The sequence below is a fragment of the Anaerosolibacter carboniphilus genome (assembly GCF_014205875.1).
GTDB lineage: Bacteria > Bacillota > Clostridia > Peptostreptococcales > Thermotaleaceae > Anaerosolibacter > Anaerosolibacter carboniphilus.
In genome coordinates, this window is record NZ_JACHEN010000039.1 from 1 (window position 1) to 52887 (window position 52887).

Below are 52887 nucleotides of genomic sequence, written 5' to 3' on the forward strand. Positions count from 1 at the left end.
ATTCAAACAGTGATTATACAACCTAGCGTGTTACTCAGGTATACGGAAAACCGGTCCCAACCAGCCAACTCATAGATCTTCACTGAATGGAGTAATTGTCTACGTTACAGGTATAGAAGCCTTAATAGGCTTCGCCTTAGGGGCGCCACATTTATCCTCTTATTCAGTTATAGAATACAAAATAACCTGGCTACGGTCTAGACTGGAATTTAGTATTAAGTTTTAAATGACGAACGCTAACCGGATATAGGCATCGAATGTTCAAACTACAAACTCAATAATAAAAAAAAAGCTGTAGCTTTATGCTACAACTATATAGTACTAGGGGCGCCCACTGGGCGTCAAAGATAAGCAATTGAAAAAGAAAATCAATGTACGGAAAACATTTAATAAGCCATCTCCTATTTATGGAGATGGCTTGTATTTCTTTTAGGCGGGAAATAGGATCTGTTTTTCAAGACATAGTTTGAGGGATAGGTCTCTGCTCCCTACTGAATCAAAGCAGACGGTCAGGATATCGCTGCGAAGCTCTTGGACTTCCCCGATACCAAACTTAGGATGGATTACTTTTGAACCGATGGAAAAAGGATGATTGGGTGTATCCATCGTTTTGAGAGACGGTGCTAAGTTCTGATCTAGAAAAATTCGATGAAGATGCAGCTTTTCAGCACAGCTGCTCACCTCTTCTACAAAGCGGGAGACCTTCATCAGTTCACCATTTTTCAGTTTTACGATCAATAACCCTAGGCTTTTTTTTGCTCTCGTCATACCCACATAGAATAATCTGCGCTCTTCCTCTAATATTGAAAGGTCTCCTTTACGAGCCAGCTCAATGCTAGACTTTGTGGGAAAATGCTGTTCGAAGAGGTCAATCATAAGGACGCGGTCAAATTCTAATCCCTTGGCAGAATGGATGGTAGATAGTATTACGGCATTTTCGTAGCGATTGTGCTGGGAAGCCTCCATGATTTTTTGCAGATCCTCAAAGCGATACAAAAACTCTTGGATGGAATCAGTCCCTCTAGCCATGATCTTTAATTGGGATAGAATCAGATCGATGCCATCCAAGGAGCCATTCTTATAGTGAGATTCCAGATAAGCTCTATAGTTCAAGGAATACTCGATGAAACCCAGTGCATCCTTAGGCGGTAGGGCAGCCAACTCTGTAAAGCTAAGGCAGATGCGATGGATATTATCGCGCTGATAACTCCGAAACTCTGGGAAGTTTAATAAACGATCGAAAACAGAGATATAATGGGACATCTTACTATATTGGATAGCCGTTTTGGGGATATAACCATTCATCTTATAATAAATTCGCTCAAGGCTTTCAAAATCACTGAAATCTAGAGATAGCCTCAGAAATGAAAGTATGTCCTGAACAACCCAATGACGAAAAAATAAATTCTTGCTGTCCCGAATATAAAAGGGGATTCCATGGCGATCCAGTTTATCCGCTAAAGTAATGGCGGACAAATTATTACGATAAAGGATGGCTACATTGGATAGATCATCATGGCCGGACAATTGATCGATTAAATAATTTAATTGATCCTGTTCATCCCTTAAAGCAATAATTTGCATACCTCTCTGATTTTCATGATGAGAAAATAGTTTCTTTGGATATCTCGTTTGGTTGGTCTGGATAAAAGCATCACTGATTTCTACGATATCTTTAGGACAACGATAGTTTTGCTCCATGAAAAAGGATATCGCCCCTGGATAGGTGTCCTGAAAGCGAAGAAGCATTTCAGGATAGGCACCACGAAATCCATAGATGGATTGATCATCATCGGCTACCATAAACAAATTACACGTGGATCCAGCCAGAAGCCGAATGATTTCATGCTGAACTTTAGAAGTGTCTTGGGCTTCATCTACCTGGATATAGGGATATCGCTGGCGACAATATTGGAGTAGTGCGTCATCCTTCCTTAAAATCTCCAAGGCTATGCTTAACATATCATCAAAATCAAGAAAATAATGCCTTCTCTTATAGCTTTCATACTGTGTATAAATTTCAGGGAGATGATCAATGTCTCGATGTTCTTTACAGTAGGTTTCTAACGGAATCATGGCATTCTTGATATAGCTGATGGCGCTGATCAAATCTTCTAGCTGATCATCGGAAATATAACTGCCGCTGATTTGATAGTAGAGTTGCTTCAATAAGGTGGTTTTGTTTCGATGAACCTGTTCACCTTCGATTAAGGTATACTGAATCTGATGTTTTCTGCCATATTCACGGATGAGTTTATAGGCAAAGCCGTGAATGGTGGAGAAAGGAACTTTTCCGTGTACAGCAGGCCCGAATATACTGGCAAATCTTTTGGACATATCCTTTGCAGAGGCCTTGCTAAAGGTGATAGATAAAATCTGCTCAGGTCGTATTTTATGATAAAGAATCAAATAGGCTGTTCTACAAATGAGCATGGTAGTTTTACCCGCCCCTGGTACTGCTAAAACAATGGCAGGGCCATCTTTATGTAAAACGGCGGATTTTTGTTGTTCATTTAAGTTGATGTGAAATCTGTTTTGCAGAAAATGAAAAAAAGAATTTTGCAACGATGAAGCCTCCTTCTGAAAAGTACATAAAAAAGCATAGAATAAATCCAAGACTAGTATACCATATTTGCATATAATCTTGAAAACTCCTGCTTATGAAAAATGAATTATTTGTCTAAGCTATCATCATACGAGATTTTACTGAAGAAGGAGTTAAGACATGGAATTGAAGCACTATCGAGGGAAACTACGAAGATTTTATTTGTCTCATTTTGGGAAAGATTATGTGGAGAATCAATTAGAAAAAAGAGAGGGTAAGTGCAAAATGTGCGGCGGCTGCTGTCAACTGGGGTATCGATGTCCATTTTTAACAGGTGAAAATACATGTGGTGTTTATGTGGAGCATCATTGGGTGAGACCTGCCCAATGCGCCCTTTTTCCCATCGATCAGAGGGATATGAAGGAGATGGGAAACCCAGCATGTGGATACTATTTTGCTCAAAATTAAAAGCCTGAAGATTATTCTTCAGACTCTTCTATTGGAGCAGTTTCTAGATTTTCAAGCTCTGGAGATACAGGCTCCGCCACCTCTTCTGCCACCTCAGCGTCTTCAACAACTTCAGAGATGATAGGCGGGGGTGTAAGTTTATTACCGCATTGGGAGCAAAACTTGGCCTCCTCATCAAAGATGGCACCGCACTGGCTACACTTAACAATACCTTTTAATTGCTCAATCTTACTCTCATATTCTTTTATATTTTTCAAAGTGGCCTGAGCTTCGTAAAGAATAAGCAGCGCTGCTTCTGGCAAGATTTCTGGGTGATCATCGACCACATTGGGATGTATGATGGCCTTGCCAAGATGATAATACAATTCTTCTAGTTTCCCTTTTTCTTTCGAGAGTCCTACTTTCATCCTTGACATTTCAGACATTTCACTGGAGATTTCCTTAATTACCTTTGTGCTCTCCAGCATTCCTTGCTTTACCTTATCCAATAGATTCATGGCATGAACCTCCCTTTATAAGCTTTACTACATAGATATTGCAGGAAACCATAAAAAATACCTCTACGAGTGAAAAGTAGAGGTGTTTTATCGATATCTAGGAAATGATGGTCTTCGATTTCCTAGATATGGGGTGTGCAGAGGGGATTTTCCCCTTTGCCGTTTTCAGGAAGGTGCTCAGCCTGCTTTGCAGGCGTCGAAGGAAACCTAGGGTTTCCTAGCGAAAAAAAAGTTGCCTAACGGCAACTTTTTTGATTATGCAGTTTTTTGGCTTTGGTTTTGAGGAAGTTTCTCCATGGTGATACCAGTGAAACCATAGAAGATAGATACCAATGGGTTGATTAGGTTCAAGAATGCATATGGAAGATATGCGAATGGATGAACACCCAAAGTACTATACATGAAAGCACCACATGTATTCCAAGGAATCAATGGAGATGTAAGAGTACCAGCATCCTCTAGACAACGGGATAGGTTCTTAGGATGATATCCTCTCTTGTCCCAGATCGGCTTATACATTCTACCAGGCAATACGATGGATAGATATTGATCTCCTGCCACCAGGTTTGTAAAGATAGAAGTAGCGATTGTACAAACTACCAAAGAACCTGTGTTTTTTGCAAGAATAAGAATTTTTTCTGCGATAACTTCCAACATACCAGTTCTTTCCATTGTGCCACCAAAGGACATGGCAATAAGAATCAAAGAAATCGTCCACATCATACTGTCAAGACCACCACGAGTCAACAGTTCATCTACTGCAACGACACCAGTTGCTGATTCATAACCGTAGTGAGCAGCATTGATGATATCGGCCATATTGGAACCTTGGAAGATAGCTGCAAAGATACCACCTAATACAGTACCACCAATTAAGCCTGGAATTGCAGGAACCTTGAAAATAACCATAGCAATTACCAAAATAGGTGGAAGCAGTAACAATGGATTAATTGCGAATTGAGAGCTAAGTGTATCTAATAATGTATTAATTTCAGCGACATTTAGCTCTTGGCCAGCATACTTCATACCAAGAATGCCATAAAGGACTAAGGCAATCAATAAACTTGGTCCTGTTGTGAAAACCATGTGTTTGATATGATCGAACAGATTGGCGCCAGCCATGGCAGGCGCAAGGTTTGTTGTATCAGATAGTGGAGACATTTTGTCACCGAAATAGGCACCAGAAATGATGGCACCAGCCACGATTGGAAGTGGAATGTCAAGACCGCCACCAACGCCAAGAAGGGCAATACCCACTGTACCAGCCGTTGTCCAGGAACTTCCTGTGGCAAGGGATACAATGGCACAAATTAAACATGTAGCGACTAAGAATATTCCTGGCGATAAGATCTTTAAACCATAGAAAATCATTGTAGGCACAACACCTGATAATATCCAAGTACCGATGATTGCACCAATGATTGCAAGGATGAGTATGGCTTGCATAGACATTTTAATGGTATTGATGATTCCATCTTCAATATCGCTCCATTTATACCCCGCACGAATCGCAATGCAGGCTGCCACAACTGTAGCTGCTAAGATTGGCATATGTGGGTCGCCTTCCCACAGCATTAAGGTGCTCATTAATGCTGCAATCAAAAACAGAATAACGAGCATAGCTTCACCAAAACTAATTTTTCTTGGTGTTTTTTCCATAAATGAATCCGCCCCCCTATAAATAAGTTTTAAAAATTGAGAAAAATGAAATAGTACTTTAATAAGTATAGCATGAAAACGATACCACGTGCAACCTTGGATGAAATCTTTTAAATTATCCATGGTGAAAAATGGCGGAATATAGCGAAAGACGGTAAATGTAGCAAAAGGAATTGACAGAACCAATAATAATAATTTTCTAGAGCGTATAAATATGTATGATGACTAATAAATACTGACAATTGGATGACAGTGATTAAGACACGATGGAATCAATTTGGAAAAGGGTGTTGACACAGTCTGCACCCTATGTTAAGATACATAGAAATAAATAAATATACCTAAGAATTGTGTCTTAGAGGTTGCGATGAATAAAGAGTACCGCGAGGGAGATGAAGGGAATCCTAGAGCTCGTGGGAAAGGTATCATCGCCGAAGCCCATAGGTTTACCTAGACCTATGGTGCTGGGGCTATATTGAATAAATATAGCACTGTCGCTGATAGATAACCCAGTTTATCAGTGATGCGCTACTTCACAAGGGGTGAAAGTGTTATATTCTGCTGGATCAAGACAGTCAGGAGTATCTCTTTTACTCTTTGACTGTTTTTTTATTGTCTAAGAAAGTATAGATTTTGATTAGTATCAATCTTAAGTAAGAACAAGCAGTATCAGAATTTTAAAATACTTTACGATAAAAAATCAGGGGTGCAGGGGAAGTATTCCCATGCCGTAGTCAGAGGGGTGCTCAGGCTGCTTTGCAGCCGTCGAAGGGGAACTAGGTTCCCCTAGCGAGGGCATCGTTAGATGCACTTTTTGTTATATAAAAATAGGTGAGGAAACCCGGATATGGAAGGAAAGATTGGCTAAAGAGGAGGCAGAAATATGAGACTATTTGGAACCATGAAGATAAATGAGGTCGGCACATTGGAAGTAGGCGGCTGTAGCACAGTGGCATTGGCGGAGGAGTATGGCACCCCTTTGTATGTGATGGATGAAGCATTGATTAGAGAAAATTGCAGGAAATATAAGAATGCATTTGTAATGGAAGGTGTAGATACTCAGGTTATTTACGCATCTAAGGCGTTTTTGAATATGGCCATGTGTGCCTTAATCCGAGAAGAAGGTTTGGGATTAGATGTGGTTTCTGGAGGAGAACTATTCACTGCCATGAAAGCAGGCTTCCCCATGAACAGCGTTTATTTTCACGGGAACAATAAAACAGAGGATGAATTGGTGATGGCATTAGAATATGGAGTAGGTACGGTGATTGTAGATAATCCCCATGAGCTTCAGCTCCTGGATGATCTAGCAAAAGAAAAAAAACGTAAAATCAATATTTTATTTCGAGTAAATCCTGGAATAGAAGCCCATACCCATGCATTTATTCAAACGGCCCATCACGATTCGAAGTTTGGGGAATCTATATATGATCGTAAAATTTATGATATGCTTGCTTTTGCCTTGGCATCAGAATATTTGCAAATGCAAGGATTCCATTGTCATATCGGGTCTCAAATATTTGATGAAAAGTCTTTTTATGGAGCTGCTAAGGTCATGATTGCTTTCTTACAGCAAGTGAAAGAGGTGACGGGATATGAGACAGCGGTGCTCAATATTGGAGGAGGATTTGGAGTTTATTACGCCGATGGAGACGAACCAGTAGACGTAGAAGTATGTTTGCCAAACATGTTGGAAATGATCACAATGGATTGTATTGAAGCAGGGATACGAGTACCCAAGGTGATGATTGAACCTGGAAGAGCAATCGTAGGAAATGCGGGGTGTACCCTTTATAAAACTGGCGCTGTGAAAGACACCTATGGGGGAAAAAAGTATGTGTTTGTCAATGGCGGGATGACGGATAATCCTAGGACTGCTCTGTATGATGCAGTTTATGAAGCTGTCATAGCCAATAAAATGAAGGATACTGATAAAGAAAAGGTGACGGTTGCAGGGAAATGCTGTGAATCTGGTGATATTTTGATCCATCATATAGAATTGCCCAAGGTTCAGCGAGGAGATCTGCTATGCGTGGCAAGCACAGGTGCATATAACTACACCATGGCCAGTAATTACAACAGGATTCCAAAGCCAGCTGTGGTGTTGGTAAAGGATGGAAGGGCAAGATTAATCGTCAAAAGGGAAACCTATGACGATATCATAAGAAATGATTTAGCTTATTAGGAGGATGAGGAAATGGCGATTGTTGTACAAAAATATGGGGGAACATCAGTAGGTACCATTGAAAAAATTAGAAATGTAGCAAAACGTCTTGCTGCCAGAAGGGATCAAGGGGATGAAGTAGTGGTGGTAGTTTCTGCCATGGGGAAAACCACCGATATGTTGATCAACATGGCCAAGGAGTTGTCAGAGGCACCCAGTAGAAGGGAATTGGATATGCTGATGTCAACGGGAGAGCAGGTGTCTATTTCCTTATTATCGATCGCATTAAACGAAATGGGATATGAATCCATATCTCTCACAGGATTTCAAGCTGGTATCATGACAGAGGGTTTCCACACCAAAGCAAGGATTCAAGATATTGAAATCGATAGGGTAAAACAATATTTATCTGAAGGGAAAATTGTGGTTGTAGCAGGATTTCAAGGAATCAATGAGAATGGAGATATCACAACTTTAGGCAGGGGTGGCTCCGATACCACGGCAGTAGCCCTGGCTGCAAAGCTAGAATGTACTTGTGAAATTTATACAGATGTGGATGGTATTTATACCGTAGATCCAAGATTGTTTCCAACAGCAAGAAAGTTAGATGCCATTAGCTATGAAGAAATGTTAGAAATGGCAAGCTTAGGTGCAGGGGTCATGGAAACCAGATCTGTGGAAATAGGTCAAAAATATAATGTACCCATATATGTGGCCTTAAGCAGCGAGGATTGGCCAGGAACTTATATAAAGGAGTATGATGTGACGATGGAAAGCAAAGCGATTACAGGTTTATCAGTTAGTGATAAAGATTTAATGGTGACAATCAATCATGTGCCTTATGAGGTAAAAAATATATCCAATATTTTTCAATCTTTAGCCAAGATGGATGTAAATATTGATATGATCAGTCAGACAGCACCATCCCATGGATTGGTAAATGTATCCTTTACAGCACCGAAAAGTGATGAAGATATCATTCAGGGTATTATGGATCAGATTTTAAAAGAGTTCGCCGGTGCAGAGGTAGAGATCGAAAAGGATATTACGAAACTTTCTGTTGTGGGAATTGGAATGAGAAGTCAGTCTGGAGTGGCTGCGAAGATGTTTAAAATTTTTGCAGACAATGATATTGCCTTTAAGCAAGTTACTACTTCGGAAATCAGAATTTCCTATGTAATTGATACAACAGATAAGCAAAGAGCTATTGAAATTGTAGCCAGAGAGTTTAATTTATAATAAAGTAGAAATCCCAGCCCTAGGGCTGGGATTTCTACTTTATAGATTCGTGAATAGATTTTCTAAAGCCATTTTAAACTAATATTAGGATAAAGACAACCAAGACATAGGGCTAAGACAAATAGGACAGGTTCGCTCCAAAAATGAATTTTATTGGCCAAAATAACCACCTCCGCCATATTCTTATTCCAAGAATGGACAAATATGATACATTATATACAGAGGATATGAAATCTCAGCATAGATAAATCATAAAAGTGTAATATGTCAGAGATGATGGAACGTAAAGAAAGGTGGTTTCAAATGAAAGAACGCTATGAAAACCTTGAAAGTTTTGAAGTAAATAGGGCCTATAGACACTGGAAGGGAAAGCTGTATTACGTCCATGGGTTAGCTGTGCATACGGAAACGGACGAGATGATGGTCTATTATCAGACACTATATGGAGACCGTAGTTTTTATGTAAGACCTATTTCCCAGTTTACAGAAAAGGTACCACTAGATCGGGAGGCGGAGAATGTTACTGGTCAGTTGTATCGTTTTGAACCCTATGATTTTGAATAGTAAAAACATTTAAGGAGGTAGAAAGAAGCATGACATTGCTTAAGGATATAGGGATTTCTCTATTGAAAGGTGTAATTTTTGCTATTATATTTGCCATCATCGGCGCGGTTTTTTCCTTTGCGAAGTCTTGGCCTATGCTGAAGGGAGCATACATTTTCGTCCTTGTAGGAGGATGTATTACCATGATTATATCAGTAGCACTGCTTATCGGCACACCGCAGATGAGAAAGGATATGATCCGTGAAGGCGATCAACACAGAAACCCACGACGTGGTGCCGAGGGGATTGGGCCTGCGTTGATGGGAATGACGATGATCATTATTGGATTTTGGCTGGAGGCTATGATGCACAACTAAAAAACATAGCAGAGAAGATCTTCTCTGCTATGTTAATGTGGCCATGCCTTCTTCCCAGTTGGCTGGACAAGCCTTTCCCGTTTGAAGGGCTTTTAATACGCGGACGAACTCTTTTACATTTCTGCCCACGGAAAGGTTCTGTATAAGCTGATACTGAAGGTTTCCTTCAGGATCAATGATAAATACCCCTCTTAGCGCAATCCCACCTGCTTCATCGGCTAGTACATCATAGGTTTTAGATAAGGCTTTATCATAATCAGCAAGTAAAGGGAATTCTACTCCTCCAAGATGCTGCGCCCAAGCGTGATGGGTTGGTACACTATCTGTATTGGCACCCAATACTACGGTGTTTAACTGCTCAAAGTATTTGAGCGTTTTGTTAAACTCCGGTACTTCAGTGCCTCACACAGGTGTAAAGTCCAATGGATAAAAGAACAGGAGCACCCATTTCCCTTTATAATCGGATAATGAGATTTCTCCTTTTGTACTGGGTACAGAGAACGTCGGCGCAGGATGTCCGATTTTTATCATATTAACACCTCCTCTATTTCATTCATTTAGAGTGTTACCGATAGATAAAAGATATATGCACATGGATACAATAAAAAAGTCTTCTTTAAAAGCTTTACAAAAATTTAATCAAGTAGCATTTTGAAATTTTCAAAAAACTAGAAGGAATTTTTGTGCAAAAGTGGAAAGCTAAAAAGGTAGTATCTATATTTTTGATTTTTTAAATCGAGGTGGGATATGAAATGGAAAGAAAAACACTTAAAGTATTAAAGGAAGAAAGGGTGGCAGTCGTTCGCTTGAATCGGCCCGAAGCCTTAAATGCTTTAAACTCGGAAACTCTTATTGAACTGGACGATGTGATAGAAGAATTGGCAACAGATCCAGATGTAGATGTCATCGTTCTCACGGGAGAGGGAAAGGCCTTTGTAGCTGGAGCTGATATCGGAGAAATGAGAGGGCTTACAGCGGAAGAAGGAAGGAAATTTGGCATTTTGGGCCAGAAAATCTTTAGAAAGTTGGAATTGTTAGAAAAACCTACAATTGCAGCAATTAATGGTTTTGCCCTTGGCGGAGGGTGTGAGCTTGCCATGAGCTGCGACATCCGATTGGCCAGCGAGAAAGCAAAGTTCGGGCAGCCAGAGGTTGGATTAGGAATAACACCAGGTTTCTCTGGGACCCAGAGACTTGCTAGACTCATTGGGGTTAGTAAAGCAAAAGAATGGATCTTCACAGGAGATGTATACGATGCAAATGAAGCTGCAAGGGTAGGTCTTGTAAATAAGGTGGTACACCATGAAGCGTTGATGGAAGAGGCCTTGGAGATGTCTCGCAAAATTGCATCGAAAGCCCAGTTGGCCGTACGGTATGCAAAGATTGCCATCAATAGGGGGATAGAGGCTGATATAGATACTGGAGTGCAGATCGAAGCTGACTTATTCGGGCTATGCTTTGCAACCCAAGATCAAAAAGAGGGGATGACAGCATTCCTTGAAAAAAGAAAGCCTAGTTTCCAAGCCAAATAAGCAAGATATACAATAAATATAGATTGCATAGAAAAAAGGAGAGAACAAATATGAAAAAAGTTGGTGTAATTGGCGCAGGGACCATGGGGGCAGGAATTGCCCAAGTGTTAGCCCAAAGCGGATACGAAGTAGTTTTAAGGGATGTAAAAAGTGAGTTCATTGATAAAGGTCTTGGGGGTATTGCAAAAAACTTTGATCGAAACATTCAAAAGGGGAAAATGACGGAGGATGAGAAAGCTGCAATCCTTCAAAGAATTGAAGGAACAGTAGACATACAAACCTTGGCATCTTGTGATATTATTATAGAGGCAGCTACTGAGAATATGGAGTTAAAGAAGAAAATCTTTACAGAGCTTGATCAGGTATGCAAAGGAGATGCAATACTAGCAACCAACACTTCATCTCTTTCTATCACAGAAATTGCCTCAGCAACAAATCGCCCAGATCGGGTTATTGGTATGCATTTTTTTAATCCTGTACCTGTTATGAAGCTTATCGAAGTGATCAAAGGTTTAACAACCTCAGAGGATACAAAAAATCAAATCCTTGAATTATGTCAAAAAGTAGGAAAAACCCCTGTAGAGGTAGAAGAAGCACCGGGATTTGTGGTGAATAGAATTCTTGTGCCTATGATCAATGAGGCTATAGGGATATTGGCTGATGGTGTTGCAAAGGCAGAGGACATTGATGAAGCCATGAAGTTAGGTGCGAATCATCCGATTGGACCTTTGGCATTGGCAGATTTGATTGGCAATGATGTATGCCTGGCCATCATGGAGGTATTATACCATGAATTCAGTGATAGCAAGTATAGACCTCACCCATTGCTTAGAAAAATGGTAAGGGGAAATTTACTAGGTAGAAAAACAGGTAGAGGTTTCTATGTATATTCATAAGTAGATATTTACATTTTATATTGTTGTAAATGAGCATTTCTGGAATAGTGTATCGCAAAGCTACGTAGGTTAAGATTGTAGGGGCGATTCACCAATCGCCTGTAGACTATAGATTTCGGGCGATTCGTGAATCGCCCCTATAACTTTTGTTTAATCTGAACTGCGTTTTTTAAATATTGTCTTTTTCTCAAGCTGTTTAAAATCAATATGATTCTAAAACAAGGGCTAATTGTCTAAAACTTTTTTAGATAATTCTGGATTTAATGTAACATAAATTTAAAACCGATCATATGATGAATATGATAAAATAAAATGGTAACGGGTTTTACGTGAATGAATTGAAAGGTATGATGAAAAAGTGTCATAAAATCATCTTGAAAGGGGTCAACTATGAAAGCTTTTCTAAAAATATTTGCCATTACTTTTGTCAGCTTTGTACTAGCCATGGGAGCAGGACTATGGGGCTTTTCAAAATTTCATGAATCGTCTTCCGTGCAAACTGAGCTAGGGGAGGAAAATAATTCCAATGTTGACATCATTGACACTGTAGAAGCGCAAGAACCAGTGGTCGAGAAAAGCGAATTGGAAAAGCTAATAGAAGAAAGCAAACGCGTGAATGTACTCCTATTAGGGATGGAAGGACCAAGAACGGATACAATTGTTTTGGCAAGCTTTGATCCGGTAGCGAAAAAGGTGGATTTGATATCTATTCCAAGAGATACATATTACGCCCGTAAAGGGTATAATACAGCGGATAAGAAAAAACTGAATGCAGTGTATGGTGATACGGGTGCAGAAGGGACAATGGCAGCTGTCAGTGAATTGTTGGCAGGGATCCCAGTGCATCATTATGTGAAAGTAACCTATACGGGTGTGGAGAGAATCGTAGATTCTTTAGGCGGTGTAAAAATCAATGTTCCCTTTGATATGAAATATGATGATCCATATGATACACCTCCTCTTCATATCAATATTCCAAAAGGAACCCAAGTATTAAAAGGAAAAGATGCTGTACATTTTTTAAGATTTAGAAAAGATTATCCAGACGGAGATCTTGGAAGGATACGAGCACAACAAAAGTTTATGAAGGCGGCTATGGGAAAAGTATTTAGTTTTCGATTGCCTGTTGTAGCCAATACGGTTTTTAAGTATGTGAAGACGGACATGGCTTTATCTGAAATTTTAGTTTTGGCAGGAGATGCTGTGGGGATGAACCTAGAGAGTATTCAAACCCATGGACTTCCAGGGAAGGCAACTGAAAAAGGGGTATCTTATTTTCTTCATGATGGAGATGCAGCGAAGCAACTTGTAAGTGAAATATATAAAAACGAGATGAAAGAATAGAAGCGATGGTATCTCCATTGCTTCTTTTCCTGGACATGAAAATGTAAAATATTCCATTGCATTATTTTATCGTTGAGAAAAAGGGATAATTGAAACCGTGTTGAATATATAAGGTAAATGGAAATGCCATAATGAGAGCAAGTATTCTTTACAATTTTTTTTGTTTATATTTCTCATGTAAAATACACATAAATAATAAAAAGTGAGTTTTAACATGAGGATATTTGAATAATTGAGGTGAGTAGGAATGCGTAATCAAAGAAAACAGTTTTCTATTCTATGGATTTTTGTTGTTTTTTTAATGGTGCTTAGTGGAGGTATTACATATAAGTTGATTCTGAATAAACAAGTGTCCAATAAGGAAATAACTAATCTGCCACTAGAGACCAACGTTGCTGGAGGGAAGACTTCTAAGAATGTAAAGGAAATGGAAATCAACGAAATGCTTGAGGGTGCAAAGGATATTTTTGTAGAAAGCTATTATGGATCTGACGATATGATTGAACTAGGCATGGAAGAAGGGAAAGAAATCCTTGAGATGCTAAAGTCTTTAAAATTAGAAAGGACCAATCTTACCCAAGAAGATGAACAGTATGACTATATATTACATATAAAAAGCAATAATATGAAAATAAAAATAGGGAGCCCGTTTATTTTCATAGAAGATATGAACGGAAATTGGCTTGCACTCCAAGGACAAGAAAAGTATGTGGAAGAACTAAAAACATCCATTGAAGAAATATATATGGAAAAATATCATCAAAGTGATCTTTTTGCAAATCCAGAGGCAATTACAGTAACTGCTGAGGATGAGGGATATCGATGGGATGTAGAGCAAAAGGACTTAGAAGAATTCATGGATAGAATTTTTTTGAAGACTCCTATGAATGAGGGCGAGGCTACCTTTGTTTTGGCAGAATATCCTGATTATACGATTCAAATTAAAACCAGTCAGCAGATATATAATGTTCATTTAATCAATCGAGAAATATTGACTGTAGATTCTCAAAACCAATTTGCATATTATCAATATGATTCTAAATTATGGGATTTTATTGTTAAAAAGTATCCAGTACAATTGAAAGTAAAGGAATCAGACTTGAAAAGCCTACTGAAAGCAAAGAAGATTACAGTAGATGATAAAAAGAACGACTATGATTTAGAGGATGGGAGCTATTATCATAAAGCGATAGCCCGTACAATTCTACGAGCGAGACCCAAAGAAATAACAGATATGGATCAACAGCTACCCTGGGCCTTTATACTAACTTTTGAGATAGGTGGCAAAAACAAGGTGGTATATATATATAATGATTACATTGTCTTTGAAGGAAAGTATTACTATTCTCAGCGGATTGATGAGGCCATTCGAAGTACAGTAGGTGTCCATTAGATAATTCATCAGGATTTAATATGTGAAAAAACAGGTTAGAAATTAGCTTCTAACCTGTTTTTAATGTCATTGCATCCAGCAGCATTTCGCCTACTTTATAAATGTCTCCTGCCCCCATGGTTAATATCAAATCCCCAGGATGGGTGTGGAGCGAAAGATAATCCACAATATCGGAGAACCCACCGATATAAGACACATCATGATGATGCTCACCAATAGATTTGACGAGGTCCTGAGCATGAATTTCACCTGTATCTTTTTCCCGGGCTGCATAAATGTCGGCTACAATCACTTTGTCCGCACCAGTGAAGGAAACCGCAAAATCTTTTAATAGGGATTTCGTCCTTGTATAGGTATGGGATTGAAAGACACACCAGATTTTGTTATGGGGATAATTTGCAGCTGCCTGGAGTGTTGCTTGAATCTCAGTGGGATGATGGGCATAGTCGTCTACAATTGTCCTCTCGCCCACGACACCTAAGATATCGAATCTTCTATGAGTACCTCTAAAAAGACTAAGCCTTTCTTGTATTTTTTCAATGGAGGCTCCTAAGGTGTGGGTCGCAGCGATGGCTGCTAAAGCGTTACAAATATTATGATAGCCAGGTACATTTAATTGAAAATGTCCTAAAGGCTTGTTGTGAAAATACACGTCGAAAAAAGGAAAGCCTAAGTGGTTATAACCAATATTACGAGCCGTATAATCACCCTCTTCCTTTATACCGCAGGTAATGACGTTGCAGTCAAAATCAGATAATAGCGAGCGTATGTTGGGATCATCCTTGAAAACAACTAGATGTCCTTCCTTTGGAATCAAGCGGGCAAACTTCGTAAAGGCTTCTATAATATGGCTTAGATCTCTAAAATAGTCCAGATGGTCTGCTTCAATGTTCAAAATAACGCCTAAGGTAGGAAAAAACTTAAGAAAACTCTCTACGTATTCACAAGCCTCCGTAACAAGATAGTTACTCTCGCCGATTTTAATATTCCCACCGATTTCGTCCAACTCCCCGCCTACTAGAATGGTGGGTTGGAAGCCACTATGCTCCAGTATGAGAGAGACCATGGAAGTGGTTGTCGTTTTGCCATGAGTACCAGAAATGGCGATACTGTTTGAAAACTTCTTCATCAGCAACCCCAACATTTCAGCTCGGTCGATAACAGGAATACCCAGCTCTCTAGCCCTTTTAAGCTCAGGATTATCATTTTTTATCGCCGCAGTATAAACCACTAGATCGCAGGCTGGAATGTTGTCACTACTATGTCCAATATGTATGGTGACACCCTTGCTACAAAGCTTATCTGTAATTTTAGAAGCACGCATATCTGAACCTGAAATAGTATAGCCAAAATTCAGCAATAGCTCTGCAATAGCACTCATGCTAATTCCGCCAATGCCGATAAAGTGGATGTGCGTTATTCCTTGATCTGTTAAATCCAATTGAATCATAATCTCTCCTCCATTATGAAGTGAATAAAACATGATGATAAATTAAAGAAGAACAAAAGCATCTCTTTGGATTCTAAAACATAAACTACTTTTGTTTTTGGTATTATTGACAAAGTTTTAGGGAATCTATAGGTAAAAATGAAAAACTTTGAAAAGAATGCTAGTGAAATTATATCACACTATTATATTTTCATGCCAAGAAAAATATGCTTCCAGCATTTCCTTAAAATGGAAGTTAATTTTTGTCGTAAAGAAAAAGATATTGAATAATTTGCTTAAAGCGAATAAAATTATATACAATAACGTAAATATTCGGAATGGAGCGGAAAAATAGATGAAACTAAAAAGAAACGAAAGAATTGGTGCCTTGATAAAAATTTTATCTGATCACCCCAATGAAATTTTTACACTAAGTTTCTTTACCAACCAATTTCATGCAGCGAAATCAACAATTAGTGAAGATATTGTTGTGGCAAAAAAGCTTATGGAAGACCTACAGTTGGGGAAAATCGAAACCATTGCTGGTGCAGCGGGAGGCGTAAAATATGTACCCCTGGTCAGCAGACAAAATGGAAAGAGTTTTTTAGAAGAGTTAAGCAAAAAGCTTTCGGATCCAAGTAGGATTATTCCTGGGGCCTTTTTATACATGGCAGATATCATCTATAATCCGTCCCTTGTGAAAAAGATGGGTGAAATATTTGCCACTCAGTTTGCAGGAGAAGGGATTGACTATGTTGTAACGGTGGAGACCAAAGGAATTCCCATTGCTATGATGACGGCCCATGCCTTAAATGTGCCATTAATTATTTTGAGAAGGGACAGCAAGGTAACGGAAGGATCTACTGTAAGCATTAACTATGTGTCGGGCTCAACGGGCAAGATTCAGACGATGTCGGTTTCTAAGCGAGCCATAAAAAATGGTGCCAATGTAATCATTATTGATGATTTTATGAAAGCAGGCGGAACGGCCAAAGGCATGGTGGATATCATCAATGAATTTGAAGGTAATGTAAAGGGAATTGGCGTGATGATTGCCACGAAGGAGCCGAAAGAAAAACTGGTTCAGGATTATGTTCCTTTATTGGTGTTAGATAGGGTTGACCCGATTCAACAAGAAATATGTATTTTTCCAAATGAAAGACTCATTTAATGAAGAACGATTATATGCAAATAAATATCGTGTAAAATTGTAAATTTTCACATATTTTAGAAGGAAATTGGAGATTAGTGGAGAAATAGTAATGCATCTTGTGAGTTGGGACCGGGAAGGTGGTGAAAAAATGAAGGTTACTGATGTACGGATTCGAAAGATAAATGATGAAGGCAAGATGAAGGCAATAGTATCAGTAACTTTTGACAATGAATTCGTAGTACATGACATAAAAATTATCGAAGGACAGAACGGACTATTTATTGCCATGCCAAGTCGAAAGATGGGAGAAGGAGACTTTAGAGATATCGCCCACCCCATCAACTCTGAGATGAGAACGAGGCTTCAAGAAGCCATACTCTCTCAGTACGAACAGGTCAAAGATGTACAGGATGAAGAATAAGCAACCTTGTTTTGCATGGGCTTCATCCTGCCATGAATCGTATGTTATTCAAAACCTCCTTAGAGAAATTGTGCAAGTTTTTAGCAATTTCTCTAAGGAGGTTTTGACTTATAGAAAAATAACCAATTCCCTTTTTGTTTTTTTAAAAAAATGGTATACTAAAAAACGGGAAAAAGTTTACCAAGATATATGTATGGATCTATGTAATACTATAAATGAAAGAAAATCATGATAATAAGGAGTGGCGCAGATGGGTAAAATGACTGCTGTGATCTTAGCAGCAGGTGCAGGAACCAGAATGAAATCAAAGCTTCCCAAGGTAATTCACGAAGTATCAAGCAAACCTATGGTGGAGCATGTCATTGATGTTGCAGAAGAAAATGGTGTAGATCGTACCATTGTCGTTATTGGTCATGGAGGAGAACTGGTGGAGAAAGCCATTGACCATAGAAATGTACAATTTGTTTGGCAGAGAGAGCAATTAGGAACAGGACATGCGGTGATGCAGGCGGCCGATTATTTAGAGGATGAAGGTGATGTGCTGCTATTGTATGGAGATACACCATTAATACGAACGGAAACGATTCAAGAACTAATTCAATATCATAGACAAGGCAATTACGCTGCAACTGTATTGACAGCTCAATTTGAGGATCCGACAGGTTATGGAAGGATTGTAAGAGGTCAGAATGGTTTTGTAGAAAGGATTGTGGAGCAGAAGGACGCCTCCGAGGATGAGAAAAGGATTCAAGAGATCAATTCAGGGATGTATTGTTACAATGGAAAGCTATTAAAGGAAGCCTTAAAAAAGCTTACTAATGATAATGTACAGAAAGAGTATTATATAACCGATGTTGTAGAAATATTGAATCAGGAAGGTCATAGGGTAGGGGCCTATACAGTATCGGATAAGACTGAAATTGCAGGGGTTAACTCTAGAGTGCAGCTGGCAGAAGCTGAAGCAGTTATGCGAGAAAGAGTACTTAAAGAATTAATGGAGAATGGCGTAACGATGATTGATCCCCAACATGTTTATGTGGATAAAGGGGTTAAGGTTGGCAGGGATACAATCCTATATCCAGGTGTGATTTTAAAAGGAAAAACAGAGATTGGAGAAGGTTGTATCATTGGACACAATAGCCGAATTATAGACTCTGTGATAAGAAATGATGTGGAAATTCAGAGCTCTACCATTGTGGAGAGCTTTGTAGATGATGCTTGTCAAATCGGCCCGTATGCTTATTTAAGACCTAACAGCAGACTTGGACAGCATGTGAAAATTGGGGACTTCGTAGAAGTAAAGAATTCTACCATTGGTGATTACTCTAAGGCCTCTCATTTGGCTTATGTGGGAGACGGAGAAGTTGGTAAGCATGTAAATATCGGCTGTGGCGTTGTTTTTGTAAATTATGACGGAAAACAAAAACACAAGTCCATTGTGGAAGATCATGCCTTTGTGGGAAGTAACGTGAATTTGGTAGCACCTGTAACGGTACGAAAATACGGATATATTGCCACGGGTTCCACCATCACAAAAGAGGTTCCTGAAGGAGCTCTTTCGGTGGCAAGGGCGAAGCAAGAGAATAAATTAGGCTGGGTAGCGCGCAAAGGACTTATGAAATAAACGAAACTTGAGGAGGATACACATGAATATCAATGGACAAACGATAAAGGTTTTTGCTGGAAATGCTAGTAAAGATTTAGCGCTGAAAATATGTGAGGAATTGGGTGTAAAGCTGGGAGAAGCAGAGGTTGGTGCCTTTAGTGATGGAGAAATTGCAGTAAATATCAAGGAAACCGTTCGAGGTGCTGATGTATTTGTTGTACAGTCAACTTGTGCACCAGTGAATCGACATTTAATGGAATTGTTGATTATGATAGATGCCTTGAAAAGAGCTTCCGCAGGAAGAATTACAGCTGTAATACCATATTATGGATATGCGAGACAGGATAGAAAGGCAAAAGCAAGGGATCCAATCACTGCTAAGCTTGTAGCAGATATTATTACAGCGGCAGGTGCGGATCGGGTATTAACGATGGATTTACATGCTGCACAAATTCAAGGTTACTTCAATATTCCTGTAGATCATTTACTAGGGGTGCCGATTTTAGCAGAATATTTTAAGAAAATGGGTTTAGAGGATCTTGTTGTAGTATCTCCTGATCTAGGTAGTGTGACAAGAGCTAGAAATTTTGCTAATTTACTAGATGCGCCTATTGCCATCATCGATAAGAGAAGACCTCAAGCAAATGTGTCTGAGGTGATGAATATTATTGGAGAAATAGAAGGGAAAAATGTAATCCTTGTGGATGATATGGTAGATACAGCAGGTACCCTCACGCAAGGAGCTAAGGCTTTAAAGGATTTTGGTGCAAAAGAGGTATATGCATGTTGTACCCATCCTGTACTTTCTGGTCCAGCTCTGGAGCGCATCGAAGGTTCAGTGATTAAGGAGTTGGTAATATTAGATACCATTCCATTGTCAGAAGAGAAGAAATTGCAAAATATTGTAAGCTTGTCAGTAGCACCTGTTTTCGCTGAGGCGATTCGAAGAATTTATGAAAACTTGTCCGTAAGCAAGCTATTTGACTAGAAAAGATGGGGAAACCCATCTTTTTTTATAGTATAAGAAAAGATACTTTCTTATACTATAAAAAAAGCAGGGGTGCAGGGGAAGTATTCCCATGCCGGAGTCAGAGGGGTGCTCAGGCTGCTTTGCAGCCGTCGAAGGGGAACTAGGTTCCCCTAGCGAAGCACATGTAGTGTGCCTTTTTTATAGTATAAGAAAAGATACTTTTTGTTTTATTATTTTGCAATGGGAGCGAAAGCGTCTTGCATTATTTACATAATTTACATATAATTAAAAAGATAAAAAAAGTCGAAATATGTTATAGGTATTTTAATTTTGTCAGATTAAAGGAGGCTTGTTATGAAAAGAGGCATTCGATTTAAACTGATGATCAGTTTTATACTGCTCATTGCATTGCCTATGGGGTCACTAGGAATTACAGCGTTTTTCCAGTCTGTAGACTTAATGAGAGACAATCTCAAAAACAGCACGGAATCCTTAGTCAATGAAGTAGGCCATTCAACGGACTTATACCTTAGAGGACTTGAAGAGAACGTAAATTTACTAGCAGGAGATGCCAATGTAGAGCAGGTGTTATTCAATCCGGAATTGACGCAAGGAATGATGGCAGGCTTCGAGAATTTTGCGGAATCCCACCCTGATGTGCTCCATGTTTATATCGGTACAAAGGATAAGCAGATGCTCCTATATCCTAAGGCAGATTTGCCAGCAGATTTTGATCCGACGTCCAGGCCTTGGTATCAGGATGCTGTAAAGAAAAATGGATTGGTTTGGACAGATCCATATGTGGATACTGATACGAAGAAATTGGTTGTTACGGTAGCCAAACCAGTATATGATAGTACACATAACAATGAATTTGTTGGGGTTATGGCCTTAGATATCTCCCTCGAACAATTGTCTAACTTGATTAATGGTATTAAAATTGGCCAAAAGGGTTACGTTGTGCTTATCGATAAAAATGGTAATACGTTGACCCATCCAAATCCCGAAATGATCGGCAAGCCAATACCAGTTCCGGCAATTACTGATGCCATGGCGAAAGACAAGGCAGGCATCGTGGATTATGTGTTTGAAGAAAAGGGCGTCAAAGAAGAGAAATTTGGTGTCTTTACCACGATGGAGAAGGTTGGATGGAAGGTATTATCAACCATGTACATAAAAGAAATTGCCGTCCAGTATAACTCTCTATTAACAATTAGCTTAGTCATAGGTATCCTAGCTTTAGTAATAGCAACGGTAATCTCTTTGTTAATTGCCAATAGCATTGCAAAGCCTTTGGGCACATTGGCCAAGGATATGGAGAGGATGAAGGATGGAGATTTCACTGTTCGCTGTCAAGTGAAGGCTAAGGATGAAGTAGGTATGCTGGCCAATAGCTTTAATGTAATGGTGGAAGGACTGAAAAGCCTTGTAACCCAAGTAAGACAGGTATCCCTTGAAGTAACAGGTGCTGCGGAAACCTTGGCGGCAACTTCTGAAGAAACCAGTGCCTCTGCAGAGGAAGTATCTAGAACCGTGGAGGAAATCGCAAAAGGAGCCACCGAGCAGGCAGCAGAAGCAGAAAAAGGATCGATTTTGGTGTCTAATCTGGCAGAGAAGTTCGGAAAGCTAGCGGCAGGTACAGACGAGATGATGAAGGTATCCAGCCAAGTGATGGATGCCAATGTGAATGGTGTACAAGCTGTAGATGTGTTAAAGGAAAAAACCAAATTAAATAACCAGGCAACCCAGCGTATTGTAGAAGCGGTTACGGAGCTGGACAATGAGTCTCAATACATTGGAAATATACTTGATACCATCAGCAGCATTGCAGAACAGACGAACCTACTGGCGTTAAACGCAGCTATTGAGGCCGCACGGGCAGGGGATGCAGGTAGAGGGTTCGCTGTAGTAGCTGATGAGATCCGTAAGCTGGCAGAGCAATCTGGCAAATCGGCCGACGAAATCAAAGGAATTGTACTAAGCATACAAAATCATACCAAATCAACAGTAGGTATTATGGGAGAAGTAAAGGAAAGAAATAAAGAGCAAGGACAGGCCGTGGGCAATGTGAACAAGTCCTTTGAGGAAATATCCAAATCTATTGATGTAATTGGTGACAAAATTGAAGTGATTAACCAATATGCAGCTGAGATGAATCAGGACGGAGAAAATATCGTAGCTGCCATAGAAAATATTTCGGCTGTTTCAGAGGAAACTGCAGCTTCATCGGAAGAAGTAAGTGCTTCTATGCAACAGCAGACTTCCGCTGTGGAAGAGGTAGCAAGAGCTGCCGACAAGCTTAATGAGCTTGCTGCCCATTTAAGCAATGAGTTGAGTAAATTTAAGATATAATAAAATAGCCAGGACAACCTGGCTATTTTGCTGCACAAGGTTGAGGTTGGTAGATTTGCCAATTTACCTTTTTATTATGAATTCATCACAAGTGTGGTATAATAATGGGTGATTGTATATAGAGAAAGGGTGTAATTGATGTTTGTTATTGTTGGACTAGGAAACCCAGGGAAGCAATATGCTGGAACGAGGCATAATGTGGGTTTCGATGTCATAGATTATCTATCAGAAAAGCATAATATTCCTGTGAATAAAGTAAAATTCAAGGGGTTGATCGGAGAAGGATTTATCTCAAATAAAAAAGTTCTCTTGGTCAAGCCCCAAACCTATATGAACCTTAGTGGACATAGTGTATTGGAAATACAAAACTTTTATAAGCTAAACCCTGAGCAGCTCATCGTGATCTATGATGATATCGATGTGGATCTGGGAAAGCTGAGGATACGCAGTAAAGGAAGCGCAGGTACCCATAATGGTATGCGTTCCATTATTTACGAAATCCAAAGCGATCAATTTCCTAGGGTGCGGATAGGTATAGGGAAACCGCAGAAGGGTGATTTGTCAAACCATGTTCTGAGCAGATTTGGAAAGGAAGATCAAGAAGAGATGGCCATAACGATTGGAAATGCAGCGTCGGCTATAGAAACCGTGGTTACAGAAGGCGTGAATGCGGCGATGAACAAGTTTAATGGCTAAGTCAATAAGAAATTAGGATATGCCCAGGTTTGAAAAACCTGGGCTAATGGTGTTGTAGTGGATAGAGAGGTGAAGACAGATTGACGGAACATATTTTTATAGAAGGACTAAAAAATCTAAAGGAATTTGGTGCATTAAGGGATAGTATAGAAAAGGGGTTGAATCCATCAGCTGTCCATGGATTGGTAGAAGCCCAGATTTCTCATATTATCTCAGCCTTAAATCAAATTGAGAATAGACAGTGCCTTATTTTAACCTATAATGAATTGCAGGCGAGAAAAATTTATGATGATTTAAAATGCTTTCTTAGGAAAGGGATTTATCTATATCCCTCCAGCGAGGTAAGACTCTATCATGTGGATGCCTCCAGCCACCAGACAGCAGAAGAACGCATTCGCGTGATGATGGGTGTAGGAGAGCACAATGCCTGTGTGGTGGTTACTTCTGTGGAGAGCTTATTAAACCGATTGGTGCCGAGGGGCGTATTTGAAGAATATTCTTTTTCTATGAATTTTGGTGAGACCATCGTAATAGATGAGGTGATTCGAAAGTTTCTGGCTTTAGGCTATGAACGTATGGATCTTGTAGAAGCCAAAGGACAATTTGCCATACGGGGGGGGATCATTGATTTTTTTCCAATATCTGCAGAGCTACCCTATCGAATCGAATTGTTTGATGATGAGATAGACTCTATACGCAGCTTTGATCTGGAAAGTCAATTATCGATTGATAAAGTCAAAACCGTGTTTATTGGACCTGCTCAAGAGATGATTGTGGATGAAGCAAAAAAAATGGCAGCCATTCATCGTTTACAGGAAGAAAGAAAGCATCTACCTAAGAAAATAAAGGGTAAGGTCAGGGAATATTTAGAGGAAAATATTAGAAGATCTATAGAGGAAATTGAGAACAGTCATGTGGGTAGAGGCTGGGAAAATTATATTACCTACTTTTATGAAAATACCTGTTCCCTTTTAGACTATTTCGCAAAGAATGCCCTGGTTTTTGTGGATGAGCCATCCAGGGTTCGTGAAAAGGCTGAGCTTGCTTACACAGAGTTTGAGGAGACCTATAAGGACAAATTGGAAAAGGGTGAAGTGCTGCCAGGCCAGGCCAGCCTTTTGTTTCATTATGACGAAATTGTTATGATGCTTCATGATCGACAGGTATTTACCTTAACGAGTCTGCCGAAAAATAATCCAGATTTTCCACCCAAAAATATTATTAACTTTTCTTCAAGAATGGCCCAGTCCTTCCATGGCAAGATGGACATTTTTATTGAAGAGGTAAAGCGTTGGAAATATAAAGGATATAAGACAATTCTACTCTGTGGTTCCATGGAACGGGCAAAGTATCTTGAAGGCACTTTGCGAAATCATCAGGTAGAGGCAATTTTAATAGAGAATGGAAATCATGACATCCTTTCAGGGCAGACCTTTATTCTGCAAGGAAGTCTTGCCAAAGGTTTTGAGTACCATGGAAATAGGTTTTTGGTTGTAACTGAACAAGAAATTTTTGGTACGGTAAAAAAGAAAAAAGCGCCTTCCAAAAAGAAAGATGCGAGACCGATTAAGTCCTTTATGGATTTAAACCTTGGAGATTACGTGGTCCATGAGAATCATGGGATTGGAAAATATGTGGGCATTGAACAATTAAAGGTTCAAGGAGCCAAGAAGGACTATCTGCATATAAAATATTCCGATGGTGGATCTTTGTATGTACCCATTGAGCAAATGGATCTGGTGCAAAAATATATTGGGTCTGATGGGGCATCACCTAAGCTCAACAAACTGGGCGGTGTAGAATGGAAAAAGGCAAAAGCCAAGGTAAAGGGAGCCATCGAAGATATGGCCAAGGATTTATTGGCCCTTTATGCTGAGCGGCAGATGACCAGAGGGCATGCTTTTGCTCACGATACACCATGGCAAAGCCAGTTTGAGGATGCGTTTCCCTATGAGGAAACGCCTGATCAGCTAAAATGTATCAGTGAAATCAAAAAGGACATGGAAACAAGTATACCCATGGATCGACTGCTCTGTGGCGACGTGGGATATGGTAAGACAGAAGTAGCCATCCGAGCTGCCTTTAAATGTGTCATGGAGGGGAAGCAGGCTGCGATCTTGGTACCTACCACCATATTGGCCCAACAACACTATAATACGTTGGTGCAGCGGTTTGCAGAATTTCCAGTTTCCATTGACATGCTAAGTAGATTTCGTACAGACTCCCAACAAGATGAGATTATTGAAAAACTGAGACAAGGAAATCTAGATGTCGTCGTAGGGACTCATCGGCTCATATCAAAGGATGTCCAGTTTAAGGATCTAGGATTGTTGATTATAGACGAAGAACAGCGATTTGGTGTAAAGCATAAGGAAGCTTTGAAGCAATTGAAGAAGCATGTGGATGTGCTCACTTTAACGGCTACCCCTATTCCTAGAACCCTGCATATGTCACTGATCGGACTACGGGATATGAGCATCATTGAAGATCCACCAGAGGAAAGGTATCCAATACAGACCTATGTGATGGAACACAATGATGAAATTATTCGGGAAGCAATCATGCGAGAGCTACATCGGGGTGGACAAGTGTATTTTGTTTTCAATCGTGTCAAGGGAATTCAGCAAATGGCAAATAAGCTACGAAAGCTGCTGCCGGAGGCAAGGATTGCAATAGGCCATGGACAGATGAGTGAGCGGGAGTTGGAAAATGTCATGATCGATTTCATGAATGGGGAATTTGATGTACTGGTGTGCACAACAATCATTGAAACAGGACTGGATATCTCTAATGTAAATACGATTATTATCCATGATGCCGATAAAATGGGGTTATCACAGCTGTATCAGCTGCGAGGTAGAGTTGGAAGAACAAATCGTTTGGCCTATGCTTATCTCACCTATCAGAAGGATAAGGTGCTGACAGAAGTAGCAGAGAAGAGGCTGAAGGCCATTAAAGAATTTACGGAGTTTGGATCAGGATTCAAGATCGCCATGCGGGATTTGGAGATTAGGGGTGCGGGAAATCTGATTGGAGGAGAACAGCATGGTCATATGGCTACCATAGGCTATGACCTGTACTGTAAGTTATTAGAGGATACGATACGGGAGATGAAAGGGGAAGCGCTCATTCGACCGGTTGAAACCACCATTGAGATTAGTGTCAACGCCTTTATACCAGAACAATATATCTCCAATGAAAGCCATAAGCTGGAGATCTATAAGAAGATTGCTTCATTAAGAGGAAAGCAGGATGCCGATGATATTGAAGAAGAAATTGAAGATAGATTTGGGGAGATTCCGGAATCAGTTACAAACCTGATCTCTATTTCCTATATAAAGTCCATGGCACAGCAACTAGGGATGATATCCATTATTGAAGGAGATACCTTTGTCAAATTCCAATTTGATGATGGGGGAAGAATTCATCCAGAAATGATTGCTGGAATGATAGATAGCTATAGAGATAGAATCCAAGTTCATGGAAGTGTAACACCCTATATCCGTCTGAAATACAGTTCTCAAGAAAATAAACTAAAGGAAATGAGAGGGTTTCTAGAAAAAATTAGTGGTTTTCACAGGAATTGATTTCATATATAATTAAAATTAGGTAAAATCAAAGGAAGTAATGGGAGAGGATGTGTAAAATGAAAAATAAAGCAAGAATTGTAATACTTATTTTGCTAATGGTTGTAGCACTAGTTGTATCAGGATGCCAAAACGGCAGTGCTGGTGATGGAAAAGCTGTGGCAAAGGTAGATGGGAAAGTAATTAACCAGGAACAATACAATAAAAACCTTATTATTTTCAAAAAGAACTATGAGGGTGTTTATGGTACAGAAATCTGGAGTATAGATGTAGGTGGCAAAACTTTTCTACAAGCAGTACAGGAAAATGTTTTGGACAAGATGATCAGCGACGAAGTAATCAGGCAATATATGGACAAAAACAAAATAGCAATCGATGAAGCGGAAGTTGAAAAGCAATATGCAGACTATAAGGCAAAAACAGAACAACAAGCAGAAATTAAGAAGTTTTTTGAAGAGAACAAGATTGACGAAAATTTCATTAAAGACCAAATCAGAACAGAGATATATGTAAAGAAATTTAGAGAAGAAGTAGAGAAGGAATTGGCATTAGATGATAAAAAACTAGAGGCATATTACAATAAAAACATTGATGCCTATAAGGATGTTCAAGTAAAAGCATCCCATATTTTATTCAAAACAGTAGACGACGAGAGAAAACCGCTGCCGGCGGATCAAGTGAAAAAAGCAGAAGAGACGGCAAAAGAAGTATTGAAGCGAGTAAAGAGTGGAGAGGATTTTGCAAAGCTTGCAACGGAGTTTTCAGAAGATCCAGGGTCAGCAAAGCAAGGCGGAGACTTGGGATACTTCCCTAAAGGAATGATGGTTCCTGAATTTGAAGAAACAGCCTTTACGTTGCAGCCAGGAGAAATCAGTGAACTTGTAAAAACAGACTTTGGATATCACATTATCAAAGTAGTAGATAAGAAGAGTGAGCAAAAAGTTTTTGAGGATGTAAAGGAAGAAATTAAGAGCAAACTGTTAGAAGATGGGATCAATGAAAAGATTGAGTCTATCAAGAATGAGAAAAAAATCGAAAAAAACATGGAAAATATTAAATAATTAAAATAGAGGTACTTTCAGTACCTCTATTTTCTTTTCAGAATAAATTACTGTAAAATCAATATTTCTAAGTATTGTTATAGGTTTAGAAAAATTTCCATTCATGTATAAAAAACACACTTGAGTAAAATAATAAGTGTACAATGACCAGTTTACAATAAGTACAGTAGGAGGGAACGCAATTGAAAGCAACAGGCATAGTTAGACGAATTGACGATTTAGGTAGAGTTGTGATTCCGAAGGAAATAAGGCGAACGCTTCGAATAAGAGAAGGAGACCCACTAGAGATTTTTACTGATAGAGAAGGCGAAGTTATTTTAAAAAAATACTCACCCATAGGAGAATTAACAGAATTTGCAAGTGAGTATTCAGAGTCGCTCTATGATGCTCTAGGTCATACCGCCGTTATTACTGATCGAGATACCATTATTGCTGTGGCAGGTGGATCCAAAAAAGAGTATTTAGAAAAAAGAGTAAGCAAAAGCTTGGAAAAGGTTATGGAGGAAAAGAAAAATCTAGTTATCAATGAGAAGGAAAAAACTTATGCATTGGCAGCAGATGAGGGAGATGAAAAGCGGTATACATCACAAGTGATTGTTCCCATTATCACTCAGGGTGATCCAATTGGCGCAGTAATCTTATTATCAAAGGATGCCAACAAACCCATGGGAGATCTGGAGGCAAAAGTAGCAGAAACAGCAGCCAACTTTTTAGGAAAGCAAATGGAGCAATAACACAAAAGGTATCATCCTACATAGTAGTAAAAGTAGCAGAAATTCACTGCTACTTTTTGTTTTCTGTTGAAATCTATGGGAGATAGATTATTATGAATGGGCCTGGGGGAAGGAGAATAAACTATAACAAATCGTTGGCATTTTTGATATAATAGATTTGTTCTAAAGAAGGAATTCTGTAGTTGTTTGAGTAAGAAAATTTTTAAAACATTCTCAGAAAAGGGAGAGAAGAATTGGAGGAAAATCAATGAGCAGTAAATCATTCTTAAAAGGGGCCGCTATCCTCGGTATAGCAGGGATCATCGTAAAGATACTGGGAGCATTCTTCAGGATTCCCTTGGGAAATATTATTGGAGATACAGGCTTGGGATATTATCAAGCATCCTACCCTATCTATGTACTATTGTTGACCATATCTACGGCAGGGATTCCAACGGCCATTTCAAAGCTTGTGGCGGAAAGAAGAGCTATAGGGGATCGTTATGGTGCTCATCGGATATTTAAAGTATCCTTTGTATTATTATTTGTTACGGGGATTATTACCTCAAGTATTATATTCTTTGGTGCAAAAACCATCGTAGAATTGATAAAAAATCCCAATGCATATTACTCCATGCTTGCTGTGGTGCCAGCGCTACTTTTTGTACCGGTGATGGCGGCTTATCGCGGCTATTTCCAAGGTATGCAAGATATGACACCCACAGCCATTTCACAGGTAATTGAGCAGTTTGGAAGGGTGATTGTGGGATTAGGTTTAGCTGTATTTTTGCTGGATAGAGGACCTGAAATTGCTTCGGCTGGAGCTGTCTTTGGTGCTGCTGCAGGTGCGATTACAGGAACGCTGATCATTGTATATATTTATTATCGAAGAAGAAGTAATATTATGCGAGAGATTCAAAACAACGGTCATTCGCAGCAAGAGTCATCCGGTGCAATCATTTCAAAACTTCTTCGCATTGCGATTCCTATTACCATTGGAGCTGCTATTATGCCTGTTATGAATATGATTGACGTGGCTATTGTTATGAGAAGACTCCAAGATGTAGGATTTTCCTATGAAGAGGCAAATAGCTTATATGGACAATTGACAGGAATGGCATTGACCTTGATTAATCTGCCGCAGGTCCTTACAGTGGCCCTTGCCATGAGCTTGGTGCCAGCTATCTCGGATGCGAGCCAGAGAAGGGATCAAAAGGGGATACAGAATGTAATACAAACGGGTACTCGGGCGACTCTATTAATTGGACTTCCAGCAGCAGTTGGATTGGTTACTTTGTCTAAACCGATTATGATGCTCCTTTATCCGATGCAGGTAGAAAGTGCGTTAAACGCTTCTGGACCTTTGGCTATCCTAGCCTTTGGATTGGTATTCCTTACCTTGGTACAGACCTTTACTGGAATCCTGCAAGGCTTAGGAAGACCTAGTATTCCTGTAGTAAATTTAGCCATTGGCTCTATATTCAAAATTATTTTGACCTATACCCTCACAGGGATTTATGCTATTAACGTAAAAGGTGCCGCCATAGGAACCGTTGTGACCTATGCTGTGACTGCGTTACTTAATTTCTTAGCCGTCCGAAGGATCACACGCACTTCCTTTAATGTAGTGCAGTTTATTGTAAAACCGTTGATTGCCGTAGCGGCCATGAGTGTTTCAGTATTGGTAGTGTATAATCAGCTGCTTCCTGTTTTGGGTAACCGACTTACTACGGTGCTGGCCATCGGTATAGGCGCATTGATCTATGGGTTAATGCTGTTAACAACTGGCGGCATTACGGAAGAAGATTTAGAAATGTTGCCAGGCGGCAAGAAAATAGCAAGAGTATTGCGTATTTTAGGGTTGAAAAGGAAATAATATGGTTTAAAGTCAAACATATGTTGAAAGTGGGTGTGGATAGAAATGAGGCATATGCTTACCATCATTGGCCTAGGGCCGGGAAGTAAGGAGTCTCTAACCCTTGGCGGCATAGAGAAAATGAAGGAAAGTAAAAAAATCCTACTTAGGACCCAGAAACATCCAGTGATAGACTACTTAATTAGCCAAGGTTTTTCTATGGAAAGCTTAGATCATTACTATGATCAAAAGGACAACTTTGATGAGGTATATGATGCGATCGCTGATGATATTATAGAACGTCTCAAACATGAAGATGTGGTTTATGCGGTACCAGGTAGTCCCTTTGTAGCTGAATATACGGTCCAGAGACTGTTGGAAAGAGCTGAAAGTCATGACTATGATATAGAAATTGTACCCAGCATGAGTTTTATTGAAGCGATTTTTCAGGTATTGAAAAAGGATCCTATCGGAGGGCTACAGATCATAGATGGGCTTCAGTTAAAGACTCAAAGACCTGACCCGAATACGGATGTGATTGTGACCCAAGTTTACAATCAAATGGTGGCTTCGGATATAAAATTAAGACTAATGGCCTATTATCCTGATCAGTACCCTATATGTGTTCTGAGAGGAGCTGGAATCCCAGGGATTCAAAGGGTTGAATGGGTTTTACTCTATGAGTTGGACCGATTGGAGTGGGTGGATTATTTAACCAGTATATACCTTCCCAAAGTTGACGAGAAATGGGAAAAATACTATAATATGAATAATCTTGTAGAAATAATGGCAAAACTAAGAAGTAAGGAAGGGTGTCCCTGGGATTTAAAGCAAACCCATGAAAGCCTAAGGCCTTATCTACTGGAGGAAACTTATGAAGTGCTAGAGGCCCTTGACAATGACGACAAGGAGTTGCTTGTAGAAGAATTAGGTGATCTGCTGTTACAAATCGTATTTCATGCCCAAATAGCTGCAGAAGAAGGATATTTCGATATTCAAGATGTGATTGCAGGTATTAGCAGAAAGTTGATCTATAGGCATCCCCATGTATTTGGCGAAAATAAGGAGACTACAGATGCAGGGGCTTTACTACGATGGGAGGAGATGAAACGGAAAGAAAAAGATGTAAAAACCCATACGGAATCTCTGCAACGCATTCCTAAACCATTGCCTGCACTTATGAGGAGCTATAAAATTCAGAAGAAAGCCGCTGCGGTTGGCTTTGATTGGGATTGTGTAGAGGGAGCCCTTGAAAAAGTAAAAGAAGAATTGACTGAACTATTAGAAGTATACCAAACAGATCAAACAGATAAAATAACAGAAGAACTAGGTGATTTGCTTTTTGCCATTGTAAATATGGCCAGGTTTTTGAAGGTTGAGCCAGAGCTAGCCTTGAATCAGACCAATGAAAAATTTATTCAGCGGTTTGCATTTATGGAAAAGCATGCAAAATCGTTGGACAAGCAGCTGGAAGAAATGTCTTTAGAAGAGATGGATCAGTTGTGGAATTTGGCAAAAATACATAAAAATAAAAAAAATGATAAAAAATACAAGTAAAAAGAAGGAATTTGCAACAAAAGGTAGAATATGCTATACGTATTAAAAAAGATGAATGGAGGTATATTTGTGAATAAAGCTGAATTAGTTGCGAGCATGGCAGAAAAATCAGGACTTACTAAGAAGGATGCAGAAACTGCATTAAATGCATTCATGAAAAGCGTAGAAGAGGCTCTTGCAAAAAATGATAAGGTACAATTAGTTGGATTTGGTACTTTTGATGTAAGAGAAAGAAAAGAAAGACAAGGAAGAAACCCAAGAAATCCTGAGCAAGTAATTGAAATTCCAGCTTCTAAGGCTCCTGTTTTCAAAGCAGGTAAAGCTTTAAAGGATATGGTAAACGCATAATAGAAAAGGCAGCTTAGGCTGCTTTTTTTGTTTGTATCTATAAATGGAGGATAAAATGAGGCTAGATAAATTTTTAAAGAACTCGAGACTGATCAAAAGAAGAACTATTGCAAAGGAAGCCTGCGATCAAGGACGTATCCAGATCAATGGTCAAGTAGCAAAGGCAGGAACAGAGGTAAAACTTGGAGATAAGATTACCATCGAATTTGGTACAAAACGTACCAGTGTAGAAGTAATCGATATATCTGAACATGTTACCAAAGAATCCTCCAAAGAAATGTATAAAGTGATCGAATAGCATCCAGTAATGAGGATGCTATTTTCTTTTGTCGATGAGCAGGTGAAACTATGCATAAGTACAAGTCCATAAGAATATCCTTTATAAAGTAGTCTACTATCGTCGTAAAGAGGTGAGTATAGGTGGAAGACAGAAAGGTAGCCAAGAGCAAGAATCACAACTTGATTTTGGAGAATCGGGGAAAGTTGAGCATATCAGGGGTAGAGCATGTTGACAGCTTTAATGAAAACACGGTGCTGATAGAAACGGTACAAGGTGTACTTACAGTGAAGGGGACCGAATTAAATATAAGTAAACTCAACCTGGAAGATGGTAATGTTGTCCTGGAAGGGCATGTATACTCCTTGGTTTATAGTGATCGGGAAGGCTTGCAGAATAAAGGGGTAGGATTCCTAGGAAAGATGTTTAAATAACCGCGTGGCGGTTATTTTTTTGAATAGATGGATTATAGGGAACAGGGATACCTGTTCTATAATGGTCAAAATATAGTATTGATGCGGATTATCTATAGATAGCAAGAATGGGGTGATTTGTATGGCTACATCAGTAGCTGAGCAGGTATATGTTTTCTTAGCAACCATGTATGGCGGTATTTTGATAGGCTTTGTCTACGATTTATATAGAATCCTGAGGCTGATTTTCAAACCCAAGAAAATTGCTACATTGATTCAAGATCTTATTTTTTGGATTGTTATTTCTGGGGTCGCCATTGCAGTACTTTTGTTTAGCAATTCAGGACAGTTGAGATTTTATACGTTTTTGGGATTTGTGATGGGGAGTATATTATACAATCAACTGCTAAGCAATATTATTATCAAGACCATTGTATATCTGCTATCCCTTTTAAAAAAGACAATAATGAGCTTAATAAACAAGCTGGTGTATCCGATAAAAATATTGATACAGTGGTCAAAGATACCCTGGCGATGGGCGAAGAAAAAACTAATGCCTATCTATTATCGATGGAGAAGAATTGCTACAATGCCAAAACGAATTGCTAGAGATGTAAAAAAATACATAAAAACTGTAATGAAAAAAAAGTAGCAGGAAATTATATGACTGTATAGAATAATATTACAGAAGAGGGCAAACAAAAAGGGTGAAATGTATGGATATGATGCAACAAAGGAAAAAGAGAGTACGAAGGGGAAATAAACCTTTCTATATGATCCTTTTGGTCATGGGACTCTATGTGGTGTGGATTTTTGTGAGTCAGCAAATGAAGCTTCATGAACTGACTGAGCAGGAAACGGCCTATAAAAAAAGAGTAGAAGTGTTAAAACAAGAGGTTGCCCGTCGAGAGGAAGAAGTGAAAAATGGCAACACACCAGAGTTCGTCGAAAAAGTAGCCAGAGAGCAGCTAAAGATGGTAAAACCTAATGAAATTATTTATGTTGATATGCATAAAGCAAAATATAGTCAATAAGGCTACCAAGCAAGAGGTGCAGTTGTTGACAGGCTTTAAATAATAAATTATAATATGTCTAGTAAAGTTGTGAATAATATATAAGGAGGAAGATTTTATTTATGCCGGTTGAAATAGGAAAAGTTGTTGAGGGCACGGTAACTGGTATTACAAATTTTGGTGCTTTTATTCAACTACCACAGGGAAAAACAGGATTATGTCATATTTCAGAAGTGGCAGATGATTATGTAAAAGATATTCGTACCTACTTAAAGGAACAGCAAAAAGTCATGGTAAAAATAATTGCAATTGATGGCAATGGAAAGATTAGTCTCTCCATCCGGCAGGCACAGGAAAAACCTCCTAAAAAAAGTAACCAGCCCGCACAGCTTGATTGGCAGAAAAAGAGTACAGAGTCAAATTTGTCCTTTGAAGATAAGCTTTCTAAGTTTTTGAAGGACAGTGACGAAAAGCATCAACAACTTAAGAAAAATATGAGAGACACGAGAAGAGGAAACGGATTTAATAATAAGAAAGATGCTTAAAAAATACAACCGAGACGATGTCTCGGTTTTTTATTGTCTAAGAAACGCTCATGAAATTGAAATTTCACAAAGTATAATGAAAATAAGTTTTATTTTCGTAGGAAAGTATAAATCTTAAGTAAGCTCAATGGACGTAGAGATTGAGAAAACCAGACAATAAAAAATAGGGGTTGTAGGGGATGAAATCCCCTGCCGTACTAAGGAGGCTTTAAATGAAAAAGTATGCTGCCATCGATATTGGCACAAATTCAATGCGACTACTTATTGCCGATGTAGAGAATGGAGAAATAGTCAGAAGTTTTAAGGATTTAGAGACAACCAGGATGGGAGAGGGCGTAGATCACACAGGAAGGCTTACACAAGGAGCCATTGAGCGGAACTTGGAAGCTTTAAAAAAGTTTAATGCCGTGGTTCAGAGGGAAGGGATATCATCTATGCCAGTAATCGCTACCAGTGCTGTCAGGGATGCCCAAAACAGAGAGATATTTCTGCAACGGGCACGGCAAGAGGTTGGTCTCGATATAGATGTCATAACAGGAGATCGAGAAGCTCAATTAGGATTCTCTGGAGTGTTGCGAGGATTGAAGGAAAAAGGGGAAAGCATTTTGGTCATTGATATTGGTGGTGGAAGTACTGAATTCATCCTGGGAAATGAAAATGGTATACAATATATGGTCAGTCATAACATAGGAGCAGTGCGAATGACAGAAAAATGTGTGCTGAATGATCCACTATTGCCACAAGATATGCGCAGGTTAGAAGAGGAGATAGATCTGGAGATCCTCCCTACAATGATGAAATTAAGAGAGATGAAGATAGATAGAGTTATTGGAATTGGTGGAACCACTACAACCATTGCTGCTGTTCATCTAAAGTTGGCAATATATGACCGTGATAAGGTTCATAATACGGATGTCCATCTAGAAGAAGTAAGGAATGTTCTAAAGAGCTTTCTGGTCGTTCCCTTAAGTGAGAGAAAGAAAATTCAAGGACTTCATCCAAAACGAGCAGATGTCATTACAGCGGGCACTGTAATTTTAGATAGAATTCTAACGCTCCTGAAGATAGATGAATTCAGGATTAGCGAGTATGATAATCTAGAGGGATTGATTTTCGAGCAACTATCATAAGATGGATGGAAAATGCTGCTGTAATGAAATGTGAAAATAGCATTGACATCTTGCGAATTCTGCTGTAATATAGAATTTGTCATGAAAAATGGCGGCGTAGCTTAGTTGGCTAGAGCGTCCGGTTCATACCCGGAAGGTCGGTGGTTCGAGTCCACTCGCCGCTACCAAAAACATGGTGCACGGTTACCGGTTTACGGTTGCTATGGCCAGTATCTAGGGTCGAAAGACTTAAGAGAATGACCTGAACAACAGATAACCGACAACCAGCAACTGACAACCGAAAATCTGGCCCGGTAGTTCAGTTGGTTAGAATGCCAGCCTGTCACGCTGGAGGTCGAGGGTTCGAGCCCCTTCCGGGTCGCCAATTAGAAAAAATCTTCCATTTTAATAAAATGGGAGATTTTTTTATTTGTACTCAAAACAATGTTGAAATGAGGTAAGGGTACAGACGAAGATATAATTGTAGATAAATGCGAATATGGTTGATTTTTTAGGGGCGCTCATTGGGCGTCAAAGAATGGGATTATAAACAAACAGAATGGACGTGCAATGCACGCTCCTACGATTATATTGCAATATTTATTTACTACGCAATCTATTATTCTATGACCATCTATTTAAGAATATTCATGATAATATCGGGGGACTTTTTCATCTGTCGTCAAAAACTTCTGACCCTGATGTAAGAATAGGAAGAATCTATATGAAAATTTGAAAATAAATTTGTCGTGTCCATAAAATCATGTAAAAACTCCCCAGTCTATGTCTATAATTTTATGGCGATGGGACAGGTAAGTTGACAAATATCTCCTGCCATGGCTGATATAATTGCACTAAGAAAATCGGTAGGTGGTGTTTACATGATAGAAAAATATGAACTCATGCCATACAAAAGAAAACAAAGTGGACAAGCTAAAGCGCTACTAGGCAGTAAAAGAATTGGATTATTTTATGGGACAAAACAAATACTCTTTTTAAGCATCATTGGCTTCCTCTTAGGAAGAGCTAGCATATTGGATGGACTCGCTCCATTTGGCATTGCATACTTTACTGTACTGCTGGCAAAAGAACGTAAAAACGCCTTGGTGGGTGTTGGTATCATTTTAGGAACGATGACGGTCGTCGACGCTGGAAGTTGGGGGAAGTATGGGTTTGCTCTGTTATTATCTTGGGTGGTATTTTATTTTATAAAGGATAAGATCCAGCGGAATGTTTTTAAAACGGCATTGGTATCTGGAACGATCATGTTCTTAGCAGGAATACTCTATGGTATTTTTTCGGACCTATATATATATGATTTGTTTATGATTGGATTTGAATCTGTTGTGACATTTGTGTTCGTTTATATATTATCCTATGCAGTGCCGATAGCCCTTCAGAAAACAAATAGAAAGATATTATCTAATGAGGAACTGATATGCATTGCCATTACAGCGGCCGTACTTATTTCAGGATTTGCTGATATAAGCATAAGAGACTATGCATTGAAGAATGTTCTAGGAATATTGCTAACCCTGATATTTGCATACAATGGGGGAGCCAGTGTGGGCGCAAGCGTAGGGGTAACTATAGGCATTATTACCAGCATGTCTACCATAGGGACGCCTACGGTTATAGGAATTTATGCCTTCTCTGGATTGTTAGCAGGCATATTTAAGGATTTGGGGAAACTAGGATCGTCTATGGGGATCATTATGGGAAATGCAATTCTTACTTTTTACATAAACGGATCTACGGAGGTTATTCTACAGTTCGAGGAAATTGTCATGGCATTTATTATCTTTATGCTGATACCAAAGTCAATTCTAGGCTATACCGAAAAGTTTGTAAATGCCAATGGCGGATCTGTTCAGTTAGATAAAGCCTACAGTGAAAGGATACGGAGGATCACATTTGATCGGTTGAAAGAGTTTAGCCATGCCTTTTCAGAGTTGGCTGTGACCTATGGACAAATATTGGAAAGAAATAGGCTGATTGATCAGCAAGAAATTGCAGGCATCATCGATCAGGTAGTAAATAAGGTATGCAGTCAATGTGGCATGTGTAGAAGCTGTTGGAAAAATGGGTTTTACAGCTCTTACAACGATCTTGTTGAGATCATTACTTTGCTGGAATCCTCAGGGAGGATTAAGGAGGATAAAATTCCTACCATACTGAAAAAACGATGTATCCGCTTAGAGATGCTGCTTCAAACCATTTATGATCAGTTTGAAATCTACAAGATTCACTATAAATGGGAAAACAAGCTTTTTGAGAGCAGACAGCTTGTTGCAGAACAGTTTCAAGGGGTATCGGAGATCCTTCACCGTTTGGGCAAAGAGATCAATATGGACGTTCACTTTAAAACGGATATTGAAGATGCCCTATATGTGGCTTTCGATAAAGCAGGAATTGTTGTAAATAAGATTACTGTTTTTGAGAAAGAAAATGGAAAGATGGAAGTGACGGTAGAGAAGCGATCTTGCTACGATCGCAAACAATGTGATGAAAAGATTGCACCCATTGTGTCTCAAGTCATGGGCGTAGAGTTTATTCGAAAAAATCAACATTGTACCACGGATGATAGTACAGACAACTGCGTGTTTCAATTGGTAGCAGCAGAGAAATACAGGGCAAGCACAGGAGTCGCACGGGCTTCTAAAGATAATGGGCATATTTGTGGCGACAGTTATACAATGATGGATCTTCAGGATGGAAAATACATGATTGCCCTTAGCGATGGTATGGGATCTGGAGAAAAGGCGGCTAAAGAAAGTACAACGACGATTACCTTACTGGAGCAGCTATTGGAAGCTGGATTTGATCAAGAAACGGCTATTAAGACCATAAACTCTATTTTGGTTCTAAAATCCTCTGATGAAATATTTTCTACCATAGATTTATCCATTATAGATTTATATACTGGTAGATTAGACTGCATAAAAATCGGGGCTGCATCAAGCTTTATCAAAAGAGGAAATGGAGAGATTGAAATTATTAAATCTACATCGTTACCCATTGGCATCTTAAGTAAGATTGACTTTGACAGTTTTGGAAAGAAATTAGGGCAAGGAGATTTTGTCATAATGATGTCAGATGGCATTTTGGATGCTGACAAACAGACAGATATAAAGGAAAATTGGGTTATTGCTGCATTACAGTCTATTCACAGTAGAAACCCGCAAGTCATTGCTGATGAGCTGATGAATATGGCCATTGAAAAATATGGCGATAGAATTGAGGATGATATGACGGTGTTGGTTACAAAGATATGGGAATCGAAATAAGAGCCTTAGGCTCTTTTTCTTTTAAGTTTTGTATAAAAAACAGGATAAAGGACAATACTTCCAGGTAAATAATACCAGGGGGAAGGTGTCCATTTATGGAAATAAAACAAATGATTGTGGTAACGGATGGTAAATCGAACATCGGCGGCAATCCTGTTACAGCAGCAGCTGAAGCGGCCAAAAGAGGGATTGTTGTCAATGCCATAGGAATCATGGAACAGAAAGAAGAGGATCATGCTTTTGATGAAATAAGAGAGATTGCTAGGGCAGGCAGGGGTACTTGGGAAAATACCCATGTGGCCAATTTAGGTCAGACCATGCATCATATGACACAGAGAACGGTGAATAAGACCATAGAGAGCATTGTGGGAAGACAGCTAAAAGAAATGATCGGGGGAAATATAGACGATATACCGCCCCAAGCAAGGGGACAGATCATTGACTATATGGATCGCCTTGGAGAAGATATCCCTATCAAATGCTGCGTAGTGATGGATTGCAGCGGCAGCATGGCCAACAAGATGGGGACAGCGAGACAAAGTATTATTGAGCTAATGAATTCTCTCCAGGGAAGGAAAGGAAAAAGTCAGATTGCCATCATTGCATTTCCAGGAGAAAAGGGCGACTTTTATAGAGTCATTTGTGATTTTACTGAGAATATATCAGAGGTCAAAAGAACTGTATATGCCCTGAAAGCTGGCGGAAATACGCCTACTGCTGCTGCTATGAATAAAGCCATTGATCTTATGCTGGATATTCACGACATAAGCTTTGAAGAGATTGTAGACAATAATGAGCCCTTATTAAAGGATGGTATCATATGAAGACGGCTAATATTAGCCGTTTTGTTTATGTATAGAAAATTATGGTTTTCAATTTCCCATATATGGGGTGTGCAGAGGGGATTCCCCTTTGCCGTATTCAGGAAGGTCCTCAGGAACCTGCATTGCAGGCGTCGAAACCTAGGGTTTCCTAGCGAAAACAAATTGCCGATAGGCAACTTTGTTCATTGTGCTTACTAAAGTGAGGGATGAAGAAAGATGATGGGTATTCGATTATCAAAAGGCAGCATGATTCGGGGAAAATGGAGTCAAAAATCATATAGAGTATTGGAGTTATTGGGTGAAGGAGGCATAGGCGCTGTTTATAAAGTGCAAGAGATTACCAGTAATGAAATATATGCCCTAAAGCTCAGTGAAGATTTACAGAGTATTACAAAGGAATATGATATGTTAAAGAAATTTGAAAATCTGTCTATGGTTGTAAAGGCGAAAGAGATTGATGATTTGGATTGTCTGGGTCATAGACTGTATTATATGGTAACAGAGTGCATAGATGGAAAAAATTTAGATCAATATAGAAAAGAAAGAAAAATTTCTTTGAAATCTGTAGTAGCTTTAGCGATTGTCATAGGCAAAGCATTTCAAAGATTTCATCAGGAAAACTATGTTTTTGGAGATATGAAATTAGAAAACTTAATGTTAGATCAGCGCAATGGGAAATTGAAGATTATTGATCTAGGGGGTGTAACCCGAATGGGTGAAGGATTGAAAGAGTTTACACCTACCTATGATAGGGCAAGCTGGGGCGTAGGACTACGAAAAGCAGACGAGAAATATGATCTTTTTAGTCTGTGTATCCTCATTACTTATTTGGTATTGGGCAATGAATTTCCACTCCGAGAGAAAAGTGTGGATAAAGTGATATATAAATTAAAAAATGTGGATATTGCTCCTAGAATCCTAGAACTCATCCACAAGGGAATAACTCAAAAAGATATGAACTTTTCACAGTTTATCTCTTCTTTAGAAAAGGTTTATGATCACCTTGATAGTTTTCAGATAAAAGGGAAGTCTGTGTATAAGATTGTGAATGGTGTATTTATCGGAAGCATCCTATTCTTTTTAAGTGTTGTGACATTTATTGTAATAAAAATTAGCGATATGGGGAAGGTATTTCAGACTATTTTATAGAACTTATTGAAATCAAAGTGTTTGAGATAGGAGCAAGGTTATGCTGAAGAGATTTTTAAGCACCATAGAAAAATATGGAATGATTCAAAAGGGAGACGGGATTGTAGTTGGTGTGTCAGGAGGACCGGATTCAGTATGTTTATTGCACCTGCTATGGAAAATTCGAAATGCTTATCAACTGAAAATCTATGCAGTGCATTTGAACCATCAGCTGCGGGAAAAGGAGGCAGAGGAGGATGCCCTTTATGTCCGTCAGTTATGTGCACAACTTGATATCCCAGCCTTTATTTATTCTGAGGATATTGCTTGTTATAGTCAGAAAAAGGGTATAAGTTTTGAAGAAGCAGGGAGAGAAAGGCGGTATGCTCTATTTGATCAAGTAATGCAGGAACAGGGTGCCCATAAAATAGCTGTTGCCCAGAACATGGATGATCAGGCGGAAACAGTACTGATGCGGTTTATGCGAGGTGCAGGGATAGAAGGTCTTGCAGCAATTCCTTATGTGAGGGAACATCGGGTGATTCGGCCTTTGCTAGATATTCCTCGACATGAAATCGAAGCGTATTGCAGGATCTCTGAACTGACCCCTAGACTAGATTATACCAATCTACAAACCATATATACACGAAATCGTATAAGATTAGAGTTAATTCCTTATATCCAGGAGCACTTTAATCCCAAAATCAAGGATACCCTTTGGCGTACGGCAAACTTGCTGCGGGAAGATAGCGAATTTATTGACTCAGAAGTCCAGTGTAATTATGAAGAAATTGTTCAGCTTCGTCAGGGAGCAGCTGCGATTTTTTTAGAAGCAATAACAAAACTGCATCCATCCATTGGGAAAAGAATTATTCGAAGGGCTATACGAGAAGCATCGGGCAGTTTGATGGATTTTGAGCAAATTCATATTGAAAGCATTTTAAACCTAGCCAACGTAGGAAGAGTAGGGGCGAGAATTGATTTACCAAAGGAAATGATGGCAGAAATCAGCTATGACGTATTAATTATCAAAAAGAGAATCACAATAAGTGAAATGAGTTTTTTTTATACTCTGCCCATAGGTGAAGATATATATTTGAAGGAGTTAGTTGGAACCATAAGATCAAAAATAATCGAATGGGATCCATCCAAGGAAATTCAAACCCATTCCTGCAAGAAGTATTTTGATTTAGACAAGGTGCAAGGGGGTATAAACGTTAGGAATAGAAGACAGGGGGATATTTTCTGGCCCTATGGCATGAAAGGTAGAAAGAAGCTGAAGGATTATTTTATTGACGAGAAAATTTCGAGAGAAAACAGGGATCGAATTCCACTGATTTGCGATGAAGATGAAATCATGTGGGTTGTTGGTTACCGTACTAGTGAAAAATATAAGATAGATGAGCACACAAAAAGGGTACTGATACTGGAGTATGAAAGAAATGATATAAAAGATAGATGAGCGATCACAAAATAGCTTTTGGGGCGAAAAAAATCGCTGAAAAGCCTGTGTTGAGATGTAATTTATTGTTTTCATATAAAATATATGGTAGAATAGAGAGACGCAAAAATTGTAGTCGTCATCGTGCCGAAAGGAGGGCTTTTGTTGAAGAAATTTTTTAGGGGAGCTAGTTTCTACATACTAATATTCATTGCTATCGTCGCGGTCGTACATTTTTTAGGAACTCCCGCACCTGAGAAAGCATCGCTGAATTTTTCAGACTTTGTGCGAGCATTACAACAACAGAATGTTGCAGAAATGACAATCGTGGAAAACACGGTTATGGGAAAGTTAAAATCTGATCCTCAGAAAGAGTTTGAGACATACATTCCACCGGTTGTGATGTCCCAAGCCCTATTGGACAAATATATCTTGCCTCAAATTGAAGATGGTACATTAAAGAAGGTTGAAGGGCAACCACCAGCAAAAACGCCATGGTTTTTCGATATTTTGCCTTCAATTTTCATGATATTGATCTTCGTCGTCCTATGGTTTGTTTTCATGCAGCAGTCCCAGGGTGGTGGCAGCCGTGTCATGTCCTTTGGGAAGAGCAGAGCAAAGCTTCATAAGGAAGATGAACGTAAAAAGGTAACCTTTGGAGATGTGGCAGGCTTAGATGAAGAGAAGGAAGAATTACAAGAGATTGTAGATTTCTTAAAAAATCCTAGAAAGTATATAGAATTAGGAGCAAGAATTCCAAAAGGAATCTTGATGGTTGGACCTCCTGGTACGGGTAAAACCTATCTTTCCAGGGCAGTTGCCGGAGAAGCAGGGGTACCATTCTTTAGTATTAGTGGATCTGACTTTGTTGAAATGTTCGTGGGTGTCGGTGCGTCCCGTGTCCGTGATCTCTTTGAGCAAGCAAAGAAGAATTCTCCTTGTATTGTGTTTATTGATGAAATAGATGCCGTTGGACGAAAAAGAGGCGCAGGCTTAGGTGGCGGTCATGATGAAAGAGAGCAGACCTTGAACCAGCTTCTTGTGGAAATGGATGGCTTCGGTGTAAATGAAGGGATCATTATTATTGCGGCAACCAATAGACCTGATATATTAGATCCTGCATTGCTTCGACCTGGGCGTTTTGACCGCCAGGTTGTAGTAGGTGTGCCTGATGTAAAAGGCAGAGAAGAAATTCTAAAGGTTCACGCGAGAAATAAACCTTTGGCAGAAGATGTGGATCTTCAGATTCTTGCTAGAAGAACACCAGGATTTACTCCAGCAGATATAGAGAATCTTATGAATGAAGCGGCGTTATTAACAGCGAGGAAGAATAAGAAAAGAATTGACATGGCAACCATAGAGGAGGCCATCACGAAAGTAATTGCAGGACCTGAGAAAAGAAGCAGAGTGATTAGTGAAAATGAACGAAAGCTCACGGCATATCATGAAGCGGGCCATGCGGTGGTTGCAAAAATGCTTCCAAATACGGATCCAGTCCATCAAGTAACGATTATTCCAAGAGGAAGAGCTGGTGGATTCACCATGATCTTGCCAAAAGAAGATAGATATTATAGAACGAAGACAGACATGCAGGAAAGTATCATTCATCTTTTGGGCGGTAGGGTTGCAGAAAAGCTTGTACTGGATGATATCAGTACAGGTGCCAGCAACGATTTGGAAAGAGCAACAAGCATCGCTAGGGCAATGGTGACAAAGTACGGTATGAGCGATAATTTAGGACCAGTAAATTATAGTTCTGAAGATGAGGTTTTCTTAGGCAGAGATTTTTCAACAAAGAGAAATTATTCTGAGGAGGTTGCTTCGGAGATCGACAAAGAAGTAAGAAGCATCATTGACGAAGCTTATGTAACTTGTGATAGAATATTAACAGAAAATATGGATAAACTTCATATCGTTGCGAATAAACTGTTGGAAGTTGAAACATTAAATGCAGATGAATTTGAAAAATTGTTTGCTGATCAAGATAACAACAAAGAAGAGTAAAAACAAACCCCCTTTGTTTGCAAACAGAGGGGGTTTAAATAATTTATATTGGAGGCAATATAAAATGGAATTCAATTTAGAAGTGGGAATGAAAGCAGTGATTGAATATGTTGTAGGTGAAAAAGATACAGCGGTGCACTATGGCAGTGGAGGTGTTTTGGTATATGCTACACCTGCTATGATTGGATTGATGGAGAATGCATCCTTAAAAGCCGTAGATCCCCATCTGCCTATGGGCTTCGCCACGGTGGGAACCCATTTAGATGTAAAGCACATGGCAGCCACCCCTGTAGGGATGAAAGTAAGGGCAGAAGCAGAGTTGATAGAAGTAGATGGAAAGAAGCTAAAGTTTCGGATTGATGCTTATGATGAAAAAGATAAAATAGGGGAAGGATTCCATAGTCGCTACATCATTCATGTAGATAAATTTATTCAGGCTGCGGAGGCCAAGGGAAATAAATAAAGGAAGAAATTTCCCGGGAAATATCGAAAAAAGATGAAACGTGGAATAAGCAGCGACTTATTAAGCTTTCTATTAGAGCGGTTGGTTCCACTAGGAATGTTAAAATAGCGTTAAAAAAATTAACGAAAATGAAATAAAGTACTTCACAATCCCTTCAGAACGTGATAAAATTTTGTTAAAGATATGACAAGCTATAAGTAAACTTCTCAGCAATATATAAATAGAAATTATCAACCATCTCTAGGGAATTGTAGAAATTGTAAAATCTATACAAGTTTTTTTAAAAAAACTTTATGTTTATGCAGGAATTTGTAGAAAGATGTAGAATCTCTAAATATGAAGAGGTGGTTGTATGCCAACAAAAAAAATATTCATCAGCGGTTATGCAAAGCTGCCAAAAGGGATCACTGCAACGGAGATGTATAGTGTGATTGCAGTTGGGCTTTTGGTAAATGCAAATAGCGGTGAAATTATAGATGCAGACTGTACCTTAGTGACTTCTGTAGCAAAAAATTTCTTTAGGAATTGTGTAATAGGGGAAAACCTTAACCAAGTAGAAGCAATTGAGAAAATGTTTATAGATGGTTATTTTGGGTCTGCAAGAAAAGCGATTATTTCTGCCATGCGAACTTGTGCAGATAAATACAGACAAGTGATTGTTGAAGGAAAACCAGAGGTAGATCAAGAATAAATGTAAATAACTCCATCATATGAAGCCCCGTTATCTGCGTTGATAAAATACCCTTTTATCAGTCAAAAGTAGGTAAAATAAGGCTAGGTATGCCGCTAAGAATCACGAAATGATTCAGTGGTATATCTAGCTTTTTATATTTGCATAATAAAAACACATAGGCAATTATAAATAGCGATGCTATGCGTTGTTGCCCTAAGCAACACTGGTAATACAATTATTTTAAAGGAGGATTCATGGGATGTTAGAAAACAGAATCAGAAGAGAAGATCTCAAAGGAAAAGTAGTTTCTGCCGAAGAGGCTGCAATGCTGATCAAAGATGGTATGACTGTTGCTACCAGCGGTTTTACGCCATCTGGTTACCCAAAGGCAGTGCCATTGGCATTGGCAAAGAGAGCAGAAGCAGGGGATAAAGTAGGTATTACCCTTTTAACAGGAGCCTCCGTAGGCGATGAATTGGATGGGGCTTTATCTAGAGCAGGTGTTATTAAAAGAAGATTCCCATATCAAACCCACAATGATACAAGAAACGGCATCAATGCTGGTAGCATTGCATATCAAGATATGCATTTAAGTCATTTACCACAGTACATGAGTTATGGATTCTTTGGAAAAATCGATGTAGCCATTGTTGAGGCATTAGCAATCACAGAAGATGGTGGAATTATTCCAACGACATCCGTAGGTATTTCTCCGACAGCGTTAAAGTTAGCAGACAAGGTAATCATAGAAATCAATACAAGTCAACCAATGCAATTAGAAGGAATGCATGATATCTATATTCCTGAGAATCCACCTTTTAGAAAACCGATACCAATTGAGCATTCAGGTCATCGTGTAGGTACAACCTATATGCCATGTGACCCATCTAAAATTGCTGCGATTGTTGTTACAGATATGCCAGATAAAGTAAGACCTTTAGGACCTATCGATGAAGATTCAAAAGCAATTTCAAACCATATTATCGAATTCTTGGAGCACGAAGTGAAGATGGGCAGATTACCTAAGAACTTGTTACCGTTACAATCTGGTGTAGGATCTGTAGCAAATGCAGTACTTGGTGGTTTGGTAACAGGACCGTTTACTGATTTGACATGCTATACAGAGGTTATTCAGGATTCTATGTTAGACTTGATTGATGCTGGTAAAGTAACAGTAGCATCCGGTACAGCGATTACACCATCTTCCGAAGGGCAAGTAAAGCTTTATCAAAATATCGATAAGTATGCAAAACACATTCTTTTAAGACCTCAAGAAATCAGTAACAACCCAGAGGTTGCTAGAAGAATCGGCGTACTATCCATGAATACCGCCATTGAAATAGATATGTATGGACATGTAAATTCAACAAACATCATGGGATCAAGAATGATGAATGGTCTAGGCGGTTCTGGAGACTATACAAGAAATGCATATATCTCTTTCTACACAACTGTATCTGTGGCGAAGGATGGCGATATTTCTTCCATCGTGCCAATGGTATCCCATGTGGATCATACAGAACATGACGTGATGGTGGTTGTAACAGAGCAAGGTCTTGCGGATTTAAGAGGAACATCACCAACAGAAAGAGCAAGACTGATCATCGACAAGTGTGCTCACCCTGACTATAGACCAATGTTAAATGACTATTTTGAAAGAGCCATGAGCGGTAAGTTAAAGCATGAGCCACATCTAATCGGAGAGGCATTGTCATGGCATCAAAGATTCTTAGATACTGGTTCAATGAAGGTTAAATAATTCTGACAATTGAATGTCGTGAAGAAAAACTGGTATCGATGAAGGAATTTTGAAGGATACTATAGAAGTGATGATATGAGATAGGGGGATCATTTCGCATCCCCTGAATCTATGTCAATATATAGTTTTAAAAGTATTATTTCTCCAGTAAATAGATAAAAATCAACATCGTAATTAGATGAATGGATAAAATAATACTAATTTTTAAAAAGATAGATGTGTAAGGAGGAAAAAAAATGTTTGAAAAAGAAAAATTAGATCAGATCAAAGAGAGTTTAGACACCTACAATGCAAAAGTAGAAAAGTCATTAGCGAAAAATCCAGAAAGAAAGCCAGCTTTTGAAAGTGGTTCTGGTGCACCTGTAAACAGGTTGTATACGCCGCTGGATATCGCAGACTTTGATTACACAACAGATTTAGGAATGCCAGGCAGCTACCCATATACAAGAGGGGTACAAACAAACATGTACAGAGGTAGATTCTGGACAATGAGAATGTATGCTGGCTTTGCTACAGCTGAAGAATCAAATAAGCGTTATAAATATCTAATTGAGCAAGGTTCTATGGGGCTTTCTGTAGCATTTGACCTTCCAACACAAATTGGATATGACTCTGATCACCCATTATCAGAAGGTGAAGTTGGTAAAGTTGGAGTTGCAATTGACTCCTTAGCAGATATGGAAATTCTTTTTGGAGGCATTCCATTAGACAAGGTTTCTACATCTATGACAATCAATGCACCTGCGTCTGTATTATTGGCAATGTATATTGCTGTTGCAGAGAAGCAAGGCGTTACACCTGATCAATTAAGAGGAACAATCCAAAATGATATCTTAAAAGAATACATCGCTCGTGGAACATATATCTTCCCAACAGAGCCATCCATGAGATTAATCACAAATATATTTGAATACTGTTCAAAAGAAGTTCCACAATGGAATACAATTTCTATTTCTGGATACCACATCAGAGAAGCTGGTTCAACTGCTGCTCAAGAAGTTGGATTCACATTGGCTGATGGTATCGCATATGTTGAAGCTGCAATCAAAGCAGGACTTGATGTAGATACATTTGCTCCAAGATTGTCATTCTTCTTCAACGCTCACAACGATATCTTAGAAGAAGTTGCGAAGTTCAGAGCTGCAAGAAGACTTTGGGCAAGAATCATGAAGGAAAGATTTGGCGCAAAAGATGCGAAGTCTATGGCACTTAAGTTCCATACGCAAACTGGTGGTTCTACATTAACTGCACAACAGCCAGAAAACAATATTGTTCGTGTTGCAATCCAAACATTGGCAGCAGTATTAGGTGGAACACAATCTTTACACACAAACTCTAAGGACGAGGCACTAGCTCTTCCAACAGAAGATTCTGTAAGAGTTGCATTAAGAACACAACAAATCGTAGCATACGAAAGTGGTGCTGCAGATACAGTTGACCCACTAGCTGGATCATATTTTATCGAAGCAAAAACAAGAGAGATCGAAGAAGGCGCAATGGAATACATCAAGAAGATTGATGAGATCGGTGGCGCACCAAAGGCAATCGATAACGGATATATCCAACAAGAGATCATGGATGCAGCTTATAACTATCAAAAAGATATTGAAGCTGGAAAGAGAATTATTGTTGGTATGAACAAGTTCCAAATCAAAGAAGAAGCACCAAAGGGATTATTAAGAGTTGACCCATCTGTAGGTGAACTTCAAAAGCAAAAACTTGTTGACTTAAGAGCGAAGAGAGACAACAACTTAGTACAACAAAAACTTGAAGCTTTAAGAACAGCTTGCCAAGGCGATGCAAACTTAATGCCATTCATCTTAGATGCAGTAAGAGCTTACGGTACACTGGGAGAAATCTGTGGTGTGATGAGAGAAGTATTTGGTGAGTACCAACAATCAGTAAAACTGTAGTTTACTGGCAATACCTTGCAGTGAAAAGATAAATATAAGGAAAATAGATTTATTGAAGGAGGAAAATTTCATGGATAGACCAATTAGAGTATTAGTTGCAAAGCCAGGCCTTGATGGTCATGATAGAGGAGCGAAGGTTATCGCCAGAGCTTTAAGAGACGCTGGTATGGAGGTAATCTATACTGGATTAAGACAAACTCCTGAGCAAATCGTAAGTGCTACGATTCAGGAAGACGTTGATGTAGTGGCAATGAGTATCCTATCAGGTGCTCATAACACATTGCTTCCTAAGGTAGTAGAATTACTAAAGGTAGAGAACGTTGATGATGTGTTAGTAATCGGCGGTGGCGTTATTCCAGATGATGACATTCCTTTCTTAAAAGAAAAAGGAATCGCAGAAATATTTACACCAGGTACACCAACATCTGTTACAATTGACTATATTAGAGCAAACATTAAGAGAAAATAGGCAAAATCAAAATAACAGACGCAGGCTCTCCGCCTGCAGTCTGTTATCATCATGAAAAGCCAAAAATAGGTGGTGCAATGGATGGATTTAGCTGAAAGATTGTTACAAGGTGATAAAAGGGCAGTTGCAAGGCTGATCTCCATGGCAGAGAATCATGATCCAGAGGCTGTCGAAATATTGAAAGACCTGTTTAGCAAAACAGGAAAGGCTCATGTAATTGGGATCACAGGTCCTCCTGGCGCAGGAAAAAGTACTTTGACAGATAAATTGGCAAAGGCTATCCGAAAGGAAGGCAAAACAGTTGGGATTATCGCTGTAGACCCTACAAGCCCCTTTACAGGGGGATCCATATTAGGTGATAGAGTAAGAATGAATGATCTAAGTATGGACCCTGGTGTATTTATTAGAAGTATGGGTACCCGTGGACATCTGGGAGGGCTTTCCAAAGCTACGCAAGCTGCGGTAAAAATCTTAGATATCTATGGTGTAGACTATATTTTTATTGAAACAGTTGGCGTAGGACAGTCGGAAGTAGATATTGCCAAAAATGCTGATACAACACTGATGGTAATGGTTCCTGGATTGGGCGATGATATTCAAGCCATCAAAGCTGGAATTATGGAGATTGGGGATGTATTTGCAGTTAACAAAGCAGATCGTGACGGTGCAAAGCGAACAGCCACTGAAATCGAGATGATGCTGGACTTCAATCACTCTGACTGGAGGCCGCCGGTGCAAATGGTTATAGCTGTTGACAACAATGGTATTGACGAGCTATTAGGACACTTAAAGGACCATAAAAAGCATATGGAGGGCACTGGAAAGTTACAGCAGAGGAGAACACTAAACAGCAGACTTGAAATTATAGATCTTGTTCAAGAAAAGTTGATGCGTATGATCTTAGATAAGTCTAAGAAGGAAGAAATGATCAATCAACTGGCAGCGGATGTTGCTGTTAGAAAGACAGATCCATATACTGCATCAGAAGCCATTCTAAAAGAAATTTAAACAGGCATACTAGGGCGGGAGGCAACTGACCTATGCAGTAGACCGATGAAGATGCCCTAAAATAGATAAAGGAGGAATAAAGATGAAAGTATTAAAAGTAGATCATATTGGTGTTGCAGTAAAGAGCTTAGATGAGACATTGAAGTTTTATCAGGATATGCTTGGCTTAGAGCTTCATGGTACTGAAGTTGTTGATGAGCAAAAGGTAAAGGTTGCGTTTTTACCTGTTGGAGATACAGAAGTTGAGTTATTAGAGTCAACTGATCCAGAAGGACCGATCGCAAAGTTTATCGAAAAGAAGGGCGAAGGCATCCAGCACATCGCATTCAGAGTACCAAACATCGAAGAAGCTATCGCTGAATTGATGGGTAAAGGTGTAAAAATGATTGATGAGAAGCCAAGATACGGAGCAGGCGGTGCGAAGATTGCTTTCTGTCATCCAAAGAGCACAAACGGCGTACTTGTTGAACTAAGCGAGAGAGAGTAGTAATCAGGCTGCCAATTTTGGCAGCCCAACATTAGTGTAGGAGGTTAGTAAACATGGCAATCAACAGATTAGAAGATTTGCGTAAGCGTAGAGAAAAAATTGCGCTTGGCGGCGGTCAAAAAAGAATTGACAAGCAGCATCAGTCAGGTAAATTAACAGCTAGAGAAAGAATGAACCTGCTATTTGATGAAGGTACATTCGTTGAGTTAGATGCTTTCGTAACCCACCGTTGTGTAAACTTCGGTATGGAGAAAGTAGAATCTCCAGGCGAAGGTGTTGTAACAGGATACGGTATGGTTGACGGAAGATTGGTTTATGCTTATGCCCAAGACTTTACAGTAGTTGGTGGTTCTCTTGGAGAAATGCATGCAGCGAAAATCTGTAAAGTACAAGATAATGCATTGAAAGTTGGCGCTCCTGTAGTAGGCTTAAATGACTCTGGTGGTGCAAGAATCCAAGAAGCAGTAGATGCATTGGCTGGATACGGAAAGATTTTCTACAGAAATACAATTGCATCTGGTGTAATTCCACAGATCTCTGCCATCATGGGACCTTGTGCCGGTGGTGCTGTGTATTCTCCAGCAATCACAGACTTTATCTACATGGTTGAGAAGACAAGCCAGATGTTCATCACTGGACCACAGGTAATCAAGACAGTAACAGGTGAAGAAGTAACGGCTGAGGATCTTGGTGGTGCAATGACCCATAATACAACCAGTGGGGTAGCTCACTTCGTAGCGTCAAATGATGAAGATTGTATTGCACAGATTAGAAGACTATTAAGCTTCTTACCATCAAACAACATGGAGACAGCTCCATTCTACGAGACAGAAGATGACATCAACAGATTAATTCCAGAATTAGATGATATCCTACCAGACAATGCAAACAAGCCTTACGATATGTTTGATGTGATTTCTAAGATTGTAGATGACGGCGATTACTATGAATATCAGCCATACTTTGCAAAGAATATCATCACTTGTTTTGCAAGAATCAACGGACAATCTGTTGGTATCATTGCAAACCAACCAAAGTTCCTTGCAGGCTGCTTAGATATCAATGCATCGGATAAGTCCTCAAGATTCATCAGAACTTGTGATGCGTATAACATTCCATTATTAAATATCGTTGACGTACCTGGATTCTTACCAGGAACAAACCAAGAATATGGTGGAATCATTCGACATGGTGCGAAGATGCTTTATGCTTACAGTGAAGCAACAGTGCCAAAGGTAACATTAATCGTAAGAAAAGCTTATGGTGGATCTTACTTAGCAATGTGTTCTAAAGATTTAGGCGCAGATATCGTTCTTGCTTGGCCACAAGCTGAAATCGCAGTTATGGGACCACAAGGTGCAGCAAACATTATCTTCAAGGATGAAATCGCAAAAGCTGCAGATCCAGTAGCAGAAAGAGCTAAGAAAGTTGCTGAGTACACGGACGAATTTGCCACACCATACAAGGCTGCTGAAAGAGGATTCGTTGATGATGTAATCGAACCAAATGCAACAAGACCTAGACTTGTAGATGCGTTTAACATGCTTGCATCAAAGAGAGAGAACAGACCAGCCAAGAAGCACGGAAATATTCCGCTATAAGATAGAAGACAGACACCACTGAAGTCCAAGAAAAAGAGGTGATATCATTGTTCGGTGAAACGATAAGT

The 52887-nt window shown here is 39.3% G+C and carries 45 protein-coding genes, 2 tRNA genes and 1 riboswitch; of the genes, 42 read left to right on the top strand and 5 right to left on the bottom strand.

Features of this window, described 5'->3' with window-relative positions; all coding sequences use genetic code 11:
- Window positions 1–429: 429 nt before the first annotated feature.
- Window positions 430–2565 carry an ATP-dependent helicase gene (locus tag HNQ80_RS22440; RefSeq protein WP_184312922.1) on the bottom strand — a complete coding sequence of 712 codons (2136 nt, stop codon included), beginning with the start codon at window positions 2563–2565 and terminating at the stop codon, window positions 430–432.
- Window positions 2566–2725: 160 nt separating this feature from the next.
- Between HNQ80_RS22440 and HNQ80_RS22445 the strand changes: the two genes are divergently transcribed.
- Window positions 2726–3013 carry a hypothetical protein gene (locus tag HNQ80_RS22445; RefSeq protein WP_184312923.1) on the top strand — a complete coding sequence of 96 codons (288 nt, stop codon included), beginning with the start codon at window positions 2726–2728 and terminating at the stop codon, window positions 3011–3013.
- An 11-nt stretch (window positions 3014–3024) separates the two neighbouring features.
- On the opposite strand, the gene HNQ80_RS22450 is transcribed toward HNQ80_RS22445, so the two are convergent.
- Window positions 3025–3510, bottom strand: coding sequence for a zinc ribbon domain-containing protein (locus HNQ80_RS22450; protein WP_184312924.1), 486 nt, complete (start codon window positions 3508–3510; stop codon window positions 3025–3027).
- Window positions 3511–3765: 255 nt separating this feature from the next.
- A complete protein-coding gene (gene nhaC, locus HNQ80_RS22455) occupies window positions 3766–5169 on the bottom strand; it encodes a Na+/H+ antiporter NhaC (protein WP_184312925.1) in 1404 nt (467 codons plus the stop codon).
- 348 nt (window positions 5170–5517) lie between these two features.
- A riboswitch (Lysine riboswitch) is annotated at window positions 5518–5708 on the top strand.
- Window positions 5709–6052: 344 nt separating this feature from the next.
- On the opposite strand from nhaC, the gene lysA reads away from it, so the two are divergent.
- The 4 genes from lysA (at window position 6053) to HNQ80_RS22475 (ending at window position 9492) form a co-directional block, all read left to right on the top strand.
- Entirely contained in the window at window positions 6053–7354 is a 1302-nt protein-coding gene (lysA, locus tag HNQ80_RS22460) for a diaminopimelate decarboxylase (protein ID WP_184312926.1), read from the top strand.
- Between the two features lie 12 nt (window positions 7355–7366).
- Window positions 7367–8572 carry an aspartate kinase gene (locus HNQ80_RS22465; protein ID WP_184312927.1) on the top strand — a complete coding sequence of 402 codons (1206 nt, stop codon included), beginning with the start codon at window positions 7367–7369 and terminating at the stop codon, window positions 8570–8572.
- Window positions 8573–8875: 303 nt separating this feature from the next.
- Window positions 8876–9136, top strand: coding sequence for a DUF1653 domain-containing protein (locus tag HNQ80_RS22470; RefSeq protein ID WP_184312928.1), 261 nt, complete (start codon window positions 8876–8878; stop codon window positions 9134–9136).
- Between the two features lie 29 nt (window positions 9137–9165).
- Window positions 9166–9492, top strand: coding sequence for a hypothetical protein (locus HNQ80_RS22475; RefSeq protein ID WP_184312929.1), 327 nt, complete (start codon window positions 9166–9168; stop codon window positions 9490–9492).
- 27 nt (window positions 9493–9519) lie between these two features.
- On the opposite strand, the gene HNQ80_RS22480 is transcribed toward HNQ80_RS22475, so the two are convergent.
- Complete coding sequence (locus tag HNQ80_RS22480; RefSeq protein ID WP_184312930.1) at window positions 9520–10023, bottom strand: peroxiredoxin; 504 nt, start codon at window positions 10021–10023, stop codon at window positions 9520–9522.
- Between the two features lie 221 nt (window positions 10024–10244).
- Between HNQ80_RS22480 and HNQ80_RS22485 the strand changes: the two genes are divergently transcribed.
- From HNQ80_RS22485 to HNQ80_RS22500, 4 genes are all read left to right on the top strand, one after another.
- Window positions 10245–11024 (top strand): short-chain-enoyl-CoA hydratase, encoded by a 780-nt coding sequence (locus tag HNQ80_RS22485; protein ID WP_184312931.1) that lies wholly within the window; start codon window positions 10245–10247, stop codon window positions 11022–11024.
- 50 nt (window positions 11025–11074) lie between these two features.
- A complete protein-coding gene (locus HNQ80_RS22490; RefSeq protein WP_184312932.1) occupies window positions 11075–11920 on the top strand; it encodes a 3-hydroxybutyryl-CoA dehydrogenase in 846 nt (281 codons plus the stop codon).
- A gap of 390 nt (window positions 11921–12310) precedes the next feature.
- Window positions 12311–13264, top strand: coding sequence for an LCP family protein (locus tag HNQ80_RS22495; protein WP_184312933.1), 954 nt, complete (start codon window positions 12311–12313; stop codon window positions 13262–13264).
- Window positions 13265–13511: 247 nt separating this feature from the next.
- Window positions 13512–14657, top strand: coding sequence for a hypothetical protein (locus tag HNQ80_RS22500; protein ID WP_184312934.1), 1146 nt, complete (start codon window positions 13512–13514; stop codon window positions 14655–14657).
- A 49-nt stretch (window positions 14658–14706) separates the two neighbouring features.
- On the opposite strand, the gene murC is transcribed toward HNQ80_RS22500, so the two are convergent.
- Complete coding sequence (gene murC / locus HNQ80_RS22505; RefSeq protein WP_184312935.1) at window positions 14707–16107, bottom strand: UDP-N-acetylmuramate--L-alanine ligase; 1401 nt, start codon at window positions 16105–16107, stop codon at window positions 14707–14709.
- Window positions 16108–16441: 334 nt separating this feature from the next.
- Between murC and purR the strand changes: the two genes are divergently transcribed.
- From purR to mmdA, 33 genes are all read left to right on the top strand, one after another.
- Window positions 16442–17257, top strand: a complete 816-nt coding sequence (gene purR / locus HNQ80_RS22510; RefSeq protein ID WP_184312936.1) for a pur operon repressor — start codon at window positions 16442–16444, stop codon at window positions 17255–17257.
- Between the two features lie 130 nt (window positions 17258–17387).
- Window positions 17388–17660: a septation regulator SpoVG gene (gene spoVG / locus HNQ80_RS22515; RefSeq protein ID WP_184312937.1), complete on the top strand. Its 273-nt coding sequence runs from the start codon at window positions 17388–17390 to the stop codon at window positions 17658–17660.
- A 250-nt stretch (window positions 17661–17910) separates the two neighbouring features.
- A complete protein-coding gene (gene glmU / locus HNQ80_RS22520) occupies window positions 17911–19284 on the top strand; it encodes a bifunctional UDP-N-acetylglucosamine diphosphorylase/glucosamine-1-phosphate N-acetyltransferase GlmU (RefSeq protein ID WP_184312938.1) in 1374 nt (457 codons plus the stop codon).
- A gap of 22 nt (window positions 19285–19306) precedes the next feature.
- A complete protein-coding gene (locus HNQ80_RS22525; RefSeq protein ID WP_184312939.1) occupies window positions 19307–20254 on the top strand; it encodes a ribose-phosphate diphosphokinase in 948 nt (315 codons plus the stop codon).
- Window positions 20255–20590: 336 nt separating this feature from the next.
- Window positions 20591–22588 (top strand): methyl-accepting chemotaxis protein, encoded by a 1998-nt coding sequence (locus tag HNQ80_RS22530; protein WP_184312940.1) that lies wholly within the window; start codon window positions 20591–20593, stop codon window positions 22586–22588.
- Window positions 22589–22726: 138 nt separating this feature from the next.
- The gene (gene pth, locus HNQ80_RS22535) at window positions 22727–23284 is read left to right on the top strand and encodes an aminoacyl-tRNA hydrolase (RefSeq protein WP_184312941.1); all 558 of its coding nucleotides are present in this window, start codon (window positions 22727–22729) and stop codon (window positions 23282–23284) included.
- An 80-nt stretch (window positions 23285–23364) separates the two neighbouring features.
- Complete coding sequence (gene mfd, locus HNQ80_RS22540) at window positions 23365–26871, top strand: transcription-repair coupling factor (RefSeq protein WP_184312942.1); 3507 nt, start codon at window positions 23365–23367, stop codon at window positions 26869–26871.
- A 59-nt stretch (window positions 26872–26930) separates the two neighbouring features.
- Window positions 26931–27932: a peptidylprolyl isomerase gene (locus HNQ80_RS22545; protein WP_184312943.1), complete on the top strand. Its 1002-nt coding sequence runs from the start codon at window positions 26931–26933 to the stop codon at window positions 27930–27932.
- A 182-nt stretch (window positions 27933–28114) separates the two neighbouring features.
- Entirely contained in the window at window positions 28115–28666 is a 552-nt protein-coding gene (gene spoVT / locus HNQ80_RS22550) for a stage V sporulation protein T (protein WP_184312945.1), read from the top strand.
- A gap of 247 nt (window positions 28667–28913) precedes the next feature.
- Entirely contained in the window at window positions 28914–30521 is a 1608-nt protein-coding gene (locus HNQ80_RS22555) for a putative polysaccharide biosynthesis protein (RefSeq protein WP_184312946.1), read from the top strand.
- Between the two features lie 45 nt (window positions 30522–30566).
- Window positions 30567–32057 (top strand): bifunctional methyltransferase/pyrophosphohydrolase YabN, encoded by a 1491-nt coding sequence (gene yabN, locus HNQ80_RS22560; RefSeq protein ID WP_330602995.1) that lies wholly within the window; start codon window positions 30567–30569, stop codon window positions 32055–32057.
- Between the two features lie 69 nt (window positions 32058–32126).
- Window positions 32127–32405 carry an HU family DNA-binding protein gene (locus HNQ80_RS22565; protein WP_184312956.1) on the top strand — a complete coding sequence of 93 codons (279 nt, stop codon included), beginning with the start codon at window positions 32127–32129 and terminating at the stop codon, window positions 32403–32405.
- A gap of 55 nt (window positions 32406–32460) precedes the next feature.
- Window positions 32461–32703, top strand: a complete 243-nt coding sequence (locus tag HNQ80_RS22570; protein ID WP_184312958.1) for an RNA-binding S4 domain-containing protein — start codon at window positions 32461–32463, stop codon at window positions 32701–32703.
- Window positions 32704–32825: 122 nt separating this feature from the next.
- Window positions 32826–33116 (top strand): sporulation protein YabP, encoded by a 291-nt coding sequence (gene yabP, locus HNQ80_RS22575; protein WP_184312960.1) that lies wholly within the window; start codon window positions 32826–32828, stop codon window positions 33114–33116.
- 121 nt (window positions 33117–33237) lie between these two features.
- On the top strand, window positions 33238–33747 hold the full coding sequence (gene yabQ / locus HNQ80_RS22580) for a spore cortex biosynthesis protein YabQ (protein ID WP_184312961.1): 510 nt from the start codon (window positions 33238–33240) through the stop codon (window positions 33745–33747).
- 64 nt (window positions 33748–33811) lie between these two features.
- The gene (locus HNQ80_RS22585; RefSeq protein WP_184312963.1) at window positions 33812–34129 is read left to right on the top strand and encodes an FtsB family cell division protein; all 318 of its coding nucleotides are present in this window, start codon (window positions 33812–33814) and stop codon (window positions 34127–34129) included.
- A gap of 101 nt (window positions 34130–34230) precedes the next feature.
- On the top strand, window positions 34231–34653 hold the full coding sequence (locus tag HNQ80_RS22590) for a S1 domain-containing RNA-binding protein (protein ID WP_184312965.1): 423 nt from the start codon (window positions 34231–34233) through the stop codon (window positions 34651–34653).
- A 212-nt stretch (window positions 34654–34865) separates the two neighbouring features.
- A complete protein-coding gene (locus HNQ80_RS22595; RefSeq protein WP_184312967.1) occupies window positions 34866–35783 on the top strand; it encodes a Ppx/GppA phosphatase family protein in 918 nt (305 codons plus the stop codon).
- Between the two features lie 90 nt (window positions 35784–35873).
- Window positions 35874–35950 (top strand) — tRNA-Met (locus tag HNQ80_RS22600).
- A 120-nt stretch (window positions 35951–36070) separates the two neighbouring features.
- Window positions 36071–36147 (top strand) — tRNA-Asp (locus tag HNQ80_RS22605).
- A gap of 451 nt (window positions 36148–36598) precedes the next feature.
- Window positions 36599–39049 (top strand): stage II sporulation protein E, encoded by a 2451-nt coding sequence (spoIIE, locus tag HNQ80_RS22610; protein ID WP_207727160.1) that lies wholly within the window; start codon window positions 36599–36601, stop codon window positions 39047–39049.
- Window positions 39050–39144: 95 nt separating this feature from the next.
- A complete protein-coding gene (locus tag HNQ80_RS22615; protein ID WP_184312971.1) occupies window positions 39145–39873 on the top strand; it encodes a vWA domain-containing protein in 729 nt (242 codons plus the stop codon).
- A gap of 216 nt (window positions 39874–40089) precedes the next feature.
- The gene (locus tag HNQ80_RS22620; RefSeq protein WP_184312973.1) at window positions 40090–41022 is read left to right on the top strand and encodes a serine/threonine protein kinase; all 933 of its coding nucleotides are present in this window, start codon (window positions 40090–40092) and stop codon (window positions 41020–41022) included.
- A 40-nt stretch (window positions 41023–41062) separates the two neighbouring features.
- Complete coding sequence (gene tilS / locus HNQ80_RS22625) at window positions 41063–42463, top strand: tRNA lysidine(34) synthetase TilS (protein ID WP_184312975.1); 1401 nt, start codon at window positions 41063–41065, stop codon at window positions 42461–42463.
- A 144-nt stretch (window positions 42464–42607) separates the two neighbouring features.
- Window positions 42608–44446, top strand: a complete 1839-nt coding sequence (gene ftsH / locus HNQ80_RS22630) for an ATP-dependent zinc metalloprotease FtsH (RefSeq protein WP_184312977.1) — start codon at window positions 42608–42610, stop codon at window positions 44444–44446.
- A gap of 64 nt (window positions 44447–44510) precedes the next feature.
- Window positions 44511–44909, top strand: a complete 399-nt coding sequence (locus tag HNQ80_RS22635; protein WP_184312979.1) for a thioesterase family protein — start codon at window positions 44511–44513, stop codon at window positions 44907–44909.
- A gap of 352 nt (window positions 44910–45261) precedes the next feature.
- The gene (locus HNQ80_RS22640; protein ID WP_184312981.1) at window positions 45262–45600 is read left to right on the top strand and encodes a DUF3870 domain-containing protein; all 339 of its coding nucleotides are present in this window, start codon (window positions 45262–45264) and stop codon (window positions 45598–45600) included.
- A 241-nt stretch (window positions 45601–45841) separates the two neighbouring features.
- Complete coding sequence (locus tag HNQ80_RS22645) at window positions 45842–47341, top strand: acetyl-CoA hydrolase/transferase family protein (RefSeq protein ID WP_184312983.1); 1500 nt, start codon at window positions 45842–45844, stop codon at window positions 47339–47341.
- A gap of 236 nt (window positions 47342–47577) precedes the next feature.
- Window positions 47578–49254 carry an acyl-CoA mutase large subunit family protein gene (locus HNQ80_RS22650; protein ID WP_184312985.1) on the top strand — a complete coding sequence of 559 codons (1677 nt, stop codon included), beginning with the start codon at window positions 47578–47580 and terminating at the stop codon, window positions 49252–49254.
- A gap of 70 nt (window positions 49255–49324) precedes the next feature.
- Entirely contained in the window at window positions 49325–49723 is a 399-nt protein-coding gene (locus HNQ80_RS22655) for a cobalamin B12-binding domain-containing protein (protein ID WP_184312987.1), read from the top strand.
- Window positions 49724–49804: 81 nt separating this feature from the next.
- Window positions 49805–50731, top strand: coding sequence for a methylmalonyl Co-A mutase-associated GTPase MeaB (gene meaB / locus HNQ80_RS22660; protein ID WP_184312989.1), 927 nt, complete (start codon window positions 49805–49807; stop codon window positions 50729–50731).
- Between the two features lie 82 nt (window positions 50732–50813).
- The gene (mce, locus tag HNQ80_RS22665) at window positions 50814–51218 is read left to right on the top strand and encodes a methylmalonyl-CoA epimerase (protein WP_184312991.1); all 405 of its coding nucleotides are present in this window, start codon (window positions 50814–50816) and stop codon (window positions 51216–51218) included.
- 53 nt (window positions 51219–51271) lie between these two features.
- A complete protein-coding gene (gene mmdA, locus HNQ80_RS22670) occupies window positions 51272–52819 on the top strand; it encodes a methylmalonyl-CoA decarboxylase subunit alpha (RefSeq protein WP_184312993.1) in 1548 nt (515 codons plus the stop codon).
- Window positions 52820–52887: the final 68 nt, after the last annotated feature.

What these genes read in the sequence shown, in the direction of transcription:
- HNQ80_RS22445 (WP_184312923.1), top strand. Translation starts at nt 2,726, where the DNA reads ATGGAATTGAAGCACTATCGAGGGAAACTACGAAGATTTTATTTGTCT.
- HNQ80_RS22450 (WP_184312924.1), bottom strand. Translation starts at nt 3,510, where the DNA reads ATGAATCTATTGGATAAGGTAAAGCAAGGAATGCTGGAGAGCACAAAG.
- nhaC (WP_184312925.1), bottom strand. Translation starts at nt 5,169, where the DNA reads ATGGAAAAAACACCAAGAAAAATTAGTTTTGGTGAAGCTATGCTCGTT.
- lysA (WP_184312926.1), top strand. Translation starts at nt 6,053, where the DNA reads ATGAGACTATTTGGAACCATGAAGATAAATGAGGTCGGCACATTGGAA.
- HNQ80_RS22465 (WP_184312927.1), top strand. Translation starts at nt 7,367, where the DNA reads ATGGCGATTGTTGTACAAAAATATGGGGGAACATCAGTAGGTACCATT.
- HNQ80_RS22470 (WP_184312928.1), top strand. Translation starts at nt 8,876, where the DNA reads ATGAAAGAACGCTATGAAAACCTTGAAAGTTTTGAAGTAAATAGGGCC.
- HNQ80_RS22475 (WP_184312929.1), top strand. Translation starts at nt 9,166, where the DNA reads ATGACATTGCTTAAGGATATAGGGATTTCTCTATTGAAAGGTGTAATT.
- HNQ80_RS22485 (WP_184312931.1), top strand. Translation starts at nt 10,245, where the DNA reads ATGGAAAGAAAAACACTTAAAGTATTAAAGGAAGAAAGGGTGGCAGTC.
- HNQ80_RS22490 (WP_184312932.1), top strand. Translation starts at nt 11,075, where the DNA reads ATGAAAAAAGTTGGTGTAATTGGCGCAGGGACCATGGGGGCAGGAATT.
- HNQ80_RS22495 (WP_184312933.1), top strand. Translation starts at nt 12,311, where the DNA reads ATGAAAGCTTTTCTAAAAATATTTGCCATTACTTTTGTCAGCTTTGTA.
- HNQ80_RS22500 (WP_184312934.1), top strand. Translation starts at nt 13,512, where the DNA reads ATGCGTAATCAAAGAAAACAGTTTTCTATTCTATGGATTTTTGTTGTT.
- murC (WP_184312935.1), bottom strand. Translation starts at nt 16,107, where the DNA reads ATGATTCAATTGGATTTAACAGATCAAGGAATAACGCACATCCACTTT.
- purR (WP_184312936.1), top strand. Translation starts at nt 16,442, where the DNA reads ATGAAACTAAAAAGAAACGAAAGAATTGGTGCCTTGATAAAAATTTTA.
- spoVG (WP_184312937.1), top strand. Translation starts at nt 17,388, where the DNA reads ATGAAGGTTACTGATGTACGGATTCGAAAGATAAATGATGAAGGCAAG.
- glmU (WP_184312938.1), top strand. Translation starts at nt 17,911, where the DNA reads ATGGGTAAAATGACTGCTGTGATCTTAGCAGCAGGTGCAGGAACCAGA.
- HNQ80_RS22525 (WP_184312939.1), top strand. Translation starts at nt 19,307, where the DNA reads ATGAATATCAATGGACAAACGATAAAGGTTTTTGCTGGAAATGCTAGT.
- HNQ80_RS22530 (WP_184312940.1), top strand. Translation starts at nt 20,591, where the DNA reads ATGAAAAGAGGCATTCGATTTAAACTGATGATCAGTTTTATACTGCTC.
- pth (WP_184312941.1), top strand. Translation starts at nt 22,727, where the DNA reads ATGTTTGTTATTGTTGGACTAGGAAACCCAGGGAAGCAATATGCTGGA.
- HNQ80_RS22545 (WP_184312943.1), top strand. Translation starts at nt 26,931, where the DNA reads ATGAAAAATAAAGCAAGAATTGTAATACTTATTTTGCTAATGGTTGTA.
- HNQ80_RS22555 (WP_184312946.1), top strand. Translation starts at nt 28,914, where the DNA reads ATGAGCAGTAAATCATTCTTAAAAGGGGCCGCTATCCTCGGTATAGCA.
- yabN (WP_330602995.1), top strand. Translation starts at nt 30,567, where the DNA reads ATGAGGCATATGCTTACCATCATTGGCCTAGGGCCGGGAAGTAAGGAG.
- HNQ80_RS22570 (WP_184312958.1), top strand. Translation starts at nt 32,461, where the DNA reads ATGAGGCTAGATAAATTTTTAAAGAACTCGAGACTGATCAAAAGAAGA.
- yabQ (WP_184312961.1), top strand. Translation starts at nt 33,238, where the DNA reads ATGGCTACATCAGTAGCTGAGCAGGTATATGTTTTCTTAGCAACCATG.
- HNQ80_RS22585 (WP_184312963.1), top strand. Translation starts at nt 33,812, where the DNA reads ATGGATATGATGCAACAAAGGAAAAAGAGAGTACGAAGGGGAAATAAA.
- HNQ80_RS22590 (WP_184312965.1), top strand. Translation starts at nt 34,231, where the DNA reads ATGCCGGTTGAAATAGGAAAAGTTGTTGAGGGCACGGTAACTGGTATT.
- HNQ80_RS22595 (WP_184312967.1), top strand. Translation starts at nt 34,866, where the DNA reads ATGAAAAAGTATGCTGCCATCGATATTGGCACAAATTCAATGCGACTA.
- spoIIE (WP_207727160.1), top strand. Translation starts at nt 36,599, where the DNA reads ATGGCTGATATAATTGCACTAAGAAAATCGGTAGGTGGTGTTTACATG.
- HNQ80_RS22615 (WP_184312971.1), top strand. Translation starts at nt 39,145, where the DNA reads ATGGAAATAAAACAAATGATTGTGGTAACGGATGGTAAATCGAACATC.
- HNQ80_RS22620 (WP_184312973.1), top strand. Translation starts at nt 40,090, where the DNA reads ATGATGGGTATTCGATTATCAAAAGGCAGCATGATTCGGGGAAAATGG.
- tilS (WP_184312975.1), top strand. Translation starts at nt 41,063, where the DNA reads ATGCTGAAGAGATTTTTAAGCACCATAGAAAAATATGGAATGATTCAA.
- HNQ80_RS22635 (WP_184312979.1), top strand. Translation starts at nt 44,511, where the DNA reads ATGGAATTCAATTTAGAAGTGGGAATGAAAGCAGTGATTGAATATGTT.
- HNQ80_RS22640 (WP_184312981.1), top strand. Translation starts at nt 45,262, where the DNA reads ATGCCAACAAAAAAAATATTCATCAGCGGTTATGCAAAGCTGCCAAAA.
- HNQ80_RS22645 (WP_184312983.1), top strand. Translation starts at nt 45,842, where the DNA reads ATGTTAGAAAACAGAATCAGAAGAGAAGATCTCAAAGGAAAAGTAGTT.
- HNQ80_RS22650 (WP_184312985.1), top strand. Translation starts at nt 47,578, where the DNA reads ATGTTTGAAAAAGAAAAATTAGATCAGATCAAAGAGAGTTTAGACACC.
- HNQ80_RS22655 (WP_184312987.1), top strand. Translation starts at nt 49,325, where the DNA reads ATGGATAGACCAATTAGAGTATTAGTTGCAAAGCCAGGCCTTGATGGT.
- meaB (WP_184312989.1), top strand. Translation starts at nt 49,805, where the DNA reads ATGGATTTAGCTGAAAGATTGTTACAAGGTGATAAAAGGGCAGTTGCA.
- mce (WP_184312991.1), top strand. Translation starts at nt 50,814, where the DNA reads ATGAAAGTATTAAAAGTAGATCATATTGGTGTTGCAGTAAAGAGCTTA.
- mmdA (WP_184312993.1), top strand. Translation starts at nt 51,272, where the DNA reads ATGGCAATCAACAGATTAGAAGATTTGCGTAAGCGTAGAGAAAAAATT.